We start from the raw sequence: 57,671 nt of genomic DNA, 5'->3' as shown, positions 1-57,671 counted from the left end.
TGAAAGCTATTCTGACTGAGAAGAGTAGAACATTCGCGTCCTACTCTCAAAGATGTGTAACATCTAACTATCGATTTAGTTTAACCTGAGTTGGTAAAAACCGACATTTAGTTTGCATTTTGACATTCAATAGCCGTTTTTATGGGCGATGAGCTAGTCTCCGCAAGAGTATAGAGTTAGTGACAACGCTAACTGAGCTAAAGGCCATGAGTGCAGCAGCGTTGGAAGGACTGAGAACAAAACCCATACTAGGTAACAAAACACCTGCGGCTAAAGGAATACCCAAGGTATTGTATGCAAAAGCCCAAAATAAATTTTGCCGGATTTTGTTGAATGTGGCACGACTCAGCGCAATTGATTCTACAACGTCACTTAAACGATCGCGCATCAAGACAATTTCTGCTGTTTCCATTGCCACATCTGTGCCTGAGTGTAAGGCAATGCCAACATCTGCTTGGGATAAGGCGGGCGCATCATTAATACCATCCCCCACCATTGCCACTTTAGCCGCAGATTTTGTCTGTAATTCTTGGATAAAGGCAGCTTTTTTACTGGGGGGAACTCCGGCGATGATATCACCACTATCTAATCCTAGTTGTTTACCGATCGCACTTGCCGCTTCTGGGCGATCGCCACTGAGTAGCATGACTCTTAAACTTAGTTGGCGCAATTTATCTACTGTGGTTTGGGCATCTGGTCTAAGGGTATCTTGAATAGCTATAAGTCCCGTTAAACTACCGCCAACGGCTATGCAAACAAGTGTTTTACCTGCTGTTGCTAGTCTTTGAATTTCTTGTTGGGCGGTTTCACTCACAGCAACTCCGTGCCAACTTAACCAATCTTGATTGCCTAACAGCACTGTTGTATTTTCTATAACCGCAGACACTCCTAATCCTGGTTCGGTATGGAAGTCTACCGCGTTAGGAATAGTTAACTGTTGGCGTTGTATTTCTTGCTGAATTGCTTTGGCAAGGGGATGGTATGTACCACTTTCAACAGCGGCGGCTAGTTGAATCAGGGAGTAAGACGTGGGGAGTTGGTAAGGAGAAATTTCCAGGCAATCAGTCACAGTAGGATTACCTGTGGTGAGAGTACCAGTTTTATCAAAGACTATGGTATCTAGTTTGTGGACTTTTTCTAAAACATCACCGCCTTTGATTAATAAACCTTTTTCTGCGCCTATGCCAGTGCCGACGAGAATAGCTGTAGGTGTGGCTAATCCTAAAGCACAGGGACAAGCGACTACCATAACGGCGATCGCTAGTTTTAAGCTGGTTAGGAGTGGTGTTAGCGGTAGCGGGGCGTTCAGCTCGTGGTGAGTGCTGGGTGCTGAGTGACTCATCATTTCCATACCACTCATCCCACTGGAGATGGTGAGATCCGGCCAGATGTGGGTGCCGTAAAAGTACCAAAAGATAAAGGTTAATAAAGAGGCTGTCAACACGCCGTAGGTGAAGTAACCAGCTACTTTATCAGCTAATTTTTGTACAGGTGCTTTACGGGTTTGGGCTGCTTCCACTAAGGCGACAATTTGCGCCAAAGTGGTATCGTCGCCTGTACGAGTTGCCTGAATGGCGATCGCACCTGATTGGTTTAAGGTGCCTGCGGTGACTATATCCCCTGGTTGCTTAATTACAGGTACGGCTTCACCTGTTAACATCGACTCATCTATGGTTGTTTGCCCAAAACGAACTTCGCCATCTACGGGAATTTTATCTCCAGGCAATACCTGCAACCATTCACCCACTCGTACTTGTTCTGCGGGGATTTCCAGACTGTTAGCCCCTACTCCATATTTTTCTGGGTCTGGGTTGGGAATCAATCGGGCTACTTGTGGTTGGAGTGCGAGTAATTGTCTAAAAGCCGCCGCCGCTTTACCTCTGGCTTGTCGCTCTAATGTTCTACCCAGCAGGATAAAGCCTAACATCATCACTGGTTCATCAAAGAAGCACTCCCAACCCATTTGCGGGAATAACAGTGCTACTAAACTGGCGGTGTAAGCGGTGAGTGTTCCCAAACCCACTAAGGTGTTCATATTGGGACTGTTGCGCCGCCAACCTAGCCAACCATCAATAATGATAGGACGACCAGGAAATAAAAGTGCCAGTGTTGCTAGTCCACAATGAAACCAGATGTTGTCCAAAATGGGCAAATTTACGTTAATAATGCTGCTGAAATGCCCAATTCCGGACAACACCAGTAATATACCAGCGATCGCTAGTTGTTGGAATGCAGAACGCATTTCTTGGTGCTGTCTTTTTGCAGAATCTTCTAAAGCACTTTGGTGACTAGATTTGCGGGGTTGAGTTGGGAATCCAGCGGTGGTTAATCGCTTTGCCAGTGCATCGGGATCTATCGTTCCAACTTCTGACTCTACGACTGCTACTTCTGTCGCCAAATTCACGCAGGCAGTCTTGACCCCTGGATATTGGGTTAGCTGACGTTCTACAGCACTTACACACCCAGCACACTTCATCCCTCCCACATCTAGAATAATGGTCTCGGATGTTGGGGTTTGTTCTAGGTCAAGGTTCGTTTTCGGCACAAGTTGCATGGCAAGTTTTTGGATTCGCTACGAACATTTAACGCCTGACTAAAAGCGTCTCTATTTCGAGGGTAGGCGAAATCAGGAACTATGACTGAATGTCAATAACATTAATTTTCTTTATTTGTCCTTGGGCTTGGGCCTAAACTGCGGTTCCAGCGTAGATAAGTGAAATAAGCAATAGCGGCAAACTGTATTGGCAGCATAAAAATTATGCTCTTTAAGTAAGAATTGATTTCTAAATTAGACATGGTGCTAAAATAGCCGCAGCTTAATAGCAGTAAGAAAAACCAGATGAGATGTTTACGTTTGATGGTTGGCATATAGCGATCCTAAATGAGTTGTGAAAATTATTCGTTAAGGCAGGGAATAGGGAACAGGGAAAAGGAGACAGGAAAGAGAAATTTCCAAATGTGCTTTATTTTTTCACAAATGATTTAGAACTGCTATAGGAGTAAAATCAGACTGTTTGCTCAAAAGGGTCTGCTAAATAGTCATTTCATACTTACTGTAAAAGCAATTGACCTAAAGAAGATTTGGTAAAAGTCATAGACAGTTCTCCCGTTTGCGATATGTGATACAGGCGGAAAGAATGATAAATTAACACTGTAATTAAAAATAATATTTGTACCTTTCTTACTCTGAGTAGTTGACAATATAAAGCTGTAATTTTGTGCTTAGTTAATAACTCTAAGGTAACGTGAACTATTACAATTACAAAACCAGCAAATAAAATTGGCCCAAATAAATTCTCGGCTACTGCTTGGCTCAAATTTCCTCTACCAATCGCCATAAATGAACGAGTCATACCACAGGTGGGACATGGAATCCCCGTGAAGTGTCGGATTGGGCAGACTAAAAAACCTATTCTATAATTTCGGTTATAAAAATATGTCCCAAGTATTGGGGTATAAGAAAATCCTAATATACCCCAACGCATTAGTTTACCGTGGCACGACAGAGGATAAGAAGATAATTTCAACACTACTGATGTACTCTTAAAATTACAACGGCAAACAAACATTCTAAAACATCAGCTTAAAACCAGCCTTTTTTGTTGACAATATAAGCCGTCACAAATTCCTCGTCTGTTTTGGTTAAGTAAATAATTCCTTCTACTAAACCAATAATGCTCATGATTAATCCACCAAAACCGCAGGTGAGTACGCTAACCAGCAACATGATCAAGCCTTCGGTTGTGTAACCAAGAATAAACTTGTGAATACCTAAAGCTCCTAATAAGATTGCACAAATTCCCGCTGCAAGTTTCTTACTACTAGTATCACTGGGAGTGTTATTAGACATTGATTGGAAATGCCCCTCAAGCATAAATAATACTCCAATCTTATCGTCTAAATAATTACTTAGTCTCTAGATATTTACACTAGATACATGATAATTCATAATTCGTAATTACAATTAGTGGGTGCTTGTACCCTCAAAATTACGAATTATGAATTGGTAATTATTTGCTCAATATATGGCTCTTGTTTACTGTAAATAACTAAAAATTTAGTTTTCTCTTTTGGCTAGAAGAACACAAGAGCGATGAATAAATTAGATTATGGGAGATATAGCAGTCCTAAATGAGATACAAACGAATCTTTTTGCTGTTCCCCGTTCCCTGTTCCCTTTCTGGACGAGTAAATTTGTAAATCAAATAGGATTGCTATAGATTTTAGAACCAGCCCTGCTTATTCACAAAGTAGGTATCTGCAAATTCATCCGAGGACTTATTTAAATAAATCATGCCTTCAATCAGTCCGATAAGTTGCATAACTATCAAGGCAACGCCGTAGGTGAAAGTGCCTGCAACTATAGATATCGCTAACATCATAAAGCCTTCAGTGGCGTATCCTAAAATAAATTTATGAACGCCAAAACCTCCAAAAATAATCCCACAGTAACCAGCCAGAAGTTGCTTATTAGGATTACTGGTAGAGTTGAGATTTGCCATAGCATTGTTACTCCTCAAAAATTAGGGAAAAAATTAAATTTTTCTTCTGATTAAGCCGCAGTAAATATTAATTAATATTTTGTAATTAATATTTTAAAACATCAACATAGATATTACAGAATAGCTAAGAAAAACTTAGTTTTTCTTAGTCGCACATGAATAGTAAGCTAGGAAAAAATGTTTATGGGAACGGATGTTTTGTTAGTATACGCCTAACTTCTGTCCAAAGAAAGATGTCAACACTTTAAAAGCAACACTACAGAATATGAGTGATAAAAACAAGTACTTTCTCGCTAAGAACTAGCCAGCTACTTGATGGACATATTTAATTGAGATTATGACACCAAAGACAGTTTTTTTGCATATGCGTAAGTATGATTTCTCTGGAAGAGAATAAATACTCAATATTGGCAAAAAACGACGGTATCATACCATTTTCTTCAAGTCCATTAATGTTATTTCCGGACTTTTTTGATGTGGCTGCAATGATGAGATTCCCATTTAGCGAGAAATGTCTAATTAGACACAGATGACATATATTCCTCAACTAGAAAATTATGTCATCTTGGTTTCAGTGAGTTTAAGTTACACTGATACCTTATTTAGTTGTGCTTCGTAACTCCTATCATTAAGGACTATGATTCAATATTGCTTGCAACATATAGCATAGACAGGCAATCAATATCTGAAAGATAGCTTTAACTATCTAGATAATACTAAATGTTTATCTAGAAGTTTTGTAATCTATTTAACAGTAATGCTGATATTTTCGTTGCCGTCAATATTGTCAAATTTGAGTCAAAATTTGCTGAATACTTAATTTAGTAATGACCAGCGAAAAATCATGACCTACGCAGATGAAATCAGATATTTTTTGTTACCGCAACCGTAGAAGATATGTTTTATTAATTACCACTTCCCAAGAGGAATAGACTAAGTAGTGTACCACTATTCCAAAGACTGTGGAGTAGCATAGGAGCCAGGAGATTGCGCGATCGCGTGTAGACTACTCCCAGGACGATCCCCAAGGCTGTGAGTGGTAAAACTTCTGACAAGCTGAGGTGAGCGATCGCAAACAATAAACTACTAGCGACAATTGCGCCCCACACAGGTAAGTAACGAGTTAGGGAAGGCAGTAAAAAGCCCCGAAATAAAATTTCTTCAAATAATGGGGCAGCGATCGCGGCTGTAGAGAAAAATATACCTAGTGCTACCCCATCTTGGCTTTCTAGTGCCAATTGCAATAACGGATTACTCCCGCCTTGTCCTTGCCAGAGTTTTTGATTAATCAACGACACCACCACAACTACAGGTAAAGCGGTGCAATAACCCCCTAAACCCCACAACCACCAATTATCTTGTAGCTGGAATTTAAACCACAATCGTGGCAGAGGGAAAAACCGTTTGATGGAGAAATACATAACTGAAAGCGCACCCAGCGCTACAAACAGGTAGCTAATTAACACAGATACAGCTTGTAGGCGCACACCCACAATCGGGCGAGGAATTGGCAGTATAGACAACAAAAGGGGAACAAGAATCTGTCCCATAAAGAAAAATCCGACAACAAACACCTGGAGGATAGTTTCGCCATCCCAAGGGGTTGTCCAAACTAAATCACCATTTTGTGCGAGTAATGCCTCTTTCCCTTTGAGTAACCTTTGTGTCACCAAGAAAATCAGCAAGATTGTCCCGATAAATGCTGCTAACGCTGGGATTGTACCGATGAGGGTGAGTTTAAATACAGCTTGAGATGCTGCTGATTGCTGTTCTGCTTTAACTGTTGCTAAAGAATCTTGACGCTGCTGGAGTTGGTATAGCTGAATCAAAGCAGTGTTACGAAACCAACCATCTAAATTCTTTTGAATCAACTGTTGGGCATTGGGTAAAATGCGGGGGGGATCACTCCAGATTCCACTTAAGACAGTCGCCGTATCGCTAAATTCAGTGCTGAGTGTTGGCTGTGTTAATTCACCCCAAGTTTTCAAGGCTGTGTCTTTTTGTCCTTGTTGTGCTTGTAAAATGCCTAAGCGTAAATCTAACTCTGCTAGTAATTTTTGCTGTTGTTTCAGGGATTGCTGTAATTGTTGCCGCGTGACTTCGGGAGAGGCGTTAGTATCAACAGTGTCTTGTGGTAGAGGTTTAGCTGGAGTTGTAATTTTCGGCTGAGAACTTAGCTGTGCAAGTTGGTTTTTAACTTTATCTAGATTAGCTTGTACAGATATTTGTGCCTCCTGATATTGCTTTGTAGCATTTTCTAGAGGCTGATCTTCGAGTATGGCTTGGCGAATCACCTGAAGATTATCACCATCTTCTGGCCGCCAAGCTTGGGCTTGCAGCGCAATATTTGTTTGATAAAGTTCCAGACGACTTTGGAACTGGGGTTTTTGCCAACTACTGACTAGAGATAAAGTTGCCAATGCAACCGCTATCACAGTCGAAATTATTAACACCAATCGTTTGATTGTCATCTATCCCCCTTTAACAAACCAGAATATGCCCCTTGGGAATTATCGCAAGAAAAAGCAGGAGGTGGATAGATATCATCAATATTGTGAGTCTACTTTACAAGGACAGCGATCGCTCTAAGCATCCCGCTATGTTAAATGGCAATCCACTGCATTCCTTCCCTTGCGCTAATCATTTGCCAAAACCACTTAAATAATCCTGCTTATTTCTTACCTAAGCCCAAAATAATTTGAGCAAAGCAATTTATCCCATACTTTTGCTTTAACTAGAAGAACCCGGACTTTTTAACAAAGTCCGGGTTCTTCTACCGTTTCTGGATGAAGATGCAATTTATCGTTTGTTGTAGAGGCGTTGTATACAACGTCTCTACTCATAAAATTGGTATTAGCCTCTCGATTTTTACAATCAAATAGGATTGCTATATAGTGTATGGTTACAAAAGCTGTGGATAATTGAGAATCAGATGTTACTGAGTATAAATTCAAGGCATACCCAGCAAATCTATTACCCTGATTATTTTCTAAAGCTAAATAAATTTTTTAACGGCAGGCTTACGAAGATATGAATTCCCATCACAAGCTTTTTGGGTGACACTTGCATTGAGAAAATTTAGCTTAGTAAACTAAATTACCTGTACCCCGTAATTGTCGCAAAGAATTGATGCAATAAGGACAGTCGCACTTAAAGATTCTGATTGCCGCATCACTTTCTTCATCTGTAAAATTCAGTTCGGCAACGTTGTTATCAGATGGCTGGGATGAAACCACCGTAGATTTAGGTGCAGGCGCAGCCTTGGGATCTCTTTCAGAATCGCGAATACACACAAAATCTTTCAGACCGTGGGGATTAGTAATACAGGTACGACCGTCATCTGTGTGCATTAATCGTTGGGTGAGGTTAACAGATGCATGGGCTGGATGTAGGGCTGCCAATGTAGACATCAGAGAAGTAAAAATTGCCGAACTGGAAAGCAAATTCAATACTAATTTCTTGTTCATATATTTCCTGATAGAACATCTCTGATTGCCAAGCCTATCCTATTAATTGTGTCTGGTCAAGATGATGTTGATGCTCCCTAGTAAATATCAGACGCATATTTGATTTTTCCAACAATTATCTATTATTTTCCGAGATTGTTTCCTGTTCCCTCCCTACACAAATAATTTCAGTAATTTAACTAGTTCCTATATAACTAATCTATTTGATCATTTCTGCCATTTTTGCCTAAAATTAGCAGAAATTCTGTTCTATTCTTGTCTAAAGTAAGTCACATAATTTGTTATTCCGGCTCACATCAATAAGCCAGCAAAGAATACAAACCAACTCAATAAAATTAATGAGTACATCAAATTTTTTCTGGTCTACCAAAAAACATCAAGATATAGAATTGCACGGTGGTAAAATAGGAAGAATTGTGTTATCTGCTTAATAATCGGTTTTATATAAATAGCTACTATTAGAGATTGTGGATAAACTTCAGTTGCCACCTTCAAGGTGACAACTGTAAAGCAGTTAAAGCTACTCTTAGCTATAATCCTTACCGATGCGTTAAATGTTTTATACTCATCCGAGGTATTTAATGACTACTCAAACTCATCCTTCAGTTTTGACAAAAACAGCAAGTGTGACTTTATCCACACCTGTACAAGCCACGCTTTATGTTTCTTTGTGCGCCTTGACACTTTGGACTGTTTACTTTACTACTAACCCAGCCATTCACGATCGCGTACACTCAGTACGTCACCACACTTTGCTAGTAGGATGTCATTAGAGGTCTTGACTGCCTAAACCGATGGGGAAGTAGGGAGATAAGAAATTTAAACTATTCTCCCCATCACCCGCGAAATATATCAAAATGATGGCGATCGCTACGGTTAGATGATCTACTCTAGCCTCTTCCAGAGATATGCTTAAAATCAAAAAGTTCAAGGTTTATCTACTTCTCAGTGCTGTGGCTAGTTTGATGGGTGTTGGGTTTAATCACTCTGCTGGCTTTTCTCTGTCGCCTCAAGCCAATGTGCGATTAACTACTGAACCACCTATTAGCCAAATCATACCTTTTGAGGCAGAAGCCAAAACACCCCAATTACCTGAAAAACTGACACTACAAGCTGTAGATGCAACAGGTAAACCTGTAGAAAATGCCAAAATCAATTTAAAAATCTTTACTCCCCCGCAAAATCCTTGGTTTACCACAGATTTTCCCATCGTTGAGGGAACCAAGCTATTAGATATACAAGCGATCGCATCTCAAGGTCAACTGCAAGTCCAGCAAATTTTACCAATTCGGGGTAATTATCAACTACAAGTGAATGTTACCCCGATCACGCCGAATGCTTTTACGCCAATTCAGCAAACTCTCAATCTGTCAGTTCCCGAAAATCCAGTTAAATATCGTAATTTTGCCATTCTCGCCGGAATTCTGTTGATTGTCGGCTTAGGTGGTGGCTGGGTAATTGGGGGACGACAAGAAACCCAACCAGGAGAAATTGCCCCCCAACGGGTAAGATTATTGTTGAGTGGTGCAACTGTGATGGCCATCATTGCTTTATTAGCAATTAACCTAAGTTCAGAAATGGCACAATCGCAGACATCTCACGAAGAACATCACCATCACACATCTGCGGCTGAAGCTGAAGGAGATCACCACCACAGATCTGCGGCTGAACCGGAAACTGATAACTACGGGATTGTCAGACAACAGGGTTTAGAAGTGCAACTATTAGGAGATGTGAGTGCTACAGTTGGTCAACCTGCTAAATTACAAGTGCAGGTTGTTGATGAAAAAACCAAGCAGCCTGTTTCTGATGTTTTATTAAATATTAAAACCACTGCACAAGAAGATGGCTGGGTTCCTTTCGCTTACCAAGGTACCCCAGATGCAGCCGGGAAACTTTCGTGGGAACAGCAATTTTTTGATGGCGCACCTCATAATATTCAGGTAGAAGTTTCGCCTCAGCCAAACTCATCACGGCAATTTTCACCTCTGCGGGTGCAAAAAAATGTAGATGTAGAAGGAGTTGCGCCACCGTTGTCCATCCGGTTAATTGTTTTGGCTTACCTCACAGGTATTATTATTATTGGTTTGTTAGTTGGATTGCAGCTAAGACGGAAACTGAGTCCACAATACTAACGTTGCACCTGTTGAATCAAGGTTTGGGTTTGTTGATAGCTTGCGGTGTCTCCTTGCTGGCGAAAAAGTGTGGCTGCTTGCTGTAAATCAGCGATCGCGCTACGCTGATCTCCTAAAGTATATTTAGCCAGTCCGCGATTACCGTAAGCATCAGCTAACTGAGGATTTAAGCTAATTGCTTGGTTAAAATCAGCTATTGCTGCTTGGGTATTTTTCTGTTTAAAGTAAGCCAGTCCGCGATTGTAGTAAGCATCTACAGACTGGGGATCAATTTTGAGTGTAGTGTTAAAGTCCGCAATAGCTTTTTGCAGATTTCCCAGTTGAGCATGAGCAGTTCCCCGGCTATTATAAGCATCTACATGGTTAGGATTGAGTTGTAGTGCTTGGTTAAAATCAGTAATTGCTGCTGGTAAGTCGCCGATTTGCGATTTAGCTAAACCTCGCAAACAAAAACCTTCGTAAAATTTAGGGTTCTGCTGCACTACTTTGTCAAAATCTGCAATTGCTGCACTAAAGTTACCTTGTTCTAGCTTTTGCACCCCTTGTTGAAAATATTCTTGAAAATCTGTTTGCTTGCTTGGTGTTGCTGCATAGACAACCGCAGGTGTTGCACCAAACAAGATTGTCATTCCCAAAACTGCAATTTTTTGTCGGATATGGTTCATAATTTGACCTCTTCACATTTGCAGTACTAGCGAGGATTTCTCCTATTTCAATATTTTAACCAAAGAACCAGCCAGAAATAGTTTGCAATAACAACCAAACATTTAAAATAATTATGGCGATCGCTACTAACCACGATAAGATTTTTATCCACCAAGGATTGACAAATTCACCCATTAAGCGGCGATTACTGGTAAACATCACTAATGGGACTACGGCAAATGATAGCTGTAAACTTAAAATTACTTGACTAAAAATTAATAAGCTGCTTGTACTTTTTTCACCAAAATAAATAATACAAATTAAAGCTGGGGCAATTGCTATTATTCTTGTCAATAATCGACGTAACCAAGGTTTCAGTCGTAAATTTAAGAAGCCTTCCATGACAATTTGCCCGGCTAAGGTGGCTGTGAGGGTTGAACTTTGTCCAGAGGCTAATAAGGCTAACCCAAAAATCGCACTAGCTGCATTCACACCCAACAAAGGAGAAAGTAATTTATAAGCATCTTGAATTTCGGCAACATCTTGATGTCCTGAGAAATGAAAGGTTGCGGCAGCTACAATTAATATTGCCGAATTAATTAACAGTGCAAAACACAAAGCAAATGTTGAATCAATTGTACCAAATTTAATTGCTTCCCATCGCTTTTCTGTAGTTGGTTGCCAAGCACGGGTTTGAACAATTGATGAGTGCAAATATAGATTGTGTGGCATGACTGTTGCCCCCAAAATTCCAATAGCAATGTACAGCATTCCTGGATTTTGCAAAATTTCGATTTTGGGAGCATAGCCTAATAAAATTCCACCCCAATCAGGACGGGAAAATATAATTTCTACTCCAAAACAAATGCTAACAGTTGCTACTAACATAATTACCAAGGCTTCCGTATAACGAAAGCCTTTATTTTGTAAAAATAACAATATAAATACATCTAAGGCTGTGATACATACACCCCAACTCAGGGGAATGCCAAAAAGCAATTGTAGCGCGATCGCACTTCCTAAAACTTCTGCTAAATCACAAGCGGCGATCGCAATCTCACACAACAACCATAAACAAAAGCTCACACGCGGGCTAAAATAATCCCGACAAGCTTGGGCTAAATCTCTCCCAGTCGCCACCCCCAATCGCACACAAAGCGACTGCATTAAAATCGCCATCAAGTTAGAAAGCATAATCACCGTTAGCAGTGTATAGCCAAATTTAGCCCCACCAGCTAAATCAGTTGCCCAGTTTCCAGGATCTATATATCCTACAGAAACTAGATATCCTGGCCCTGCATACGCCAATATCTTCCGCCAGAAACTGTTTGTTTGCGGGACTTTAATACTGCGGTGGACTTCAGGTAGGCTAGGCTTTTTAGCACCATTCTCGGAAAAGGGCATTCGTTTTGACTCATTTTTTCATAATTTACTCATAATTTTACAAAAGTCTGACACACTCACATCTTTCTAGAGGTAAATTCGCAAATATATACCTTGACTGAAAATTTCTTGGCAAACTAAACAACATATTTCCAATTAAAGATTGAGAAAGATTCTCTTTCTTGAAATTTACATCTTGCAAAAAGTATTTATTTCTAATAAATTTGAATGTACGCTCATATTTTAAATCAACCAGAATTTTGACAAAATGCAGCATAAAACACATTCAGAATCTTCCAGTTGTTGCAGTCATGATCATCATGAAAATTATCACCATGCTCATGAACATAATCACGATGATAATCATAATCATGACCACGGTGGAGAATTTATCTTCAAAAACGAAATATATTGTCTAATTCTGATTGGCATTTTATATATATCTGGAATAGTTTTTGAGCAACAATTACACAACACACCTTATGCTATCGGTGAATATCTAGTTTTTATTCCTGCTTATCTCCTCAGTGGATGGAGTGTTTTAAAAACAGCCGGACGAAATATTCTCCGAGGTAGAATTTTTGATGAAACATTTTTAATGACAATCGCCACACTAGGCGCTTTGGCAATTCATAAATTACCCGAAGCCGTTGGTGTAATGTTGTTTTACAAAATTGGAGAGTTATTTCAGGATATTGCTGTCAGTCGTTCGCGCAATTCGATTAAAGCTTTATTAGAGATACGCCCAGATTATGCAAATCTGGAGACAGAAGGTAACATCAATAAAGTATCTCCTGAAACTGTAAAAATTGGAGAAATTGTAGTTATTAAACCAGGCGAAAAGATTCCTTTAGATGGTGAAATCATCACCGGAAATTCACAGATTGATACATCTGCGTTAACTGGAGAATCTGTACCACAAACTGTGAGGGTAGGAGACACAGTATTAGCTGGGACAATCAATCAAGGTGGCTTGCTAAAAATTCAAGTCACAAAACTATTTAATGAATCTTCCATTGCTAAGATTTTGGACTTAGTGCAAAATGCGAGAAGTAAAAAAGCCGAAACCGAGAAATTCATTACAAAATTTGCTCGTTATTACACACCAATAGTTGTTTTTATATCTCTAGCAGTCGCAATATTACCACCTTTATTCATTCCTAGAGCTACATCTTCAGAATGGGTTTATCGGGCTTTGATATTATTAGTTATTTCTTGCCCTTGTGGACTGGTGATTAGTATACCACTGGGCTACTTTGGGGGAATTGGTGGTGCTGCTAAACGCGGTATTTTAGTCAAAGGTTCAATGTTTTTAGATGCGTTAACTACGGTTAAAACAGTAGTTTTTGATAAAACAGGTACTTTGACAAAAGGCGTATTTAAAGTAGTGGAAATTGTCCCGTTCAATGGGTATAGTGAAGGAGAAATTCTAGAATTAGCTGCCAAAGTAGAAGCCCATTCTCATCATCCTATTGCCCAATCAATTAGGGAGGAATATGGTGATAGTTTTGATATATCAGAAATTACAGATTATGCAGAAATTGCCGGTCTAGGAATTAGGGCAAAAGTAGGAAATAAAGTGGTATTAGCGGGAAGCGATCGCCTACTTCATCAAGAGCAGATTAACCATGATACCTGCAATATAGAAGGGACAGTTGTCCATCTAGCAGTAGACCATATTTACGCTGGATATATGATCATCGCTGATGAGTTGAAAACTGATGCTAGAGAAGCGATTCAAGCATTGAAAAAATTAGGCGTAGAAAGAACAGTCATGTTAACAGGAGATAATCAGGCGATCGCGGCTCAAATTTCTCAACAACTTGGGATAGATTCATATATTGCCGAGTTATTACCCGAAGAAAAAGTCTCGGCAATTGAAAAGTTACTCAGCCCCAAAAGTAAATATGGAAAAGTCGCCTTTGTTGGTGATGGAATTAATGATGCACCAGTCATCGCTAGAGCCGATGTAGGGATGGCGATGGGTGGTTTAGGCTCAGATGCAGCCATAGAAACTGCCGATATAGTCATCATGACAGATGCACCCTCAAAAGTAGCCACAGCAATTCAAATTGCGCGCAAAACCCGCACAATTGTTTGGCAAAATATTAGTTTCGCCTTAGCAATTAAAACTGTATTTATTGGTTTGGGTATTTTTGGTGTAGCCACAATGTGGGAAGCTGTGTTTGCTGATGTTGGTGTAGCTTTGTTGGCTATTTTTAACGCCACTAGAATCATGAAATAAAAAGTGCTGAGTCAAAATAAGAGTACTCAGCATTCCGCACTGAGTAAACTAAAAAAGGAACTGTTAGCCGTAGGAGTCGTCACTTTAACTCCTACTACTCAACTAAAAAATATAGTGAATCTACCAATTAAAAACCTCACAACTGCTGCATTAGCTTTATTAATTAGCTACTCAGCCAACCCAGGCGTTGCAATACCACAAAATAACTTTCATCACCTCACCGTTGCACAATCACAACTGTTAAAAGATACCTTAATTGTTCCTGGTGAACGAGTTGGGCCGATTACACCCACAACCAGCAAAAAAGATTTAGTCAAGCTATTTGGTACATCTTGGTTAGTTGATAAAACTATTTCTGGCGCGGAAGGAATCGGTAGTTTTGCCGCTACTCAGTTAAACTTAGGTCGAGAGCGATCGCTTTTAATAGTTTGGAGTGATAAAACTCGGACTAAACCTTTAGATGTGCGTAACTTAGGAACTGCTTGGAAAACCCGCGAAGGTATTGGTATTAGTACTCCGTGGAGTGAGTTACGCCAAAAATTAGGCAACTTTAAGCTGTATGGACTGGGTTGGGACTATAGCGGGACGATTTTGCTAGACAGCAGCCGACTATCCCGTTATCAGGGTAAACTCATTCTGCAAGTCGACGCTGCGCCCAATGCTGACCAAAAATATCCTAATCACTATCGTGCTGTATTAGGTGACAGCACCTTTTCTTCTAGTAACCCTCACTGGAAGCCCTTAAGAATGCGGGTTTCACAGATGATTGTTGTACTTAACCCAGGTCAGTATTGATAGTCAAAAAGTAATTACCCATCAAATAAGGTATATCTTCCCTGACCTCTAGCCTCTAACCTCATAGCTGATCAGCAGGGAAAACGGGAATCTCAGATTAATCAGTGTTTATTTATACCATTTTCGATTCTTGGAATCGCTATACTTATCTCTAGGTTCTACCTGGGAATGATGAAGTGGCTTTGCCACTTCTTTTTATTTGAGCCTATAAATTTCTTGTTGAGTCCTCTTTAGAGGAATTGTGCGCGGTATAAACTGTAAATCAAGAAATGAAATTTTATCCTTCAGACTTCATCTTTGATTTTTACCTCTTCTGCTAAAGCATTCCTGGCGATGCGGGTGACATAAACTGTCACTGCAACTGTGGCGATAAAGCCAATTATCCGAATAGCCCATTGTATTGTCGGGTTATTTGGTTGACTGTCTGTACCAATTAATGCTAAATTCCCCGCCAAGGAACCAATATAAACATACATAATTGTGCCAGGAATCATGCCAACGGAGCCAATAAAATAATCTTTTAACGAAACTCCTGTGACACCAAAAGCATAGTTTAATAAATTGAAGGGAAAGATGGGAGAAAGTCTAGTTAATAAAACAATTTTTAACCCTTCTCGACCTACGGCGCGGTCAATTGCGGCAAAATTTTGATTATTGGCAATTTTATTTGCAACCCAACTCCTCGCTAAATAACGTCCAACTAAAAATGCAGATGTTGCGCCTAGAGTCGCACCCACAAACACATACAAAGAACCCCAAACCACACCAAAAACCACACCAGCGCCCAAGGTGAGAATTGAACCGGGTAAAAAAGCAACGGTAGCAATAATATACAGTGCAATAAAAGCGATCGCACCTACTGTTCCTAAACTCTCAATCCATTGCAAAGCATCACGTAAAAGAATTTGGGGGTTGAAAGAAGTGCTTGGTGATGTGGTTTGGGCAAGAGCAGATTCGGGATAAAATAAAATTGCGATCGCCACAGTTATAATTGCTAACATTGCCAGGAAAAGCTTACTTGAGTTTCGCCAATTGAATTTATTTTTCATATTAAATAGATATAAACCGCCAATAATAAATATTTAAAGTTTTTTATTTTGCTCTGGAACTGTATCTATGTCTGTCATACTTTGAGCTAAAGCTTTTTGGGCAATTTTAGTAAGATAAATAGTCACAGCCACAGTAGCAATTAAACCAATAATTTGCATAATCAGTTGATAAGTTTTTGCCTCTGGCGTGAGGGATTGATTTGGCATATTAGTCAGGGCTAAATTGCCGGCTAATGTCCCAATATAGACATACATAACTGTTCCGGGGATAATGCCGAAAGAACCTAATACATAGTCCTTGAGAGAAACTTGCGTTACACCAAAAACGTAATTTATCAAGTTGAAGGGAAACAGTGGACATAACCGCGTTAATAAGACAATTTTCCAGCCTTCTTTGGCAACCGCTAAATCAATCGCTTTTAGTTGAGGATGTTTCTCTAATTGGCGTGATACCCAATCACGGGATAAATAACGCCCAATCAAAAAAGCAAAAGTTGCCCCAATTATAGCGGCAATTAAGACATAGACTGAACCCCAGAATAACCCAAATAAACACCCTGCTTTTAAAGTTAGAACAGAACCAGGAACCAATAATAATGTTGCTAAATTATAAATAAATATATAGGCGACAACACCCCAAACGCCAAGACTCTGCACTTGAGAAATCAAAGTATGTAAAATTGATTGAAAGTTGAAAAATCTAGAAGCAACTATTAATTCGGCGACAAACACACTTAATAATAAAAATTTGAGTTTGCCCTTTAATTTTGATTCTGATTGTGTCACCATGATTTTTAATCCTAAATCATTCGGGAAAACATCTCTCCGTGTTCTCTGCGTCTCTGTGGTTTGTTACACACCCTTTCATTAAAATAAACTATTTAAATGAGAAATAGCTTAATTCTTCCTAAATCTTTCTCGGCGATACCAACTACGAATTCGCACAGGGGAAACGCCAAATAAATAAGCAATCACAATAATTTGATTGAGTAAGGTAGTTTGAATAACTCCTTTTTGCAACCATCTACGAGCCGAAGTAATTACTGGCGTATTGATAATGACAATGTTTCCCGTAGACTTTAATCGCCGAATTAATTCAAAGTCTTCCATAATGGGTAATTCAGGAAAACCACCAATTTGTTGAAATACTTTTTGAGTTAAAAAGATTGCTTGATCACCATAAGGCATTTGTAAAAAATGCGATCGCCATTTTACCCCCAATTCCACCAACCTTAAACCTAAACCTGGGTGATCAATCTGCAAATTAAACGCACCAGCCACTGTTTTAGGCTGTTGTAGCACCGTGCGTATCATTGCATCAAACCCAAGGGGTAAACGAGTATCTGCATGAAGAAACAACAATACATCGCCACTTGCCACCGCCGCACCCGCATTCATTTGCACCGCGCGTCCGGGAGATGAGAAAATAACTTTAGCACCCAACGATTGAGCAATATTTACGGTGTCATCGCTAGAACCACCATCAACCACAATCACTTCTATATTTGCACTAGATTGAGTGCTGGCGATCGCTCCTTTAATATTTCCGGCTTCGTTGAGAGTGGGGATAATAATAGAAACTTGAGCAGTAGTCAGGTTTACCAAACTCATTAGTATGATTTACACGGGTTATGTAAGCATACTACAGTTATTGAAGATGAAAGGTGATGACTGAAAACGAGTCTCTACGCGTTTACGCATTTACTCATAATGTGTCCACATCCGAATTATTTTGACTACTTGGTCGGATTCAATGATTTCATATACTAATCTGTGCTGTATATTTATTCTGCGAGAATACGCACCTGTTAAGTCGCCAACTAGCTTTTCGTAAGGTGGAGGGTTTTGCCAAGGGTTTTGTTCAAGGATGGCGAGTAATTCCTCAGCTTTCTCTTTTAAATTACTAGAGGCTAGTTTCTTCGCATCTTTTTGTGCTTGTTTTGTGTAAACTAATCGCCAACTCACCAATCCAATTCCTCATCGCATTCTTGAAGAGGAGTTGCTAGTCCTTCTTTGATAGATTCTCGCATTCCAGGAACAGATAATAAGTAGAGAGTTTCCTGAATTGCAGACCAATCTTTTTCTGACAAGAGAATAGCATTACCGCGATCGCCTTGAATAATTACAGGTTTACCTTGTTCTGCAACTTGGTCGATTAGCTGTTGCAAATGCTTTTGAGCTTCGTTGACAGGAAGCGAAGACATCATGGTGTTTTTGAGTGACAATTACTTTATTTTATCTACAAACAGCGATTTGCCTATAACAAAACCATCGCACCTTGATTATTGATACAACTAGATCCCCGACTTCTTAAAAAAGTCGGGGATCTGAACCTCTCGCATAATTACGAATTACGAATTAATTTTCTAGCCAGTTGCCACAATAAATAAAACGGTAATGTTAATATACCTAATAATAATTGGAAAAACCTACTTAACCACCGTTGCCAAATAGGAACAGGAGTTCACTGGCGTTGCATAATTGCCAAATTTTCTCTTACTGTGACTGTATTGGGATGATTATCCCCTAACACCCGTTGACACATCGCCAAGGCTTCGATGTACAAAGGTTCGGCTTCGCTGTACCGCCCTTGGCTATTGTAGAGGTAAGCTAAATTGTGCAAACTACGTGCGACATCGGGATGATCGCCTGTGAACAACCGCTTTGTCATCGCCAAAGCTTCGATATACAGAGGTTCGGCTTCGCTGTACCGCCCTTGGCTATCGTAGAGTAGGGCTAAATTGTTCAAGCTACTTGCGACATCGGGATGATCGCCTGGGAATAACCGCTTGTACATCGCCAAGGCTTCGATGTACAAAGGTTCGGCTTGGCTGTACCGCCCTTGGTTATAGTAGAGTGCGGCTAAATTGTTCAAGCTACTTGCGACATCGGGATGATCGCCTGGGAATAACCGCTTGTACATCGCCAAGGCTTCGATGTACAAAGGTTCGGCTTGGCTGTACCGCCCTTGGCTATCATAGAGTACAGCTAAATTGTTCAAGCTACTTGCGACATCGGGATGATCGCCTGGGAATAAACGCTTGTACATCGCCAAGGCTTCGATGTACAAAGGTTCGGCTTGGCTGTACTGCCCTTGGTTATAGTAGAGTGCGGCTAAATTGTTCAAGCTACTTGCGACATCGGGATGATCGCCTGGGAATAACCGCTTTGTCATCGCCAAAGCTTTGATGTACAGAGGTTCGGCTTCGCTATATCGCCCTTGGCTATCGTAGAGTAGGGCTAAATTGTTCAATAAATAAAACGGGAAAAACAATATCATTGCCTTAGCCAGTTGCCACAATAAATAAAATGGTAAAATTACTATAGTTAACAACCTGCCTACAAAATAAGCTAACCGCCATTTCCAAATAGCAATGGGAGTTAACCGTGCAAAACTTTCTCTCACTGTGACTGTATTGGGATGATTATTCCCTAACACCCGTTGACACATCGCTAAAGCTTCCATTAACAGAGGTTCGGATTCGGTGAACCTCCCTTGGTCTCTGTAGAGTTGAGCTAAATTGTTCAAGCTGAATGCGACATCGGGATGATCACCTGTAAATAACCGTTTTCTCATCGCCAAGGCTTCGATGTAAAAAGGTTCAGCTTGTCTGTACCGCCCTTGACTATCATAGAGTACAGCTAAATTGTTCAAGTTAGTAGCGACATCGGGATGATCGCCTGTGAATAACCGCTTTCTCATCGCCAAGGCTTCGATGAACAGAGGTTCGGCTTTGCTGAACTTTCTTTGCCTTTTGTAGAGTAAAGCTAAATTGTTCAAGCTTTGTGCGAGATCGGGATGATCGCCTGTGAATAACCGTTTTCTCATCGCCAAGACTTTAATTAACCGACGTTCAGCTTGGCTGTACCGCCCTTGGCTATCGTAGAGTGCGGCTAAATTGTTCAAGCTAGATGCGACATTGGGATGATCTCTTGAGAATAACCGCTTTATCATTGCCAAGGCTTCAATGTACAAAGGTTCGGCTTCACCATACCTGCCTTGGCTACGGTAAAGTCGAGCTAATCTGTCCAAGCTAGATGCGACATCGGGATGATCACCTGTGAATAAAGCTGGGCAAATTTTGAGGCATTGTTCACACCAAGGTTCTGCTGATTGATATAGTCCTTGTCCCTCATAAAATCTTACTACTCCTTCAAATACCCAAGTTACGTCATCATTTGGGACTGATGCTGGGGAATTTATCTGTTGTTCTTTTGCTTGCTTTACTTCTACAATTATCCGTTCTCCCAAGTCTTCAATGTGGGGAATAACATCTTTAACACGTTCGATATCTTTAGAGGTGGGTGAATGGGGAAGGGTTTTAGCTTTGGTTATCATTGCAGAAGCAAAGGTGGTTTCTAAAACTGACTTCATCTCACCAGCATTGGCTAACTGTTCTTGCAAAAACCACCGCACTAAAGCATGAATTTTATAATATCCTTGGCTGTCTTCTACTTGTTGCAGCAAATGACGCTTGTAGAGTTGTTTTTTCGCTTCGTTGATTTCAGTTGAATTACCCCACCCTAACCCTCCCCTTGTAAAGGGGAGGGAACTAGACTCTCTAGTCTCCCCCCTTTCCAAGGGGGGATTAAGGGGGGTAATTTGACTAGTGTTTACATCATCGCTTGCAGGAGGATCATCTTCATCATCTCCACCAGTCGACACCCACATCACCAAATCCCATAAAATTGACTGGGGCGCAAATAAACTCAAAAATCTGCCTAGTTGTTGCGTCAGTGGTTCGAGTTCTTCCCAAGTTAAAGCAAAGGCGGCTTTCACTCCCAGTTGAGTTGAGTTGAGTGTTTCTCTGTCTTGTAGTGCTGCTTCGGCTAACTTGCGTTGTTGCAATCGCTCCAACATTATATATAAATGTAAATCTGGGTCTTGTGCTAAATAAGCACCAACTAACTCTATCCCCAAAGGTAAATATTCTAGACATTCACATATTGCGTTGGCGGCTTGTGGTTGGTTGTCTACTCGCTTGTCTTTCCCCAACAATTTTTTTAACAGTTCTAATGCTTTTTTTGGCGAGAGAACATCTAAGGGAATCTCTTGAATAAAGTTTGGATCTAAATTTCGCAGTCGAGTTGTCACCAAAACCCGAAAGCGGTTATCGCTGGGGACAACTCCGCGCAGGTTGTCTAAGCTGGTGACATCATCAAAGACTATTAATATAGGTAAGTCAGCTTGGGGATATTGCAACCAACACCAAGCAACTTGTTCTTGTAGGGTTAACAGTCTTCCGCCTTGTTCTTGGGGAATCTCGAAACCAAGCTGCACAAAAAAGCTCAAAACTTCAGCCGCGAGATTACTGGCTCTGTCATTAAACCAAGTTATTCCGTCATAATTATCTTGATATTGTTTAGCGTATTGGGTAGCAAGTTCAGTTTTACCTACACCTCCCATCCCTGATATTGCGACATAATTACCACGCTGCAAATCCTCATGCACAAGTGTCAGTTCTTGTTCACGCCCGACAAAGTTAACAGAACCGCGATAAGGTATGTGTTTTGTGGGGGTTAATTGTTTTTGTCCTTCTATAACTAATTTTTCAATGATTCCTTTCCCGCCAGGGAGGATAACCTGACCAATTTTGTCGCTTAACTTTTTAAAATCTTCAGGCATATATGGTTAAGTGCATCGGTTGTCACACCCGCCTCAGAATTAATTCTGAGGCTAATAGCTAAAGTCTTCTAAAGAAGACTAGGAAAAAATGTTTCAGTCTACTTGAGTAGACTTGCGCTATTAGCCCGGAAATTTATTTCTGGGCGGGCTGGGAGAATAATTGAGAATATTAAATGAGATTAAAAACGCATATCTTGAACTTTACCTTTCCCGCCTGACATGACAACCTGACCGATTTTGTCTGCCAACTTTGTTAAATTAGGCGTAGCCAAAATTTCTACAAACTTGGGATTTGTCTCCGCTTGTGCTGCTGTCGCTACTTCTTGTACAGCTTGCGCGATTTCAGGATTAACCTTAGCCGCAGCTTCCACTTCAATTACAGCTTTGCCATAATCGAGTGGTTGTTCTGGTGCTTTTTCAATTGCGGCGACAACATCCGGCGAGTGTTTTTTTAGCTTGACAAGCAACTCACCAGTTTTATCCCACAGAGTTTCACCAACCATTTCACCTGTTCTTTCTAAGGCTTTAGTGGCGACTACAGACCCAAGAGCGATCGCCGCAGTGGTTAAAGGTTCCATGTGCTACTTTAATTTAGGTGCATCCTACTTATTTAGTAACACAGAAATTTAGGCTGGAATTACGCCATTTAAATCAAAAATTTATATTTACGCGTTGCACAAGTAATCTTGATAATGTTGATTTTTACATAATTGCGATCGCTTGTACACAAAAAACTCCTTAAATTATCAAAGAAGTCGGAAATCTAAATTTTTCCAAAACACAAAACCCTGTCGTCACAACACAAAATCCTGTCATGACAACACAAAACCTTGTCGTCACAACACGAAAACTTCGTTCTAATGCAACGTTTTTTAAATTTAAGCAAAAACACCAGTTTTTGCCCAAAAAATTCAGATAATAAATATTAATGTTTGTGAATTTTGCTGACGCGGGATGCAATTAGATTAAGACAAACTAGCTCTAGAAGTATTATTAGGGAATAGCTATGTCTCTGAAAAAACGTACACCCCGCGTTTTAGAAAAAGCTGAATTAAGAGCCTCTGACTCAAAGCAATTGATCCAAATATGGATTTTGGGGACGAGCGCAATTTGCAAAATATGACACAACTAATCGAGCAGATCGTAGCAAAATTGATGCTTATAATACGGCTTTAGCTGTGATTGACTCTTCCAAAACCGAAATGAAATAGTTAGAAAAAAATTAGGCGATCTGAATGAGAAAATGCTAATTGGCGTTGCTTTTAAATATGGCAACGACAGCACTGAATATGAGATGGCTGGTGGTGTTCACAAAAGCGATGCCTGCGGCGGGCTACGCCTACGCATCCGCAAAAGTTCAGCCACTCGCTTAAAAGGAAGCACAGAAGAAATTTCTACTAAGACTCAAAATACATAACCCTAAACCATCGAAGATTTTCGGTGCGTTAGGACTACACTCTTAGAGGATGTTGAGAAAGTATTATTGTGAACATCAAAATCTTAAAAACCTAACCCCCCAGCCCGCTTCCCTACGAGGGAATGGGGGTTTTAAAGCCTCTCTCCGCGTCGGGGAGAGGTTTGGAGAGGGGTTTTTAGTATCTTTTATGACTTTTAAAACAACCTCTTAACGCACCTTATTATTTTTGTACTAAAATGCAAAATGGTATGAGGCGCTAATTATGGAAGAATTATTAACTCTGAAAGAATTGCTGCTTCAAGGTAATATTCCAGGAGCATTAATTATAGTAGAAGAATTAGCAGAAATGAGCCGCAATGACATCATCAAAACGATTCGTAGCTATGCAGTAATTTTGTTGTTACATCTAATTAAACAACAAGCTGAAAATCGCACGACTCGTTCTTGGGATGTCTCGATTCGGAATTCAGTTCGAGAAATTCAACGAGAAAATAAGCGCCGGAAAGCTGGCGGCTATTATCTCACGCCAGCAGAACTCAGAGAAACTTTTGCAGAGGCTTATTTAAATGCTATTGATCAAGCTTCTTTAGAAGTAGAAGAAGGTCGTTATGAAGTTCAGGAATTAGAAAAGCTAGTTAACCCCGAAGAGATTATTAATCTTGCTTTAAATTTAATATTACCAGGAGATTCCAATTAATTGGTTAAACAAAGGCTCGATACATTATTAGTAGAGTTAAATTTATGTACATCTCGCGCTTTAGCCCAAAGACTAATTCAAGCGGGAGAAGTGACTGTTAATGAACAGATAATTGATAAGCCAGGGACAGAAGTAGATATTGCGGCGCAAATCAAAGTTAAAGAGCGATCGCGTTTTGTTTCCCGTGGAGGCGAAAAACTCGCAAAAGCTTTAGATGAATTCGCTATTCCTACCGCGGAACGGGTTTGTCTAGATGGTGGAATTTCTACAGGTGGCTTTACCGATTGTTTATTACAAGCTGGAGCCAGCTTAGTTTATGGTATTGATGTCGGTTACGGCCAAGTTGACTGGCGCTTGCGAAACGATGCGCGGGTGATATTGCGAGAACGCACGAATTTACGCCAATTACAACCTCAACAATTGTACGGTGAAAGCGATCGCCTTCCCGATTTAGCGGTGGTGGATGTATCGTTTATTTCCTTAACCAAGATTTTGCCTGCGTTGTGGCAATTAACTCAAGCTCCCCGTGAAGCGGTATTGTTAGTTAAGCCACAATTTGAAGTCGGAAAATCCCGCGTTGGCAAAAAAGGTGTTGTCCGTGATTCTGGCGACCAAGCTGATGCTATCTTTCAAGTATTACAAGCCGCCGATCAATTAGGCTGGAAATACAAAGGCTTAACTTGGTCGCCAATTACAGGCCCGGCTGGGAATGTAGAATATCTTTTATGGTTAGGGATGGACAGTGAAACACCACCGCCAAATTTAGATGCAATTAAACAACTGACGAAATCAGCAATGGCTAATTTACACGATCATTAAACAAGTTATCAATAAATACTGATAACTGATAACTGTTCATTGTTAAACATCGTAAATCAGACACTCTAAAGCTTCTGGGTGTCTTTCGCAGAAAGATTCTAGAGAGGTTTTGCGGTGTTGTGCTTGCTGTTGATGAGATTTTTCTGCTTGTAATTCTTCAACGATATCCCAAGCCACAGCGCAGTTAGGAGAACCATCGCCGTTCACTTCACAAGTTGAACGAGCTTCTGCGATCGCTTCAAAAATTGCTTGTTCAATGGTTTTGTTACCATTTGGCTCAGATTGGTTTGCAGTGTCGAATCTGTCGTAAGTTGCTGTCATGATAAATCTACCTTTGTTTACTGAGATAGAGAAAGATGTGCGCTGCTGTGAAATTCACAAGCCAATACTTTCAGTTTAGATAAGCTAAAAAAATATTGCTGTGGTGAACACCCTCTTTTAATAAACTAAATTAAGTGGGATTTCCCTCTTGTTATTTTTGATGCAAAACGCTAAGAGGAAAAGTCTGAAGTATGAAGCCTGAAGTCTGAAAGTGTAAAATATACAGCAGTTCATATATTCAGTTCAACTATAAATTTCATACTTCATAATTCAGACTTCATACTTCAATGGTGCATTGTAAATTAGCAATCTAGGGCAATTATCAGGAGAATTTGATACAAGTTGACGAAGACTTATGAATAGCAACAATTAGAGAAATAATTCTTAGAAAATATCAATATTTCATCCCTAATTCTTGTTGCAAACGATACAGAATTGTATTTTTATCAACTTGCGAGAGAATTTCTTCAATCACAGTACTAGCGCCTAAATCTCCCCAAGTGCAGCCTTTTTCTAGATAAACTTGAGCAGCTTTACCCACAGCATAAGCACCATAACCCGCAATTCCCGCTTGGGCGATCGCACTACCAGCAAAGCCAGTAATATTAGCTGGGTTATCACCACTAGCGATCGCCGCAGTACTTTTACCTAATCCTAAAACAAAACTACTGCCTAATTCCCCGATTAATAACCCGCCGGAACTCATTAAAATCGTTTTAAAAATCTTCCCCGCCTCATAGCTAGTCATCGGTAAACCATATAACCGCGCCAAAGCCCGAATCAAAGCTAAATCAGCAAAAGTTCCGCCGAGAATATCTAAAACAGCAATGGGGTTGAGAGCTACAGCCAAAGCCTTATATTTAGTAAATTGCCAGATAATATCTTGGGCTTCTTGTTCGCGGATATCAAGAGTTTTTTGCGCGATCGCTGCTTCCGCTTCCCGTGCTTGTAGCAGTGCATTTAACGCCAAAAGCGATCGGCCTTCCCGATTGAGAATCTTCAACAGAGTTTCTTGAAGTTCTTCAATTTGCGGCGGTGGTGTTTCCCATTCATAACTAACACGCCCATCCGGCCATTCTACCCGCACTTCCAGCGGTGCAGGTTCCGCCGCCACCATGACAATTTCATCAGGTAACAAAGGCTTACCTTGGGGATGTCCTGCACCAAGTTGTTGTAAATTTTGATAAATTGCGTCTCTATCTGTATCTGGATAAAGGTCGATTTTGTTAAATACCAAAATCAGCGGTTTTTGCGCCTGACGTAAATCTAGCAATCCTTGATATTCAGTCCGCGTAATATCACCAGACACCACAAATAAAATCAAATCTGCCTGACGCGCCACATCTCGCGCCATTTGCGCCCGTGATTCTCCAGCAATTTCATCTAATCCCGGAGTATCAATTAACTCTACGATAATCTTGCCTCCTGGTGGTTGCCATCTCACAGAACGTGGCCATTGAGTCACCCCATTTAACGGCCCTGTTTGCAAAATCTTCTCTCCCAGCAAAGCATTTAATACTGCCGATTTTCCTCGACTCACCAAACCAAAGACAGCTATTTTAATTAAATTAGAGTCCAGTTTACTGAGTGTGGCATTCAAAACCTCTAATTCTGGCTTTACCAAACCTGCTAATTCTGGGTTAAAAGATAACTGTCCTGACTTGCGAAGATATCCATACCAAGATAACGCTTGTCGGAGACTAGCACGGGCGCGGTTTAAATGAGTTTCTTCCAGGTTACGGTTACGCACGGGGGTTTTAGATAGAACAAACAATAGGCTATAGGGCAACTTGCTGAGTATCAACCTAATTACATCAAAGCTTTGAACAATCAGCAATGACCTAATCTATATGACTATAGCTATATCTCTATTCTGCTTTAATTTCCAGCCTGTCTGTGTTATTGGTTAGTATTCTAGGTCTGATTGTTCCACAATCGGCAACTCAATGCTGAATTCTGTTCCCCAAGCTGGATCAGATATCATATTAATCCGCCCATTATGGCTGTCAATAATTTGGTAACTAATCGATAAGCCTAATCCTGTCCCTTGACCGATGGGCTTAGTCGTAAAAAAGGGATTAAATATTTGATGATGAACTTGGGTGGGTATGCCGTTACCGTTATCCTTGATGCGAATAGTAACGAAGCGATCGCTTAATTTCTCTGTCCGAATCCAGATACGACTAGGATGATTTTGGGTTGATTCTCGCGATGGGCTATGCCCCGCTGCAAGCGATCGCAATTTTTCCGCTTCTTCTAAAGCATCGATCGCATTATTCAAAATATTCATAAATACTTGATTGAGTTGCCCAGCAGAACAATAAATCAAAGGCAATTCATCATATTCTTTAATCACTTCAATCCCACAATGATTAGCGTTAGGGTTGAGGCGACTTTGTAAAATCATCAATGTAGCCTCTAAACCCTCATGAATATCCACTAGTTTGAATGTTGCTTCGTCTAACCGGGAGAAGTTTCGCAAAGATTTCACAATCTCTGCAATCCGCCGGGAACCCATCTGCATTGAACAGAGCAATTTTTTGATATCTTCTTTGATAAAGTCAAGTTCCAGGGCTGCAATTGACTCCTGAATTACTCGACTTGGATGAGGATATTCTTGCTGATAGAGGTCAATTAGTTTGAGTAAATAATCATAATATTCACTGGCGTAACTCAGATTCCCATGAATAAAGCTAATGGGATTATTAATTTCATGGGCGATACCTGCAACTAACTGTCCTAACCCAGACATCTTTTCTGTTTGCACAGCCTCAAGGGCATTTTGCAGTTTTAGGAGAGTGTGTTTTAAGATTTCATTCGATTGCGCTAGTTCTCCCTGAATGCGTTGGCGCTGTTGAATTTCCTTACTTAGCGCATGAATTTTTTGGTTCAGCACAACAAATTCATTTTTCTCGCGCTTTTCTAAGCGTAGTAAAATTATCGCTGGGCTTTGAGGCGATCGCGGCTGGATGACTGCACCTTGACTACGACAAACAATCCCCTCCCCTGCGGATTGGTGGATAGTCAAAGCGCCCAACATCATTTGACGACATTGGGCGCAAGCTTTGAGATAGTCAGTTATTTTCTCTGGCGAATCAGTGACAAACTCACTCAAATGCTCACCAATCAGTGCTTTACTAGTTTTACTAAACAATTTAGTAGCAGCTTGATTGACTGCCAAAATTTCACCTGTGCTAATTATCAGCAGCATAGGTTCTGGCAAAACCTGGGCAAAAGTTAAAAATTGATCAGGTGTCATGTTGAGGTATTGCAGCAGGATCTATGCTGTTGCACGGAATACTCACAGAGTAAACATCAAAAGACTCAGCCATACTTCAGGGAAGTAACTTCAGCCAAAACATATTACTGCTACTAGACTTTAAAGTATTCCTGTCCAGCAAACTCCTCTACTTCTTCACTCGGTTTGAGATGAATAATCACGGTGCATTCCTTTGCACCTCTAGCGATGGTGTCTTTTAACTCGACTCTTGCGTAACCGAGATTATCTGCTGCGATCGCACCAAATATATTTGATGTCATCACACACATAGCTTCGCGCCCTTCTACCTGTTCCGCAAAGGGACATCTGCGATTGCCTAAAACTATTTTCTCGTCACTTTCTTCAATTACATAAAAGTCGCCTTGAATCCGGCGTTTCCAATCTACAAGGACGGCTGTTACCTGCTCACGGGAGAGATTGGATAGTTGCAATCCATCATGATATATCTGGTTGACATATTGGCCAGTTCGATAGCCAACTACATTCAAAAATCCTGCTGCTTCTTCAATACCAACCACATCTTGTAAAGTTCCCGCCAATTCTCGAATGATAGTCCGCAGAAACTGATCACGTTCTATAGGTAATTCTAAAGATGTTATCTCGTCATTGAGCAAAGATGTTTGAATCATAATGGAGTTATTCCCTGGATATCTACGTAGAAGAATCTTCAATAGCAATATATGGAAGGAAAATCAGTGAAATATCAAAATTTCTTCCTTTAGTACCATTGACACCTAACTAAGAGTAGTTTTCCCTTACGAGTTACAAAACTCACATCAACAGTGAATAATTTATCTGATTTCAACTGGGTTCAACATTCTCAGAATTTATAAATGCCTTGTAGTCTGCTATTTTACTAGCCAATCGTGTCACCAAAAATGGACTTGCATCTTTCAAAGCTGCATAAATCTGCATAGCTTCTTCTCGGTATTTGACAATTTTTTCTTGATTCCAGTAATGTGGCGGTGCTTGTAGGTTCGTGATTCTATCTGCCAACTTTACCATCCAGATTTCTGGCGGTTGTTGTTTGATCCTGGTTAAACTATCCGCCATTTGCAGATGTTTTGCCAGACTAGCATCTTTCGTTAATGCCAGTACACCTTGAGCGACTGCTTCACCAAACTCAGCCTGAATTTGCTCAACAGTTGTATTAGTGTCTTCAATTGTGTCATGCAAAATTGCACATTGAACTGCCAAATCACCGTCAGCTACTTTTTCCACGCTTAAGGCTGCAATTATTTCCATACTCACAAAACTCAGGTGCATGATATAAGGCAGTTCTGAACCTGGCATCTTTTGGTTTTGATGAGCGATCGCCGCAAATTTATAAGCTCTTATATAACTTTCTTGTAACCAGTTTTGGGTATTCATATCAAAAATTATAAATCTAATATTTAATTTACGTAAAAACTCAGATACCCGATTTCTTTAAAGAAGTCGGGTATCTTGCTTATCAAAAATAATTGAAGCTTGCTGACTAAATTTTCTCCCTAGTAATGGCTGACTTAGCAAATAATCGATTACGGTGAGAAAAACCAAATAAACCAACTACAAAAAGTAACCCCATCACAGTACTTGGTTCTGGTACTGAAGTTGAAACAGGAGGTTCTGGATTAGGGTTAGTTGGAGTTACAGGTGGTTCAGGAGTAGGATTAGTTGGAGTTACAGGTATTTCAGAAGTGGGGTTAGTTGGCGTTACAGGTGTTTCAGGAGTGGGGTTAGTTGGCGTTACAGGTGGTTCCGGAGTAGGATTAGTTGGAGTTTCTGGCTGTGGCTTGGGTATGTTAGGTAAGTTACCAGCAAACTGAGTATTGTGGAACTCGCCACTACCAGATAAGGAAGACGCAACTAAAGTTCCTTCAACATTCCCGTTATTAAATTGGACGTTAGCTTTAGTCGCCAGTACACTACCATAGAACGAGAAACCAGTAGTTTTTACTTGAGTAGCATCAACAAAGTTAAACAAAATATTTTGCTTATTCAGCCCATTAAGGTTGAGTCCAAAGTTACTAATGTTGACGCTATTACCTAAAATATTAAAAATTACTGTAGAATTACTGCCTACTCCAGCAATATTCAGATAAGTGCTATTAGAAAACTGTGAACCATCAATAGTGAAAATATTCAAATCACTATTGTTGCCTTGAAGATGAATTCCATTCCATTTATATTCTGTAGTACCTGTAGAACTTAACCCACCTAAAGAGTTAGAAAGATATGTCAATTCTTGGCGGGCTGTCTCAAAATTAAGTGGTGTACCTGAACTAACACCACAGTTAGGAGAACAATTGAAATTAACAGAAGTTTTAACTGTACCACCAACAACAGCATTACCGCCAAAAACTTGACCACCGTTGTAAGTTAAATCTCCACCTACTATCAATCTAGTATCTGCGCCATTAGAATTAGATAGACGGTCAGCAATGCCAAAATTGGTAAATGTAGCATTACCACCAACTGCTACACGACCTTCAGAGTCTGAACTTTGATTCATGTCTCCAAACACGAAGACATTATAATCTTGCGCGACTCCCAAACTAACAGCCATAGCTGGTTCTATTAAACTTGCCAAGGTAACTGTTGCTAGAGATAGAGGAATCACAGCAAATTTTGTTTTGTGTTTTATCGACATTGTTAGTATGACTAAATAACTGTCTTACTAATGTAGTTTCTATTCAATTAATGTTAGATAAATGCGTCATGAAATTCTGGACAAAATATCATCTCCTCAAAGGATTTCAATAACCGTATTTTCCCCAATATCCAAGACAAACTATCTTTTTTCATAGTATTTATACGGTGAAATTCATTCCCGAATATTCACAAAATCATTTCAATATATAGCCCAAAAAGATGTTCGACTTCTTGAAGAGAATAAGGGGTAGGGTGCTACCCTCTAACTTTTTTAACTATCCTCTTGACATTATCTGAAATACATACTACAAATGTAATACAAGAGTGACAGCCCACTCAAAAGGCAGAAATTAATCCTTGCAGAACCTTGATAAATCGATAAACACAGCTATTTTCGGCATTACCCGCTTTTGGGGCCGCGATTGGCGTTCGACTGCTCCGAAACCAACAAACGGACGGTTGCAGGAGTCGTGTACCCTTCGGGAAGGCAAAGCCTACAATTCCCTACGGCTCCATTTGCATTGACTTTGATTAACTTCAATCAGGTCATTGCAATCATGAAAACATGGGTCTGTAGCTCTAACGGTAGAGTTCCCGGATTCCACTTGTGTCCTAACCGAAGAAGCTTACATACTTGCTCAATAGTAGAGCGATCGTCTGAATAACGATAAGTGCAGGTGCGATTCCTGCGTGTGTCACCACAGCTTTTTCAACTTACATGAGGAGTGAGTGCAACTCTCACAGGGAGGGTATCGGTTCAATCCCGATCAGATCCATTAAATAATTTGTCATTAAACAAGAGGTGATTGTTATGGTTCATATTCGATTTGAAGGACGTTCTGTTGATGTTGCAGAAAGACAACTAGGAATTGTTGCACAGATGAATGATGTAGCAGTCAAAGAATGTGTGGCGAGACATTTAGATGTAAATAGCGATCGCCTTTCTGCATACATCGTAGATCGTCGCCCTAGTGGTGATTTGATTGTCCGTCCTGAAGCTGTCTACGGTTGAAGATTTAAGACTTTATTCCGCGCCCTAACTTGTAAAGCCTACACACCATCCAGCAATGGATATGCAGGTTCGACTCCTGTCGCTCCCGCTAATGGGAGCGTAGCCAAAATGGTAAAGGCAATTGTTAAAACTGCTTTGCTAACTTGTGCGGAATTCTAATTATTCAAGTTGTATTCAACTACAACATTCATTCAATCATATAGAGGTGAGTTCAATGATGTCGGATAACTTATGTAGTCGCAAAAACCCATCAGTAAAACTATCTTTGAATAACATAAGTTATGAGCGAACATCGTTTGAGCGAAATTGTGATTGAACGTCCTCGTTGTGGTAGAAGAATTAGTCTTAAAAAGCAGACAGGTTATAAAAAGCAACTAGATAAACTCACCCAGGAAGCAATTGAAGACGGATTTTTTAATCCCTACCTGATTAAAGCTCAAGCCAGACACAAATCAAAGTATCTTTCAGATCATCTTGGCCCTCTGCGGCGGTTCTTGCGCTCTAAAGTTGGGCAGCCTTGGAATGATGCTTACAGCGAACTATGTCAACGATTAGATCACAACACAATGGCGGGACAGCACGTTATCGGTCATCTGTGGGATTACGTTGAACGCTATGTAAAAATTATTGATGGTGTGGTTTATCGGCAGGCTTATCGAGGGATTCAATATCCGTTAGATGGCAATTACCGCGATCGCTTTTATATTCATCCTGAAACTGGGATTCTTTGTGCCGTTGAAAAAAAGCCTCGCCAGCGGTACAAGCCGCCAGAAACAAATTTTATCATTGTTGATGATTATCATCAATACCACCAAATCAACGATATTTGGTATTTAATTACCTTTGCTGATTTTCCGCTAACAACTAATCAGGTACATGATGTTTTGCAAGGTTTAATTCATTATTCTGCTTTTTATTATGGAGGTCGCAAAATTTACGCGGCTAGTAAAAAGCAATGTAGTAAAAAAGAAATTCGCTGGATTTTAAAACAACTTTCTCAAAAGTAAAATTTTTCACTTCGTGTCCCAACCGCAAAAGCTTACATACTAGCCGAATTAGAACAGGCACTTGACTTAAAAGCAAGGGTTTACGGGTTCAACTCCTGTGTGTGAATCAACAGCTTTTTCAACTTACATGAAGTGATTTTATTCAATTGGTAGTTGTTGCCGCGCCCCGATCGCAGAAGCCTACATAACTCTCAATCAGTTGTATATAATGCTTCTGGAACTTGCGCGGTGACTTGATCGCCCCGCGTGCAACATCTACCTCCTGGCATTTTGATTTTAGGAGGTTTTTATGAAAACCGCAGAACGTGATCTGCGCTTGGAAATGCTGAATAGTTTGCTGACAACCCCTCACCGCAAACTTGAGCAAGTGGCAGAAATTCATCAGTTAATTATTGAACTTGACCCTATATTCTACGGACATTTGGCAGTTTGGTATCAGCGTCATGGAGATGTCCGCGACCACAAGGAAGTGTTTGTGGCTCACTTGTTAACAAGCAATTTGACTGAACACAGAGATGCTGGATTTGTGATGCTGCAAGATTTTCCGCCTTATGAAGTGGCTCGGATAGTAGACTTCATGAAACAGCAGCAAAATAAACTACCGCGTTCGGCTCGGACTGCGGTGCAACGTTACCTAAAAGCACGGGAAAGCAATCCGGCTTTATTCGATCGCGCGGCGTTACGGGGACGCAAGGCTATGAAGCATTTGTATGCTTCTCTGCACATCAAGCCGAATGAACGCGCAAACGCGATTTTGTTCCGCGATACTCCTCCAGAGGGTTCTTTAGCAAATGTGCTAAAGCAACTGGCGAAGGCTACAAGTACCGCCGAACAAGCACGTTTGATAGTGGAATTTAAAATTCCGTATACGATCGCGATCGGTGCAATCAAACAACTCACACCAGTTGTGTTGGTTGCGTTAATCAATAGCATGACTCCCCAAGAAGTGATCAATAACCTCAAGTCACTCCAGGCGAGAGGTGCAATGGATCATCCAGAAGTCAAAAAGTTGATTGATTCTAAGCTGGAATCAGCATCTAAAAGTGGGCGTGTGGCTGCATTCAAAGCGCAAATTGCCGTGGATAACGCAGATTTCGACGCAGACACAGTTGCACGGTTGGAAAAAGTCACCAACGAACAGGTGAAACGCCGCGGAACCATTGCTCGTCCAACAGCTTTGCTGGTGGATAAATCCGGCTCAATGGAAAATGCGATCGCTCTTGGTAAGCAACTTGCGGCGCTGATCTCTGGTATCACGCAAGCAGAGTTGTTTGTCTACGCTTTCGATACCATTCCCTATGCTGTCACCGCCAAAGGCAAAGAGTTAACCGACTGGGAACGTGCATTTCAGCACATCAATGCAGGCGGTGGTACTAGTATCGGTGCTGCATTGGAAGCAATGCGGAAGAAAAGGCAGGTAGTTGACCAGATTATTTTGGTGACGGATGAAGGAGAAAATGCGGCTCCTTACTTCGGTGAAGTCTATAAGACTTACTGTCGGGAATTTGCGGTAATACCTAATGTGGTGATTATCCGTGTAGGTGGTCATTATGACTGGGTAGAAACTCAACTGAAGCAGCAGCAAGCACCTGTAGAAACTTTCACTTTTGCTGGTGACTACTACAGCTTACCGAACCTCGTCCCACTCCTAACGCGTCCTTCTCGTCTAGATTTGCTGATGGAGATTTTGGATATGCCATTGCCTGTGCGTGAGGATAAGTAGAGTGTATCAGGGTGCGTTATGGTTACTTCTAACGTATCCTGATATTGCATTACTTGAGACTAAAGATTCTCAATACTTTTAAAATTATTTACGTATGATTACAGTTGTCTAATTGTTAAAAAATATTATTTTAATAATATCGAAATTTTATCTGTTGCCATCAAAAATTATGACTACTACTAGAGAAAAGTTTGAATCAAAAATAATAGAACTTGGGGAAAGCTTATATCAATCACATTGTCACTTAAAAATTCATGAGTGGATGACGCACGAGAGCAACAAACGCCTGAATGAGTATCCACCCTTCTTTCATTGGTCACGTATGGCTCATTTTGAAATCGGAGTATTAAAACTTACTAGAGCGTATGATCAAGATGGAGATAGTTTGGGACTTTTAAAAATTCTAAACATACTTGAATCTGATTATAGACATTGGGGATGCTCAGAGACTCTTAATCCTCAAATTATAAAGCAAGATAAAGAATCTGTAACAGAAAAAAACAATAATTTAGTTAAAAAACTAAAACATTTGAGGGACAAAACTATTGCTCATACCGATCACAGACAATTTCCTTCAAGGATTAGTGATGATATAGCAAAAGTATATAAGGAATATGGAGATGAATTAATTTGGCAGCAAGGCCGTCTCACTACAGAAGAGATTGAAAAACAACCTCCTGCAAAGAGAGATGCAAACTTACACCAAATGAGTGAGGAAATTTTTCAAGTTTTCGATAACCATGAAAATAGAGTGTTAGGTCAAGAAATTCCCATATTCAGTGATTTTTATCAACTAACAACTAAAGGTATTGAGATATGTAATAGATATATGCAAAAATTATCTATTCCTCTAATAGAGCTAAAACTAGAAGGAATAGATTGTTAAAAATAAACCTTACTGTAATAAAACAGTTATTTGATGAACAAGGTGTATGAAGTGGTAGGGATCGCCCGAACACAAAATCTCTCTAACCATCTTATTTATTCTCTGTGCTTAAATCTGCCGTGCCTGTTTCCAAAATCCTAGTAATTCTGTATTTATGAATGAATAGAAATCATTTTAATGCTTTGAGTGCGATGAATTGATCTTTCTAGTTTTTCATTAGTAATAAATTCCGTTGCTCCTACATATATAGCGGAAGCAATATGTAAAGCGTCCATTGCTCCCACTCCAAATTTACTTGATTCCTCATAAGCTGTTTCAATAATTGTATTGATATCCTTTGCCCAATAGGAAACTTCATCAAAAAAGGCTTCATAAAACTTTACTTCGCTTCTTTGTTGATTGTAAATTGCTTTCGGCAATACTTCTAATTTGATAAAGATACTAGAAGCAAATTCTCGGTTTTCATCCTCCAAAATTTGTAAGGCTTTCTCAGCCATATCCCCTTGAGAACGAGCAGCGTAAATTAAAACACCAGCATCAATGAAAGTACGAATCATATCACGTCTTCTCTATAGCCACCCCGACGTTCTGCTTTTTCTCTATCTGCTTCTTCATCTGTTAACAAAGGAAGACCAGACTCAATTATTTCTTGACGAATTTTTCTTAATTTTTTACCTAACTTAGAGCCAGATTTTAGCTGCTGCTTTTGCCGTTCAAGTGAATCAATAAATGCTAAAACTTTTTCTTGTTCATCTGCATTTAAAGCTTGCAATTTATGCAGTATTTGTTCGGTGGTCATATTGACTATCACTCCGATTACCAAGAATACAAATACCTTTATATTATACTTTCCAAGATTGTATTTGCCTTAACAGTAACTCAACTACAAAATATATTCTGGAAAATAGCAATTTTCATTGTAGTCTAATGTAGTATTTATCTTGCGTGACCTAACTTGTGGAGCCTACATACTAGTACGAGAGGAAAAGTAACACTGTCAAATCAGTGGGCGTTTGTGAAAGGGGAGTGCGAAGAACCTGGAAAGTAGGCTTAAAAGTAGCCATCTTTGAAAGAGTGTGTAACAACTCACCAGCGGAGTTCCTTGAGTAACAGAGAAAACGCAATGCTCCACAAACTTGCACGCGGGAAATAATTATATAAATTCTAATGTTACTGAATTAACGAATAAATTCTTCTTTGCAACTTTGCGTGAGCTTATTATGACTAATATCCGTAAGCTAATTAATCAAATTGCTGATGCTGAATCTGAGTTGTACACTACCCAATTTCTTGCGCCATGTGTCAAAGGTGGACGAGTTCGCACGCGGGTAGCGGGAATGGTTTACACTTTCATCCCCAAGCCAAGTAAATTTGAAGGTTGGGGTATCTTTCAGGCGGTGGATGTTAAGACAGCAAGGGTTGTGGAAGAAGCAGACTTACCCCAGATTGGGGAATATTTGCAACACTTTCCGCAAATTCGGTTGCGGTTAGTACATCAATTGCAAAGACAAACTTGGTTGGGGTATCCCATCAATGAAGCAGATATGCGTCAACGGTTACAAGTGGTGAAACCGATCGCAGTTCATTTAGTAACTGAGGGTGTTGTTTTTGAGCAAATTATCGCTCGGTGGAATGGACAATCATGCTGGTTTGAAGAGATTGATCGCCGCACTAATCCGATAATTGGGGAAATTCTGCAATCTGCTGTCAAGCAACGCATTCCAGTTGAGGAATTGCAGTTTAAAGATATGACTCCAGAACTTCGCACTGTGTATGAGTTAGTAACTAAGCAGATTGATGGCTTTACTCAACCTCAGCAAGATGAAAAAAGACTCAAGAAAGCATTGCAGATGGGTGGTGGTGAATTAAACCAATTCAACGATCGCGGTGATTATTGGACAGTCGATTGGACAACTGCTGATGGTGTGCGCCACAGTAGTGCGATCGCTAAATCTGATTTGACGGTAATTAGTTCGGGTATTTGCTTGAGTGGACGCGATCGCGATTTTGATTTGCAATCTTTAGTAGCTGTCATGGAACAGCAGGAGTATTGACGACGATGAGTATTTTTTTCCACGAACAGCTTTATCGCAGCAATGCTGTGATGACAGAGTTGAAGAATTATTCTGTAACAATTTGCGGCGCAGGTGCATTAGGCGCTAACATTGCGGAGAACTTAGCTCGGTCTGGTTTTGATCAACTGACGGTGATTGATCGCGATCGCATTGAGGAACGTAACCTTTCGACTCAGCCTTACTACCGTTCTGATGTCGGCGCATTTAAAGCAAAAATATTGGCAAACAATTTATACCGCGCAATTGGGACTAAAGTTGATGCGAAAACAAAGGAATTGACAGCAAACAATACTCCTCAATTACTCAAAGATAGTCAGCTAATTATTGATGTCTTTGACAACAGCATCGCGCGTCAAGCGGTGAAAGATTACGCTGATCAATTTCAGATTCCTTGTATTCACGCTGGATTAGCCGCTGATTATGCAGAAATTATTTGGAATGACGTTTATCGCGTCCCTTCCGATGTGAATGATGATGTTTGCGATTATCCACTGGCGCGAAACTTGGTGATGTTAACTGTGGCTGTCACTTGTGAGGCGATCGTTTCATTTATTGCTACAGCACAACAGCGTAATTTCACAATTACATTGAAAGATTTAACTGTTCAATCGCTATGTTTGTGAACTCAAGCAAACAGTTTACTAAAGAAAGGCAGAGGGCAGGAGGCAGAGAGCAGCGCGTTGCGGGGGTTCCCCCCGTTGTAGCGACTGCGGAGAGGCAGAAGGTTTTAAGAAATAATTCTTCCCTCTGTCTTGAAAAGTTTTGTGGACGGAAACCCTCCTCACAAACTTTTTGCTAAATTTATGGGGATTACCTCCTGCCTCCTGCCTACGTCCTCCTGCCTCCTTAAACATCATCCGTAATTTTGTGTGTTGTATTTGAGCGAATAGCTTTGTTCAAATCTTGAAACAAGTCTTCTTCTGCATCCCGTTCTTGCTTGAGTTCTCGAATCATTTCCTGGCTGGAACCAATCAATAAACCTGCAACTCCACCAATAATGGCGTATTTTTGAGCTAAATCTTTATACATTGGACTTGTGTACGGGCAAGGAAGTAAATGAGCTACAACAAAACCTATACCTGCGCCTAAAAATGCAGTGACAATGCCAGAGAAGGTAATTAATTTGGCGTTCATTTGTTTTGCTCCAATGCTCAATTTACTCGCATACTAGCGGGTATGGCTTGATTATCTGTGGATTTAACAAATTTGTACCTGAATTTTTACCTGTTGTAATATGAAATTTTTAATTTAGCCGCTGCATTCACAATGTCAGCCAACACATTCATTATGTGAGGCGACTCATTAATAATGTGTTGCTTAACATTATTAATGTGAGGTGACGCATTCACAATGTAAGTTAACGCAATGTTAATGTAACGCCTCACATTAACATTGCCGATGAAAAATAATTAATTGTCAGTGTGTTGAATCATGAGATTGGTGATCATCAGGGTTCTGCGTTACAGTCACCGTCGATTTAGATTGGGCGTTGGCGGTTGCTTGTCTCTCAGAATCCGGCGAACCAGAACGATTAGATGGTTTGCGTTTTAAAAAGCGTTCTTCCAAATTCTTGATGATGATGTACAGCACTGGTACTATCAGCAAACTCAAAATTGTAGAAACGAGTAACCCGCCAAATAACGCCGTTCCTAACGACCAGCGTGAAGCAGAACCGGCTCCTGAAGCGATGACAAGAGGGAAAAATCCTAACAATGAGGCACTTGATGTCATGACAATTGGTCGAAATCGCTCTTGGGCGGCGGTTAAAGCTGCCTTTTGAATTGTCATCCCTTGTTTAAAGGCTTGGTTCGCAAATTCGACAATCAAAATTGCGTTTTTCGAGGCAAGTCCGATTAACATGACTAATGCAACGTTGGCATAAACATCATTGACTAAACCACGTAACGCTAAAGCACTCAACGCACCTAACAACGCTAAGGGTACAGTCAACAAAATAATTGCTGGGTCAATATAACTTTCATACTGAGCCGAAAGGGTGAGAAACACCATCACAATTCCAAAACCAAAAATCAGAATCCCCAAGCTACCCGCAGATAATTCTTCCCGCGCTGTGCCAATCCAGTCGCTCCCAATTCCGGGAATTGCGGCTGTGTTTACTGCTTGCTGCATTGATTGAATCGCTTGTCCACTACTGTAACCCGATGCTTCTCTACCTTGAAGGCTGATAGCGCGGAAGCCGTTGTAATGAGAGATGACGGCTGGCCCGGTAATGGGTGTGAGTGTTGCGACTTCACTTAATCGCACCATTTGGTTATTTGCCGATCGCACATACAACTGGCGAATATCGTCTGGTGATTGTCGATAGTTGCCATCTGCCTGAACATAAACGCGATAACTTTGCTGTCCCAAGGTAAAATCATTCACATATTGAGAGCCAACGGCAGATGAAAGAGTGTTGACAGCTTGTTGGAAATCAACGTTGAGGGCTTCTAAGCGATCGCGATCGAAGTTAATTTGAAACTGAGGTGTGCTGGCGGTAAACTGCGTAAACACGCCACCTGCTAAAGCTGGTTGTTGGTTGGCTTGGGCAATTACCGCTTGAGCGTTGGCGAAAAAGTCATCAATTGTCAATCTTCCATTGGTGCGGTCTTCCAGCTGTAACTCAAATCCCCCTAATGTACTAAAACCTTGAATTGGTGGCGGACTAACTGCGGTAATAATAGCTTCGGGGATTGATTGAAATGCGCCATTGATTCGCCCTAAAATTGCCGTGGCGCTTTGATTTGGTTGAGTACGTTCTTCCCAAGGTTTCAATTTGGCAAAAAATACACCGCGATTAGAACCACTACCCGCAAAGCCAAATCCTGAAGTTGCAAATACATTATCAATCTCTGGTTCCTTCTCCAGAATTTGCTCAAGTTTTGTAATTACTTCATCTGTATAACCAAGAGAAACGCCATCAGGAGCTTGAATAATCCCCAAGACAATGCCTTGGTCTTCATTAGGAACAAACCCTGTCGGCACTTGAGTAAACATAAAGTAGGTTGCAGCTAAACCTACTACAAACAATGCCACAACAGCATAACGTAAGCGAATCAAAAAATTAACGATCGCAATAAACTTTTGAATAATCCATTGCAATATCTGATTAAATTTGTTGAAAAACCAGCCCACGGGGCCGCGTTTGGGTTGGGGTGGACGCAGTAAAATTGCCGCCATACTCGGACTAAAGGAAAGGGCGTTAAATGTCGAGATGGCAATCGAAAAGGCAATTACTAAGGCAAACTGTTGATACATTTTCCCGGTGGAACCAGGGAAAAATGCCACGGGAATAAACACCGCCATTAACACTAACGAAGTGGAAACTACTGCCCCTGTTAGTTCCTCCATTGCTTCAAAAGAGGCTTGTAGTGGTCTAACTCCCTGTTCAATTTTGCTGGCGATCGCTTCCACAACAATAATCGCATCATCGACAACTAAACCCGTGGCTAAAATTAAGCCAAATAAAGTCAAATTATTCAGTGAAAATCCAAATATGTAAGCAAATGCCAATGCCCCAATCAGCGAAACTGGAATCGCCACAATGGGAATAATCGTAGCTCGCCAGTCTTGGAGAAACAGAAAAATTACCAACACCACCAAAGCGATCGCTTCGACTAAGGTTTTGATGACTTCTTCTAAAGAAGCTTGCACAAACCCAACGGTATCGTAAACAATCTGAGTTTTTAATCCCGGTGGAAAATCTTTAATTAGTTCATCCATCTGCGCTTCAATGTTTTTTGCCACATCCAGCGCGTTACTTCCTGGTGACTGATAAATTGCCAGTCCAATTGCAGGTTTACCATTATTTCGGGCATTGCTGGCGTAAGTTTCCGAGCCGAGTTCCGCCCGACCAACATCCCGAAGTTTAATTAAATTACCGTTACTCCCGGCTTTAATCACCAGATTGCTAAACTCCGCAGCATCTTTAAACTGACCATTTACCCGCAGGGGAATTTCATAACTTTGACCAGAAGGGATAGGCGCTTGACCTAAAGTTCCCGCTCCGGCGAGAATATTTTGCGATCGCAATGCCGTCGCTACATCTGCGACGGTTAATTGTCGACTTGCTAAGGCATTAGGATCAAGCCACAGCCGCATTGCATAACGTTTTTCGCCAAAAATTGTTAAATCGCCGACTCCTGGAGTTCGCAGCAGTTGATCGCGTAAATTCAGGTCAATATAATTACTAATAAATAACGGATCATACTCATTATTTTCCGCATAAAATGTATACACTAACAAAATACTTGTAGAAGCTGTCTGCGCGGTTACACCCAGTTGTTGCACACTTGTGGGTAAACGGGGTGTAGCACGAGCAATCCGATTTTGGACGTTTACTTGGTCAATATTTTTATCAGTTTCCGAACCAAAATATACAGAGATTTGGCTACTACCAGCGGAACTGTTGGAGGTCATGTACTGCATCCCCTCGACCCCGTTCAGTTGACGCTCAATTGTGGTTGTAACGGCACTTTCCACAGTAGAAACATCCGCCCCAGTATAGTTAGCTGAAACTTGAACGCGGATAGGAGCAATATCTGGCAAGTAATTGAGTGGGAGTAGGGGAATACACACACCTCCCAAAATCAAAATCACGAGAGAACAAACGGTAGTTAAAACCGGACGCTTGATAAAGGTATTAGCGATCGACATGATCGGATGTCCTGGATTTAAGATTGGGGTTGAATAGGTGTGCCTTCTCTGAGTTTGAGAATGCCAGAGGTAACTATGGTTTCGCCGGCTTTCAGTCCGTCAAGAACTTGATAATTTGTGCCTTGAATCTCACCCAGACGGACTAAACGCTGATGTACAACTTGCTGCGGTTTACCGTCTACAGTTGTGTTTTCTGTGACAAACACAAAACTTTGTCCGCCAATGCGAGAAATCGCCACGGTGGGAATTAATATCCCTGGTTGTTGATTCCAAATGATTCGCGCCTGTACATATTGCCCATCGCGCAATTGTCCTTGGGCGTTACGAAAGCGGGCTTTGCTTAATACTGACTGCTGATCAGAACTTACCGTTGGGGAAATATAGTTAATTGCACCTTGACCGATTACTTTCTGGGTGTTGGGATTGAGCAATTCTACAGGTAATCCAATTCGCAGTTGCGGCATTCGATTGGAAGGCACAGAAAGATTCAAATCCAGAGCATCATTTTGAATGATTGTGGTGATTGTTTGTCCGGTGTTGACATAATCTCCAACTTTGACAGGAAATTCACCGACTACACCAGCAATGGGTGAAACTACTCGTTTCTGATTCACATTAACTTGAGCCGCGGCAGTACTGGCTTGAGCTTGGCGGACATTGGCTTGGGCTTGGCGAACGGCTGCACCCGCCGCGGCAACTTCTTTTTCTGCGGCTTGTAAATCTGCGATCGCTGCTTGTAAGTTATTTCTGGCAATATCTAATTCTTGTCTGGCTTGCGCTCCCTGCGTCACTAACTGTTGAGTGCGGTTAAACTGGGTTCTTTGCAGTTGAACATTCGCCGCGACTTTTGTCCGTTGCGCCTCGGCTTGTTGTAGTTGTGCTTGCGCCGTTTTGAATCCAGCTTGAGCAGCATTAGTGGCTGCAATGGAACTAGCAACATTGGCTTGAGTTTGATCTAAACTCAAAGATGCGATCGCTGTTCCCTTTTGTACCCTCTGACCACTAGACACCAAAATTGATTCAATTCGTCCTTGAATTTGCGGCTGTAGTGTGACTTTTTGTTGTGCTTCTAATGCGCCAACAAAATTAGAACTTTCTTGGGTTGTGCTAGTGCCAACTTGCTGAACTTTTACTTGCAATGCCGAGTTTTTCCCACTGGCTGCGGGTGCATTTTGAGCGGGAGCAGCTGAACGTTGAGTGCCAAAATGCGAAAATAAAGTCATTCCGCCAATAGCGACAACGAGACCTACCCCCAAACCTACTAACAAACCTTGCTGTCCTGAAAGCCTTCTCAATGCGGAATTACTAATTTTAGGAGTTTCCATCACCCTACAACTGCCCCAGCAAAATTAATTAAATGTGAATTTGCCAACCATTAATTCTGAAGCCGGAATCTAACTTTCTTTAAATGTGGGCAACAGGATGATCTCTTACCCTATTAATAAGTGCATTCTTGCTCCAAATATATGATTCTTGCGCTGCAATATAAATGAAAAAGTCACAACTATTTCATCTGGACAACACTGAGAAATTACTATAGAACATACGCGTAATTAATTTATCTTTCATTAGTAAGATAGCTGTCGGACTTTAGTTTGATTACTAAAGTTATTGGTGTAGGTAGGTAAGGAGGAACAGAAAACAGGAAATCGCAAACAATTCGGGTTTAAATATACTAATTTTTTCAAAAATCAAATATGACTCCTACATCTGTGATGAAGCAGCATATTTTACTTTTCAAAGAGATAAATGTGTGATAACTCTTATCCTAGTAATTCAGTTAAAGCGGCTGATACATTAAGGCAGATTACTAATCTCAGAACCAGTTGCCCAAAAAGCTTCAACAGCTTGCGAAAACTGACGATTTTGTTCCATCAGCGCCATGTGTCCACCTGGTTGGAGAGTAATTTTTTGAGCATCAGGTAATTCTGCTACCATGCGATCGCTGGCAATAGGTTTAGTTGCTATATCCGCAGCACCACAAACCACTAAAACAGGAATATTAATATTCGCTAATGTCTGGGTTTCATCAAATTTAAACATTGCTAGAGTCCCACGCGCGAGAACACCAGGGGAACCCAATGCTGATAAAAAAGCTGCGAAATTAAGTTGACCGCGTGTTTCCGTCCCTGTAAATCCTGACAGTTCCACACTGATATATAGTAAACCATTGAGATACGAAAGCCACGTCATCAACCAAAAAATCGGAGATAGCAAAATTGTCAGATACAGCAAAGGTTCGAGTAGGGGTTTTTGCAATTTACGTAGCACATTACTAAATATGCAAGTCTTAATTGGATTAGTGTAAGTAGTATCCACTAAGATTAAACTCGCCACCCGTCGTCCTAGCAGATGAGGAAATAGCCGACACAATGTTAAGTTAATCATTCCACCCATGCTGTGTCCTAGCAAAATCACAGGTTTATCCCCAGCAATGCTAATCACAGTTTCTAAATCACGGGCGTATTTTTCTAAAGAGTAATCGTTGTTTTTTGGCCCTGAAGACTTTCCCAACCCTGGTAAGTCCCAAACAATCACGCGAAAGCGATCGCTCAATTGTCGTTTGGCATAGTACCATACCGTACTGTTAGGCCCCCAACCATGTGACATAATAATCGGCTGGCCATCTTCAGGGCCAAAAAACTCAACTTGCAATACACTACCATCTGGTTGCGACAATCGCTTGACGGTTTTACTCCGCATAAATTTAGGTTCGTCAACACCAGAACGACGCAATAAAGGCAAACTGATAAAGCGACCAGCAAAAGACCACAAAACTATTACTAGTCCACTGACTAAATATGGTGTTCCTACTAATTCCCCTTCGTACCACTCATAAAGAATATAAATTCCTGTACCAAATATCCCCATCGATAACAGTTGAACCAACCATACAATCAAAAAATTATGGGGCATGAACAGCATAAGTATCAACCTTTTTAACTGAGTTGTTCTTTAGCTTCATACCATAGTTGCACTCTTTTAATTTTCAACCTCAAGAATGATTTATCCCTATCTTTAAGAGGGAATAAAATTCTGAACTAAAGAATTACTATTGAATATTGGAAAACAAGTTTACTAATTTTACAGCTTTTGCCTGCTTCCTATTTTTTCGCGACAAAAATAATTTACCCAATCAAAGTGAATAAAAAAAAAAGGGAAAGCGGTAACTTTCCCGGAGCTATGAAGTTTCTACTAAACTCCCAGATCTAGTAGTAATAGCTTTTAGCCTTATTTAGTAGCTTTCTCATATTATTAAAGTTATTTTCCTAAAAAGAATCAGACTAAAGTCACAGCTATGCACATGACTTTAGTCATGAATTGAAATTACACAATATTCACAAATATTGCTAAGATGGTCGTGTTTTACAAAAATTAGGAGAAATATTCCTATTGCAGAAATGAGCAAACAAATTTCCTTAATATTGGATTAACGCAGTTATATATGTGTAGATTAATTGGTTATCTTGGTAACAGCATTCGATTAGATGAGTTGTTATATAAACTAGAACATTCTCTTTATCATCAAAGTTATCATCCTTTAGAATTAAAGTCAGGATTTGTTTGTGGAGATGGGGTTGGTGTCGGCTGGTACGATGAAGCAGGTAAACCATTTATTTACCGCAATACTATTCCCCTCTGGAATGATCCGAATCTGCAAGAGTTGAGCCAATATGTAAAATCTACTAGTAGTGTAGGTTACGCTCGTCTAGCCGGAATTGGTGAACCACTTGATATCAGCAACTGTCAACCATTTCGTAGCGAAAAGCTGTTGTTTGTTCACAATGGCGAGATAGTTAACTTTCAGCAAACACTCTATAGACCGATACGTGATAGTCTTGGCGATTCTACATACCATTTAATTAAAGGTCTAACAGACTCAGAACATATCTTCGCTCTGTTTGTAGAAATTTGGCAGTCTTCTGTTGATAGTACTCTGGTTTCATCCCTGGCGATCGCACTCCAAAAGTTAACTGAACTAGCGCAAAAATACGATACCAGTTTTAGCGCCAATATCATTGTCAGCGATGGTCAAACAGTTGTAGCAGTTCGCTACGCCTATGGCACGCAAGCACCTACTCTTTATTGGTATTGTGATGATCTCACTCATCCAAGTCAAGTTATTGTCGCCTCTGAACCTTTATCTCACCAAAATTGGATAGCCTTTCCTGAACAAAGTATGCTATTTGTTCAAGCAGATTCCTTAATCCCAAAAATTAGTTCTTTAGAGAGTTATAGCTAATTTTTTTGGCTATATTTTGGCTCTAGCAATGTCTTAAATATCTTGCATGAATCAGATTATCAACTGTTAAACAAGTTGTCTGTTCCCTGCTATAAGTCCTATATATGTTCCTTTCACTCAAGAGAAGATGCAGATTTACTAGTACAGGTCGGCGTAAATAAACAGACCACACTTCGACTACGCTCAGTGACCATCTGGAATTGTTAAAAGGCTTGTAGTATCACTATTCTTTCTTTTTCCTTTTGCCTTTTGCCTTGTTGTACTAGGTTGCATCTTCTCTGGAAATTTTCAGATTTAGAAAGTGAATGTGGTTCGTACTGTCCCAATCACAATATCATCGTTGCTATTGTTATGGTCTGGTGCCGTTAACCAAATAACTCCAGGCGTAATAGTGATGTTCTCGCTCAGTTTGTATTGGTAGAAACCTTCAATATGCAGCGAAGTATCCGAGTCTGTACCAATAGTATTTCTTAAACCACTGCTGGCACCTGTGACTTTTGGTTCCATCCCCACAATAATGCCCCCAACACTGCCTTCTTTACCTAAATCGGGGAAGGCGAGTGTGACTGCATAGTTCCAAATGTCCAGTTCACCACGAGGAATAGTACCATTATTTGTATCAACATCTGCTAAGGTACGCGTGTTGGTATAGCCAACCCAACCACCAATAGCAAACTTTGGACTAAGTTGGAAGGATGCTTGGAAACCGTAGGAGTTACTGGAAATTGGTAGATTGAGTCCTTCTCCTAAAACATCCGTCAAAGCCGTATTACTGGCTAAAGCAGTGCGTAAGTTAGCACGGTTACTACCAGCGGTTAAGTCAGCATTATAGGAATTAACGTAGGTAAAACCGAGAGTCAAACCTTTAGTCGGTTGAACTGTTAACTGTCCTATAGCACCATAAGCACCGTTAAATAAACCATTTCCAGAGGTAGGATCGTTAGGGCTGCTGGCTAGATAACCTAAACTTAATTCCAATGCGTCGTTGAATTGATGTCTCAGACCAATTCCCGCACCAGCAACAGGATAATAAATTGGGTTACGTGTACCAAAGTTAGACAATGCACCAAAATCACCATCACCGTCAAAAAATGGGTTCACAGTATTGGTAAAATCATCGGCTGCACCAGCGTTGGCTTCTAGGATAACTGTGGTTTTTTCGCCTAGAGGAAAGCTATACAACAGTGCATCGATAGCGACTTCGTTACTATTACCAGAACCGAAATTTTCATTATCTACAAACCGCAAATCTCCTTCTGGTGTGAGGGTAGAAGCGGACAACGCATCTAGGTTGGTGGCTTGCAGTCGAGTTCTTAAAAGGTCTTTACCTGTAAAGCTGGTGTTGAAATCAAGGCGGATTCTATCACCAAATGAAGTTCCTCTGTTGAGGTTCTCTCCATCAGCGCGATCGCCTGCAAAAAAGCTGATTGGTGCAAAAATCGCAGTACCACTGAGTTTGGTTGTGGTGGAAAACTGATTAGCTTCTAACTCACTGGTGCGGGCTTCTAAAGCATCGACACGACCTCGTAATGTGGCTAGTTCTGCGGCAAATTCTTCTTGCAGTTTTTGTAATTTGGCTAAATCTTCTTTGGTGACTAAATCGGCTGTGGCGGTAGCTAGTAGTTCGTTGACTCTATCCAAACAAGCATTTAAACCCGCAGCAAACTCATAACGTGTGAGTGCGCGATTACCACGATATGTACTATTTGGATAACCAGCAATACAACCATAACGCTCTACTAGTGATTGCAACGCTTGGAATGCCCAGTCTGTTGGTTGTACGTCCGACAATTGCGACACAGAGGTAACTTGCGCCATTGTCTGTTCTTGATGGGAATTCTCAAGTGTTCTAGCTGGAGTAACAATAACTAAGTCCTGATTTTTCTCATCTGATGTGGTTGATATTTCACCAGCTAAAGTATTACTACTGATTGATATTATGCTGCTAAAAACTGCTGGAATAGCCAGCCAATAATGTAATTGTTTGTGCATTTACTCTCACACTCTTTTACCATCGGTAGCGCTTAAAACTGCGCTTTGTTGAATAACACTTTTAAAAAGTATTCTCAAAATATTATCAGTAGTGAGTAACTCTTTTAACAAAGAAAGTCAAGAAATATTTATTTTCTTAAGTAATTAGGCAGTAAATAACAACACAAATTAAGAAAAATTGCTGTAGCTGCCAACACAAAAATTTTCCGCGATTCATTGCATGAGAATGAGAATTATTATAATATTGATTTTTAGAATAAGTATCATTGTTATAGTGGCAAAAATCAAACAAGCGTCCTTTTCTCCAAGAAAGCTGATGACTAGGACTGATAAAAGACAACCCAGCGGTATTTTGTCGTTAATTTATTTGCTCACATTGCTAGTGAGTATTGGCGGCTGTACCCAAGCAAATACTAATCAAACCACCAGTATAGAGAATTCACCACAGACGCAAGAGGCTTCCCCACCATCAGTTAAAACCAAGGTAGTAACAACCTTTTTACCTATTTATTTGTTGACTAAGGCTGTGGCTGGTGATGCAGCTGATGTAGAAATTTTAGTGTCACCAGGTACAGAGGTACATGAATATCAAGCAACACCAGATAATGTAAAAGCGATCGCCACAGCTAATATATTAGTTAAAAATGGTTTTGGCTTAGAAAAATTTCTGGAAAATACAGTCAAAAATGCCCAGAATACTAAATTAGTTGAAATTGATGCCAGCAAAGGCATTAAACCATTAAACGAAATTTCTCCAGTGGAAACCACCACAAAAGCAGAAAAAGACCATGACCACGCCACCGGTAATCCTCATGTTTGGTTAGATCCAGTATTAGCAAAACAACAGGTAATTAATATTCGAGATGGATTAATTGCTGCTGACCCAGAAAATACAGCCACGTACACAACTAATGCTGCGGCTTACATCCAAGAATTAGAAAAGTTAAATGGTGAATTTCAACAAGCCTTACAGAAAAAAACTAATTGTACTTTTGTGACTTTTCATGATGCCTATCCATATTTAGCCCAACGTTATAATCTTAAACAACTTGCTGTAGTCCAAATTCCCGAAGATCAATTGTCACCAACAGAGATCCAAACAGTGGTGAATACAGTCAAAAAATACAAAGTGAAAGCTTTGTTTAGTGAACCAGGCGTAGATAATAAATTACTCAAAAGTCTTTCACAAGATTTGAAATTAAATTTACAGACTCTTGATTCTTTAGAAAAAGGTGATAAAGACCCACAATACTATTTCAAAGCTATGAGAATGAATTTGCAAACTCTAGAAACAGCTTGTCCATAAGCTAAAGATTTAATCATATTTTTGGACTGGATAAATCACTGATAATTTTTATAATTTTAAATTTATGACATTACCTATTTTAAAAGTAGACGGATTAACTGTATATCAAGGAAATTATTTAGCGATTCGAGATGTTTCCTTTGAATTATTCCCTGGCACAGATACTGCCATTGTGGGGCCAAATGGTGCGGGTAAAAGTACTTTAGTCAAAGCAATTTTAAATTTAGTTCCACATACTGCTGGAGCAGTCGAAATATTTGGTTATCCAATTACCAAACTTGGAAATTTACGCCACGGCTTGGGCTATATGCCACAAAATTTTATTTTCGATCGCAGTTTTCCTATTTCTGTGGGTGAATTGATTGGCCTAGGATGGACTAATGAAGCTAAACAGCAAAAAGCCAAAGCGACAAATTCGTTATTCTCGCGAATATGGAAACAAAATCGGGAAAAAACAGCAGCAGTCATAGAAGCACTACGACGTACTGGGGTTTATCATCTGCGAAATCAACCGATAGGAACTCTCAGTGGTGGTCAACTAAAGCGAGTATTACTAGCTTATTGTTTAGTCATGCCTCGGAAACTTTTGGTATTAGACGAAGCCTTTGCTGGGGTTGATATGCAAGGTGCTGCTGATTTTTATGTTTTATTAAATGAGTTGAAGCAAGAAGAAGGTTGGACGATATTGCAGGTTTCCCATGATATTGATATGGTCAGTCGTCATTGCGATCGCGTTCTTTGTCTCAACCAAACAGTGGTTTGTACTGGTCAGCCGGAATTTGCTTTATCACCAGAAAACCTTTTAGCAACCTATGGCCCCGGCTTCAGCCGTTATCACCATCATCATAATTAAAATTACTATTTTATTCAGGTTCGTCTAAGTGTTCAGCCACTACTTGATAAAGATGCAGAATATGATTGTCGTGGAGGCGATAAAATACATTACGGCCTTGCTTGCGATAGTTGACTAAACGCATCGCCCGTAAGTTTCGGAGTTGATGAGAAACAGCCGATTCACTCATCTCTAATGAGGCGGCTAAATCACTCACACACAATTCTTTTTGCGCCAAAAAAGAGAGAATGCGAAGACGATTAGCATCTCCTAAAAAGCTGAAAAATTCAGCCATACGTTGGGCTTTTTCAATATTGAGAAATTCCTCGTTGAGTGGTGATAAAATATAACTACCGAGGTTTGATATTGAGTTTGGCTGAACCATTTTTGTAATTTAAAACTTAAACATAAATAAATTGTTAAGCTAAATATATTATATTTTTCTTTGATACAGAATCTCAGATTGCTAAATCTTTCTCAATAGTTAATTTCTCTATCTTTAACTGTGTAATTTATTCTGTAACCACGCCACGGCACTATCAACATCTGGAACTTTTTCGCCTGCTGGTATATCTGGACGCTTGACCATAACAACCTGAACACCCAGTTCTCGCGCGGCAATAATTTTGGCGTAAGTTGCATCACCACCACTATTTTTACTCACGATGGTATCAATGTTGTGCTGAATTAGAATTTGCCTTTCATTTTCTAAAACAAAAGGGCCGCGATCGCACAATATCATTCCCGGTGGTACTAAGGCATCTTTTCCCGGAGGGTCAATCATTCGCATCAAAAACCAAATATCCTGGAGATGTGCAAAGGTGCTAAGTTCTTGTCTACCAACAGTTAAGAATACTCTTTTTGCTTGATTTTTTAAGATATCTGCGGCGGCGCTATTACTCTCAACTTCAATCCAGCGATCGCCTGTCACTTTTTCCCAAGCCGGACGAATTAACATCAATCGGGGTATCTCAACTTCCTTCGCCGCCGCCGCCGCATTGTAGGATATTTGATTGGCGAAGGGATGGGTAGCGTCAATTAGGATATCAATTTTCATTTGACGCAGATATTCCACAAGTCCCTCTACACCACCAAAACCACCAATTCGCACCTCTCCAGACGGAAGTAATGGTTCACGGGTGCGGCCAGCGAAAGATGCGATCGCTTCGATTCCATCGATAGTTGCAATTCTCGCACTTAGTTCCGCCGCTTCGCCAGTTCCACCCAAAATTAAAACACGTTTATAATTAGTACTCAACACTTGACTACAAGGGTGGAATTTTGGCTAGAATACCTCGTTTCAATGGTTCGGGTCGTTCTGACCAAGGCAATAATCCGTTAGTTTTAGCGTAGTACTGACTAGCACATTCCAGGACAGCCGCCGCACTATCATCAACATTTAAATCACCAAACAGATAAGTTAACTTACCTTTAGCGCCAAAGGCGACAACGCAAGAACGGTTACAAGCACTCATACATTCAACAGCTTGGATCGGAAATTCATCTCGCAAATCCCAATCTTGTGCTAGTTGTTGAATCTGGTGCAGTAGTTTTTGACCGCCACTTTCACCTACACGCTTACCATCTTGCCAAACGCTGGCACAGGTTTGGCAAACAAATAAAGTATGAGTATGAGAAGCGATCGCTGAAGAATCAGTTTGAATAATAGTATGGGCAGCAGTCATCCGTACCTCGCAGATGTTTTGGAATTATGAGTATACTTCGGTGGGCATCCTGACTTGGAAAATTTTTCCTTCACAGTTGCGGGACAGCGCCGGATTTTCACCGAACTTTCCCCGTTACCTTTGGTGGCTGATCCTCACCAAAACCGAATAGTCTATCCATCATACCATCTGTACTCTTAGTCGAATCTCAACCTATCGAACAATATCCCCGACTTTTTGAAGAAGCCGGGGATATAAAACCATAGGGTTTTCACACATTCGCTAAAATTGTTGTGTATTACAGCCGTAGCCACAGGTAGTTAGGACTTTAACTCTGTAACCTATCACCTGTAACCTGTCCCCTCTCCCCTACTGTAATTAACGCAAAAAAGTCTTTTGTAACGATGACAGTTGTGTCTCAACTGCACTTAAATAAATTTGATCTTGCAAAAATTGATCTGAAAGTTTGTTAGCCTTAATAGCAGCTTTCACTAAATCTTCCGCATTCAGACTACCTCTTTGGTACTGAAATATCAGAGTGCTACCGCTAGGAATGCCTTGTGATTGGAGATTACCTTGATAAGCAAGATAAACAAGATTAAAAGGTTGAATGCCACGAGAGCGAATAACACTACTGGGTGACATATAAGAGTTAATGGCTGTAGTAATTACTTGTCCATGTGTTGTAATATTAGTCACTTCAAGATTCGGAATTGTTTTGTCAGTAACGGGTTGCGCTGATGCAATTCCTGCGGAAAAAATTATAGAAGCAACGGTAAGAAAGGAAGCTGTTAAAGGGGAAAGTTTCATAGGTTTATACTTCCGTTAGATTTAAAAGTTAGACTAAATACCCACTAGTACTAAAATTTTTTGTATAACTTCAGGCTGGCTGTACTTAAATCACTCAGTCTTGTGATGATTGTGGAATATAACTACAGTCTGTATTTACTGATTCCCGAAAAATATAATAAAAATTTATTTAATTTAAATGTTGGCAAAAAATCTTATTCTGAAGTGTTTTCGTCCTATTGGCTAAAATCAGCGATCGCTTGATCCAGGCTGTGATACTATGCGATCGCCTAGGCAAAGATTAGGAAGTTAATATCCGCTGTTGTAAAGCTAATTCCAAGCGATCGCCGGGTTTAGGTTCTAACACCTGAGTAGTAAGATTATGCTTCTGGAGTGAAGTACGCAAATCTTCAGCCGTACCCACAGCCTTTAAAAAGTTTACCATCATCCCTTCATAGGTTGTATCTGCCGTTGCTGCTGTAGGTAGTATGAATTGGGGTTCCAACCATTGAGAGACTTCTAAGACACTGCTTGTCCCGCGAATAATTGCCCCAACTAACGGCAATGCCAAATCAACGGTTGGCGTAATTATGACATCAACAGGTGCAAATTGTTTTAGTTGTGGCGAATGATATCCATGCGGCTCGTAGTAGAGTGTGAAACTAGTTGCTAATTCTTTCAACAGATAACTATTTTCCACAACAGTAGGGCCAATGGGAGAACCAGGCAAAGCCCTAATTTCTATTTGATGATTAAAAGTGAAAGTTTCACCATGATCTAGACAGGTGACAGAAGTGTAACCTAGCTCCTGAACCACTTTGGTAGCATTAGGAGAAGCCACAACCGGAATTTTATGATCAAGTTGCTTTAATGTTGGCAGATGTGCATGGTCTGGCAAACCTTGAGACAGCAATATTAAGTCAATATCTTCAGAAATTAATCGTTCTTGCTTGAGAGAACCTTTAAACAGCCAATCTAAGCCAAAACTTAACGAACCAACTAGCCAAGGGTCAACTAATATCCGTTGACCAGAAATTTCTATTAGCCAACTATTGTTGTCTAACCAAGTTAAGTACATAATCAACCCAAAGTAACACCTGCCTTTATTATTACCAGGACTTATCCACAAAGGTTGTCTGTGAAGAATGGGTGTAAGGATGTGAGGGTTTTGAACACCTACACCCCTTCACCCTACTCCCTTTTTTAAGGCAGGATAAAGCCGTATTTTTTAAGTACAGCCTTAGCTGAACTGCTAGATAAAAATTGTGTAAACTCCTTAGCTGCACTGGCATTCTTACTACGTTTGAGAACAGCCATTGGATAAACTATCGCGGAGTGGTATTTTTCGTCAGCCGCCACAACTACTTTTACCTTGTCAGAAATTTTGGCATCAGTCGCATAAACTAACCCTGCATCAGCATTGCCACTTTCTACAGCCGCTAAAACTTGACGTACGTTGTTGGCATAAACCAGTTTAGATGTTATTGCCGTCCAAATATTTAACTTTTGTAAAACTTGCTGCGCGTATTGACCAGCCGGAACGCTTCTGGGTTCACCAATAGCGATGCGCTTGATTTTAGATTCTTTGAGATTGTAAAGGCTGGTAATGCCTGTAACATTTTTGGGTACAACTAAAACAAGGCGATTTTTAGCCAAAACTGAACGACTACCAGGAAGCAACAGCCCTTTTTGTTCTAAAGCGTCTACTTGCTTTTTACCCGCTGAAATAAAAATATCTGCTGGTGCGCCTTGTTCAATTTGTTGTTGCAATGCTCCTGAAGCCCCAAAGTTATAATTGATATTGACATTGGGTTTATTTTGTTGATAGAGAGGTTTAATTTCTTCTAGTGCTTCTTTTAAACTAGCAGCAGCAGAAACAAGTAAAGTAGTACTCGACTGTGCTGTGACAACAGAAGGTACAATTAATGTTGAGCAAACAGCAAGTAACAAACTAGCCAGTGCTGTGCCAAGAAAGGCAAGAATTTGTCTTCTTTTCATAGAAAAATGGTGTAGCAATAGATTCTTCTGCAATTTGATGGCGCTTGGTAGGATCATACCGAGCGTCATTCCAGTCTTTACCAACTGAATTGGTAACATTATGCCAAGAAAAGAACAAGGATGGATCACATTTCAAACATCGGAAGAGGAGCGGAAAATTCTCGAAGAGTTTTGCCAGGACTCCCAACGCACCAAAACCGAGATTCTGAGGGAACTAGTGCGTGGTCTGAATAAGCCCCAAGTATTACAAGCCTCTATACCAACCAAACAGCCACATTCAGAAAATTATGAAACACCTGTGCAGGAAATTAGTATTCCAAGGAAGGCTTTAAAAGTTAGTTCCCGGAATATTCTCAAGGGTGTGGTTAAAAAAGTTGTGACTGGAGCCGTTAATTGTGAGGTAACACTCGAAATTGTTCACAAAGTTGAGTTAACCTCAATGATTACTAGAACATCTGTAGAAGATTTGGGGCTAGTGGAGGGAGAAGAAGCCTATGCTGTAATTAAATCTAACGATATTGTGATTGCTAAAGAATAAGAACAATTAAGTAGAATGGCGTAAATATTTTAAATATTTGTAGTTGGGATCAGGCAAGGAGGCAAAAGGCAAGTCTCTAGCCTCTTTCCCTCTCCTCTATCAATATGTAGTTGACTCAACCAAAAAATGCTGTGTCAGGTTGAGACTCCGTTAAGTTGCCGCACGGGAATTTGGATGATAAACTTAGTTCCCTGTCCTACAGTGGAATGAAATTCAATCTTACCACCAAGTTTTTCGGTGACAATCTGATAGCTAATCGACAAACCTAATCCAGTACCTTTACCAACAGATTTGGTGGTGAAAAAAGGATCGAAGAGTTTAGAGCGAATACATTCTGCAATACCAACTCCGTTATCGGCGATCGCAATTTGCACCCAGTCAGAATCAATCATGGAGGCGCGGATCGGAATCTGGTTAGATTTGACCTGTCCCCTGCGATAAAATTGCCAAAATCAAAAGGCTCAAGCGCTAACACTTGAGCCTTTACTACATTAGTTAACTGAGATGAATCAACAACCCCAAAACTATGCTTTTTGTTTGTTTAACTTAGTAACGGTTACGGCCGCCGCCACCATAGCCACCGCCACCACCGTTTCCTCTGTTACCACCGCCACCACCAAAGGAGCCACGATCTTCTCTAGGCTTGGCTTTGTTAACTTTGAGGTCACGTCCCATCCATTCAGCACCATCAAGTGCATCAATAGCTGCGGTCTCTTCCGCATCGCTACTCATCTCTACAAAGGCAAAGCCACGTAGACGACCTGTTTCACGGTCGGTAGGGATCTGAATGCGCTTTACAGAACCATATTCTGCAAAAACATTGTTCAGAGCATCTTGTGTAACTTCATAAGAGAGGTTACCTACGTAAATTGACATAAATTTAATCCGAAATCACAAGTTTGCAGAGATTTAGATTTCGGGGAGAAGTCTGTAAATACCAAAAGGAAAAAGCCTATCAATACTAAAAACAAACGCTATCGCCGAATTAACTCTCACACCTCATCATTACACAAAATCCCTATTTTTAGAAAAAAATAAAATAATTGTAATATAAAGATATGTAAACTAGCGATCGCTTCCACCGAACCCAGCCTTTGACAACTTGATAAATGTAACGACTTGTAAACGCGGATAGATTCTCCATTTGACTGGAGAGTTTACGATCATAATTGTTATTCCAGTTATTGACTATTAACGGGATGTATCAAGTAGAACAAAAGTAGTTCCTTTAGATCAAAAAAGGAGGAACAATATGTTAAGCAAATCAACAATTTATGGACTGGTAGGTATACTCGCAGGTAGTGCCATTACAGCTTTATCCATCAACTACACTAGCAGAGCCGCACAACAGCGTCCGTTACAATCTCCACCTTGCAGTACAACCAGCACTGTAACACACAAGATGGCTGCGACACACCAAGTAGATCAGCATTTCATTGAAATGATGATTCCCCACCATCAGGGAGCAGTAGAGATGGCAGATCTAGCTTTGCAAAAGGCGCAACATCCTGAACTTAAAAAGCTGGCGACTGCGATTAAAGCCGACCAGACAAAAGAAATTGACCAAATGAAAGCTTGGTACAAACAATGGTACGGCGCTGAAGTTCCGGCAACTTCAAAAAATGCTATGGCAATGCATCATGATAGAAGCCAAAATATGCCGGGAATGTCCATGCACTCAGGAATGATGAGTATGGAGATGAATTTAGAGCCATTAAAAAATGCCTCTGACTTTGACAAGGAATTTATCCGCCAGATGATTCCGCACCACGAATCAGCAGTAATGATGGCCAAGATGGTAGCGAATAATGCCACCCATCCTGAAATTCGCAACTTAGCTGAAGCTATCATTAAATCCCAAACTGCGGAAATTCAACAGATGCAGCAATGGTATCAAGCTTGGTCTAAATAGTTTTATCATTCAAATTCTAAACC

At 40.4% G+C, this 57,671-nt stretch carries 54 protein-coding genes, 1 tRNA gene, 1 pseudogene and 1 riboswitch; of the genes and pseudogenes, 19 read left to right on the top strand and 37 right to left on the bottom strand.

Annotated features, from left to right (window positions below; translation table 11 throughout):
- Positions 1–139: 139 nt before the first annotated feature.
- From IQ244_RS08135 to IQ244_RS08110, 6 genes are all read right to left on the bottom strand, one after another.
- Positions 140–2,554, bottom strand: coding sequence for a heavy metal translocating P-type ATPase (locus tag IQ244_RS08135; RefSeq protein WP_193891859.1), 2,415 nt, complete (start codon positions 2,552–2,554; stop codon positions 140–142).
- 496 nt (positions 2,555–3,050) lie between these two features.
- Positions 3,051–3,392, bottom strand: a complete 342-nt coding sequence (locus IQ244_RS08130) for a DUF2752 domain-containing protein (RefSeq protein ID WP_322746039.1) — start codon at positions 3,390–3,392, stop codon at positions 3,051–3,053.
- Between the two features lie 191 nt (positions 3,393–3,583).
- Positions 3,584–3,850, bottom strand: a complete 267-nt coding sequence (locus IQ244_RS08125) for a TM2 domain-containing protein (protein ID WP_193891856.1) — start codon at positions 3,848–3,850, stop codon at positions 3,584–3,586.
- 373 nt (positions 3,851–4,223) lie between these two features.
- The gene (locus IQ244_RS08120; RefSeq protein WP_193891853.1) at positions 4,224–4,502 is read right to left on the bottom strand and encodes a TM2 domain-containing protein; all 279 of its coding nucleotides are present in this window, start codon (positions 4,500–4,502) and stop codon (positions 4,224–4,226) included.
- A gap of 905 nt (positions 4,503–5,407) precedes the next feature.
- Positions 5,408–6,973: a CPBP family intramembrane glutamic endopeptidase gene (locus tag IQ244_RS08115; RefSeq protein ID WP_193891850.1), complete on the bottom strand. Its 1,566-nt coding sequence runs from the start codon at positions 6,971–6,973 to the stop codon at positions 5,408–5,410.
- A gap of 612 nt (positions 6,974–7,585) precedes the next feature.
- The gene (locus IQ244_RS08110) at positions 7,586–7,969 is read right to left on the bottom strand and encodes a hypothetical protein (protein ID WP_193891847.1); all 384 of its coding nucleotides are present in this window, start codon (positions 7,967–7,969) and stop codon (positions 7,586–7,588) included.
- A gap of 581 nt (positions 7,970–8,550) precedes the next feature.
- Between IQ244_RS08110 and IQ244_RS08105 the strand changes: the two genes are divergently transcribed.
- Positions 8,551–8,742, top strand: coding sequence for a CbtB-domain containing protein (locus tag IQ244_RS08105; protein ID WP_193891844.1), 192 nt, complete (start codon positions 8,551–8,553; stop codon positions 8,740–8,742).
- Here the strand turns inward: IQ244_RS08105 and IQ244_RS08100 are convergent.
- On the bottom strand, positions 8,739–8,891 hold the full coding sequence (locus IQ244_RS08100) for a hypothetical protein (protein ID WP_193891841.1): 153 nt from the start codon (positions 8,889–8,891) through the stop codon (positions 8,739–8,741). The two genes, IQ244_RS08105 and IQ244_RS08100, sit on opposite strands and share 4 nt — an antisense overlap.
- Here IQ244_RS08100 and IQ244_RS08095 point away from each other — a divergent pair.
- Positions 8,878–10,104, top strand: coding sequence for a hypothetical protein (locus tag IQ244_RS08095; protein WP_228058805.1), 1,227 nt, complete (start codon positions 8,878–8,880; stop codon positions 10,102–10,104). The genes IQ244_RS08100 and IQ244_RS08095 overlap by 14 nt on opposite strands.
- On the opposite strand, the gene IQ244_RS08090 is transcribed toward IQ244_RS08095, so the two are convergent.
- On the bottom strand, positions 10,101–10,769 hold the full coding sequence (locus IQ244_RS08090) for a tetratricopeptide repeat protein (RefSeq protein ID WP_193891838.1): 669 nt from the start codon (positions 10,767–10,769) through the stop codon (positions 10,101–10,103). The genes IQ244_RS08095 and IQ244_RS08090 overlap by 4 nt on opposite strands.
- Positions 10,770–10,824: 55 nt before the next feature.
- Positions 10,825–12,153, bottom strand: coding sequence for an Nramp family divalent metal transporter (locus IQ244_RS08085; RefSeq protein ID WP_193891835.1), 1,329 nt, complete (start codon positions 12,151–12,153; stop codon positions 10,825–10,827).
- A 247-nt stretch (positions 12,154–12,400) separates the two neighbouring features.
- Between IQ244_RS08085 and IQ244_RS08080 the strand changes: the two genes are divergently transcribed.
- Together IQ244_RS08080 and IQ244_RS08075 are read left to right on the top strand one after the other, a co-directional pair.
- Positions 12,401–14,377, top strand: a complete 1,977-nt coding sequence (locus IQ244_RS08080; RefSeq protein ID WP_193891831.1) for a heavy metal translocating P-type ATPase — start codon at positions 12,401–12,403, stop codon at positions 14,375–14,377.
- Between the two features lie 3 nt (positions 14,378–14,380).
- Positions 14,381–15,172 (top strand): hypothetical protein, encoded by a 792-nt coding sequence (locus IQ244_RS08075; protein WP_322746036.1) that lies wholly within the window; start codon positions 14,381–14,383, stop codon positions 15,170–15,172.
- A 284-nt stretch (positions 15,173–15,456) separates the two neighbouring features.
- Here the strand turns inward: IQ244_RS08075 and IQ244_RS08070 are convergent, their stop codons facing one another.
- From IQ244_RS08070 to IQ244_RS08040, 7 genes are all read right to left on the bottom strand, one after another.
- A complete protein-coding gene (locus IQ244_RS08070; protein WP_228058804.1) occupies positions 15,457–16,173 on the bottom strand; it encodes a TVP38/TMEM64 family protein in 717 nt (238 codons plus the stop codon).
- 81 nt (positions 16,174–16,254) lie between these two features.
- Complete coding sequence (locus IQ244_RS08065; protein WP_193891825.1) at positions 16,255–17,010, bottom strand: TVP38/TMEM64 family protein; 756 nt, start codon at positions 17,008–17,010, stop codon at positions 16,255–16,257.
- Between the two features lie 108 nt (positions 17,011–17,118).
- A complete protein-coding gene (locus IQ244_RS08060) occupies positions 17,119–17,832 on the bottom strand; it encodes a TIGR04283 family arsenosugar biosynthesis glycosyltransferase (RefSeq protein WP_193891822.1) in 714 nt (237 codons plus the stop codon).
- A gap of 90 nt (positions 17,833–17,922) precedes the next feature.
- Complete coding sequence (locus tag IQ244_RS08055; protein ID WP_193891819.1) at positions 17,923–18,186, bottom strand: Txe/YoeB family addiction module toxin; 264 nt, start codon at positions 18,184–18,186, stop codon at positions 17,923–17,925.
- The gene (locus tag IQ244_RS08050) at positions 18,183–18,425 is read right to left on the bottom strand and encodes a type II toxin-antitoxin system Phd/YefM family antitoxin (protein WP_193892084.1); all 243 of its coding nucleotides are present in this window, start codon (positions 18,423–18,425) and stop codon (positions 18,183–18,185) included. The genes IQ244_RS08055 and IQ244_RS08050 overlap by 4 nt, the downstream gene beginning before the upstream one ends.
- Positions 18,426–18,685: 260 nt before the next feature.
- Entirely contained in the window at positions 18,686–21,847 is a 3,162-nt protein-coding gene (locus IQ244_RS08045) for a tetratricopeptide repeat protein (protein WP_193891816.1), read from the bottom strand.
- A 179-nt stretch (positions 21,848–22,026) separates the two neighbouring features.
- Positions 22,027–22,425, bottom strand: coding sequence for a hypothetical protein (locus IQ244_RS08040; RefSeq protein WP_193891813.1), 399 nt, complete (start codon positions 22,423–22,425; stop codon positions 22,027–22,029).
- Between the two features lie 428 nt (positions 22,426–22,853).
- Here IQ244_RS08040 and IQ244_RS08035 point away from each other — a divergent pair.
- The 3 genes and pseudogenes from IQ244_RS08035 to IQ244_RS08025 all read left to right on the top strand — a co-directional run bounded on the left by IQ244_RS08035 (position 22,854) and on the right by IQ244_RS08025 (position 24,780).
- Positions 22,854–23,264, top strand: a pseudogene (locus IQ244_RS08035) (hypothetical protein).
- A gap of 262 nt (positions 23,265–23,526) precedes the next feature.
- Positions 23,527–23,961, top strand: a complete 435-nt coding sequence (locus IQ244_RS08030; protein WP_193891810.1) for a DUF29 family protein — start codon at positions 23,527–23,529, stop codon at positions 23,959–23,961.
- A complete protein-coding gene (locus IQ244_RS08025) occupies positions 23,962–24,780 on the top strand; it encodes a TlyA family RNA methyltransferase (protein WP_193891807.1) in 819 nt (272 codons plus the stop codon). It abuts the gene before it with no gap.
- 42 nt (positions 24,781–24,822) lie between these two features.
- On the opposite strand, the gene IQ244_RS08020 is transcribed toward IQ244_RS08025, so the two are convergent.
- The 6 genes from IQ244_RS08020 to IQ244_RS07995 form a co-directional block, all read right to left on the bottom strand.
- A complete protein-coding gene (locus IQ244_RS08020) occupies positions 24,823–25,101 on the bottom strand; it encodes a Calvin cycle protein CP12 (RefSeq protein ID WP_193891804.1) in 279 nt (92 codons plus the stop codon).
- A gap of 394 nt (positions 25,102–25,495) precedes the next feature.
- On the bottom strand, positions 25,496–26,851 hold the full coding sequence (locus tag IQ244_RS08015; RefSeq protein WP_193891801.1) for a DUF697 domain-containing protein: 1,356 nt from the start codon (positions 26,849–26,851) through the stop codon (positions 25,496–25,498).
- A 156-nt stretch (positions 26,852–27,007) separates the two neighbouring features.
- The gene (locus IQ244_RS08010) at positions 27,008–28,360 is read right to left on the bottom strand and encodes an ATP-binding protein (RefSeq protein WP_193891798.1); all 1,353 of its coding nucleotides are present in this window, start codon (positions 28,358–28,360) and stop codon (positions 27,008–27,010) included.
- Positions 28,361–28,473: 113 nt separating this feature from the next.
- Positions 28,474–29,010, bottom strand: coding sequence for a methanogen output domain 1-containing protein (locus IQ244_RS08005; protein WP_193891783.1), 537 nt, complete (start codon positions 29,008–29,010; stop codon positions 28,474–28,476).
- Between the two features lie 172 nt (positions 29,011–29,182).
- Complete coding sequence (locus IQ244_RS08000; RefSeq protein WP_193891778.1) at positions 29,183–29,752, bottom strand: HD domain-containing protein; 570 nt, start codon at positions 29,750–29,752, stop codon at positions 29,183–29,185.
- A 106-nt stretch (positions 29,753–29,858) separates the two neighbouring features.
- Positions 29,859–31,013, bottom strand: coding sequence for a choice-of-anchor A family protein (locus IQ244_RS07995; protein ID WP_193891775.1), 1,155 nt, complete (start codon positions 31,011–31,013; stop codon positions 29,859–29,861).
- A gap of 813 nt (positions 31,014–31,826) precedes the next feature.
- Between IQ244_RS07995 and IQ244_RS07990 the strand changes: the two genes are divergently transcribed.
- From IQ244_RS07990 to IQ244_RS07970, 5 genes are all read left to right on the top strand, one after another.
- Entirely contained in the window at positions 31,827–32,027 is a 201-nt protein-coding gene (locus tag IQ244_RS07990; RefSeq protein ID WP_015115787.1) for a hypothetical protein, read from the top strand.
- Positions 32,028–32,308: 281 nt separating this feature from the next.
- Positions 32,309–33,034 (top strand): hypothetical protein, encoded by a 726-nt coding sequence (locus IQ244_RS07985; protein WP_193891772.1) that lies wholly within the window; start codon positions 32,309–32,311, stop codon positions 33,032–33,034.
- Between the two features lie 33 nt (positions 33,035–33,067).
- Positions 33,068–33,138, top strand: a tRNA-Leu gene (locus IQ244_RS07980).
- 185 nt (positions 33,139–33,323) lie between these two features.
- Positions 33,324–34,757 (top strand): vWA domain-containing protein, encoded by a 1,434-nt coding sequence (locus tag IQ244_RS07975; protein WP_193891769.1) that lies wholly within the window; start codon positions 33,324–33,326, stop codon positions 34,755–34,757.
- A 169-nt stretch (positions 34,758–34,926) separates the two neighbouring features.
- Positions 34,927–35,643: a hypothetical protein gene (locus IQ244_RS07970; RefSeq protein ID WP_193891767.1), complete on the top strand. Its 717-nt coding sequence runs from the start codon at positions 34,927–34,929 to the stop codon at positions 35,641–35,643.
- A 152-nt stretch (positions 35,644–35,795) separates the two neighbouring features.
- Here the strand turns inward: IQ244_RS07970 and IQ244_RS07965 are convergent, their stop codons facing one another.
- Both IQ244_RS07965 and IQ244_RS07960 read right to left on the bottom strand, forming a co-directional pair.
- Entirely contained in the window at positions 35,796–36,200 is a 405-nt protein-coding gene (locus tag IQ244_RS07965) for a type II toxin-antitoxin system VapC family toxin (protein WP_193891766.1), read from the bottom strand.
- On the bottom strand, positions 36,197–36,442 hold the full coding sequence (locus IQ244_RS07960) for a hypothetical protein (protein WP_193891755.1): 246 nt from the start codon (positions 36,440–36,442) through the stop codon (positions 36,197–36,199). The genes IQ244_RS07965 and IQ244_RS07960 overlap by 4 nt, the downstream gene beginning before the upstream one ends.
- Positions 36,443–36,863: 421 nt before the next feature.
- On the opposite strand from IQ244_RS07960, the gene IQ244_RS07955 reads away from it, so the two are divergent.
- Both IQ244_RS07955 and IQ244_RS07950 read left to right on the top strand, forming a co-directional pair.
- Positions 36,864–37,697: a hypothetical protein gene (locus IQ244_RS07955; protein ID WP_193891752.1), complete on the top strand. Its 834-nt coding sequence runs from the start codon at positions 36,864–36,866 to the stop codon at positions 37,695–37,697.
- A 5-nt stretch (positions 37,698–37,702) separates the two neighbouring features.
- Complete coding sequence (locus IQ244_RS07950; protein WP_193891750.1) at positions 37,703–38,341, top strand: HesA/MoeB/ThiF family protein; 639 nt, start codon at positions 37,703–37,705, stop codon at positions 38,339–38,341.
- A gap of 223 nt (positions 38,342–38,564) precedes the next feature.
- Here IQ244_RS07950 and IQ244_RS07945 read toward each other — a convergent pair whose 3' ends face one another.
- The 4 genes from IQ244_RS07945 to IQ244_RS07930 all read right to left on the bottom strand — a co-directional run bounded on the left by IQ244_RS07945 (position 38,565) and on the right by IQ244_RS07930 (position 45,290).
- Complete coding sequence (locus IQ244_RS07945; RefSeq protein ID WP_193891747.1) at positions 38,565–38,852, bottom strand: hypothetical protein; 288 nt, start codon at positions 38,850–38,852, stop codon at positions 38,565–38,567.
- A 282-nt stretch (positions 38,853–39,134) separates the two neighbouring features.
- Positions 39,135–42,374 (bottom strand): efflux RND transporter permease subunit, encoded by a 3,240-nt coding sequence (locus tag IQ244_RS07940; RefSeq protein WP_193891744.1) that lies wholly within the window; start codon positions 42,372–42,374, stop codon positions 39,135–39,137.
- 17 nt (positions 42,375–42,391) lie between these two features.
- Entirely contained in the window at positions 42,392–43,699 is a 1,308-nt protein-coding gene (locus IQ244_RS07935; RefSeq protein ID WP_228058800.1) for an efflux RND transporter periplasmic adaptor subunit, read from the bottom strand.
- 472 nt (positions 43,700–44,171) lie between these two features.
- Positions 44,172–45,290 carry an alpha/beta fold hydrolase gene (locus IQ244_RS07930; RefSeq protein WP_228058799.1) on the bottom strand — a complete coding sequence of 373 codons (1,119 nt, stop codon included), beginning with the start codon at positions 45,288–45,290 and terminating at the stop codon, positions 44,172–44,174.
- A 529-nt stretch (positions 45,291–45,819) separates the two neighbouring features.
- Between IQ244_RS07930 and egtC the strand changes: the two genes are divergently transcribed.
- Positions 45,820–46,617 carry an ergothioneine biosynthesis protein EgtC gene (gene egtC / locus IQ244_RS07925; protein WP_193891738.1) on the top strand — a complete coding sequence of 266 codons (798 nt, stop codon included), beginning with the start codon at positions 45,820–45,822 and terminating at the stop codon, positions 46,615–46,617.
- A 294-nt stretch (positions 46,618–46,911) separates the two neighbouring features.
- Here egtC and IQ244_RS07920 read toward each other — a convergent pair whose 3' ends face one another.
- Positions 46,912–48,609 (bottom strand): iron uptake porin, encoded by a 1,698-nt coding sequence (locus tag IQ244_RS07920; RefSeq protein ID WP_193891736.1) that lies wholly within the window; start codon positions 48,607–48,609, stop codon positions 46,912–46,914.
- Between the two features lie 316 nt (positions 48,610–48,925).
- Between IQ244_RS07920 and IQ244_RS07915 the strand changes: the two genes are divergently transcribed.
- Together IQ244_RS07915 and IQ244_RS07910 are read left to right on the top strand one after the other, a co-directional pair.
- The gene (locus IQ244_RS07915; protein WP_193891728.1) at positions 48,926–49,915 is read left to right on the top strand and encodes a metal ABC transporter solute-binding protein, Zn/Mn family; all 990 of its coding nucleotides are present in this window, start codon (positions 48,926–48,928) and stop codon (positions 49,913–49,915) included.
- Between the two features lie 64 nt (positions 49,916–49,979).
- Positions 49,980–50,768: a metal ABC transporter ATP-binding protein gene (locus tag IQ244_RS07910; RefSeq protein WP_193891712.1), complete on the top strand. Its 789-nt coding sequence runs from the start codon at positions 49,980–49,982 to the stop codon at positions 50,766–50,768.
- A 10-nt stretch (positions 50,769–50,778) separates the two neighbouring features.
- On the opposite strand, the gene IQ244_RS07905 is transcribed toward IQ244_RS07910, so the two are convergent.
- The 6 genes from IQ244_RS07905 to modA form a co-directional block, all read right to left on the bottom strand.
- Positions 50,779–51,042 (bottom strand): ArsR/SmtB family transcription factor, encoded by a 264-nt coding sequence (locus IQ244_RS07905; RefSeq protein ID WP_228058813.1) that lies wholly within the window; start codon positions 51,040–51,042, stop codon positions 50,779–50,781.
- Positions 51,043–51,246: 204 nt separating this feature from the next.
- Entirely contained in the window at positions 51,247–52,008 is a 762-nt protein-coding gene (locus IQ244_RS07900) for a cobalt-precorrin-6A reductase (protein WP_193891706.1), read from the bottom strand.
- Positions 52,009–52,012: 4 nt separating this feature from the next.
- Complete coding sequence (locus IQ244_RS07895; protein ID WP_193891703.1) at positions 52,013–52,432, bottom strand: DUF1636 domain-containing protein; 420 nt, start codon at positions 52,430–52,432, stop codon at positions 52,013–52,015.
- Positions 52,433–52,453: 21 nt separating this feature from the next.
- A riboswitch (cobalamin riboswitch) is annotated at positions 52,454–52,595 on the bottom strand.
- A gap of 194 nt (positions 52,596–52,789) precedes the next feature.
- On the bottom strand, positions 52,790–53,221 hold the full coding sequence (locus IQ244_RS07890; protein WP_193891700.1) for a hypothetical protein: 432 nt from the start codon (positions 53,219–53,221) through the stop codon (positions 52,790–52,792).
- A 280-nt stretch (positions 53,222–53,501) separates the two neighbouring features.
- Entirely contained in the window at positions 53,502–54,278 is a 777-nt protein-coding gene (locus IQ244_RS07885; protein ID WP_193891697.1) for an MBL fold metallo-hydrolase, read from the bottom strand.
- Between the two features lie 125 nt (positions 54,279–54,403).
- Complete coding sequence (modA, locus tag IQ244_RS07880; protein ID WP_193891694.1) at positions 54,404–55,198, bottom strand: molybdate ABC transporter substrate-binding protein; 795 nt, start codon at positions 55,196–55,198, stop codon at positions 54,404–54,406.
- 100 nt (positions 55,199–55,298) lie between these two features.
- Between modA and IQ244_RS07875 the strand changes: the two genes are divergently transcribed.
- Positions 55,299–55,736, top strand: a complete 438-nt coding sequence (locus IQ244_RS07875) for a TOBE domain-containing protein (protein ID WP_193891690.1) — start codon at positions 55,299–55,301, stop codon at positions 55,734–55,736.
- A gap of 134 nt (positions 55,737–55,870) precedes the next feature.
- Here IQ244_RS07875 and IQ244_RS07870 read toward each other — a convergent pair whose 3' ends face one another.
- Both IQ244_RS07870 and IQ244_RS07865 read right to left on the bottom strand, forming a co-directional pair.
- Positions 55,871–56,146 (bottom strand): HAMP domain-containing sensor histidine kinase, encoded by a 276-nt coding sequence (locus IQ244_RS07870; RefSeq protein WP_322746038.1) that lies wholly within the window; start codon positions 56,144–56,146, stop codon positions 55,871–55,873.
- Between the two features lie 136 nt (positions 56,147–56,282).
- On the bottom strand, positions 56,283–56,612 hold the full coding sequence (locus tag IQ244_RS07865; RefSeq protein ID WP_193891685.1) for an RNA recognition motif domain-containing protein: 330 nt from the start codon (positions 56,610–56,612) through the stop codon (positions 56,283–56,285).
- 376 nt (positions 56,613–56,988) lie between these two features.
- Between IQ244_RS07865 and IQ244_RS07860 the strand changes: the two genes are divergently transcribed.
- Complete coding sequence (locus tag IQ244_RS07860; RefSeq protein ID WP_193891682.1) at positions 56,989–57,648, top strand: DUF305 domain-containing protein; 660 nt, start codon at positions 56,989–56,991, stop codon at positions 57,646–57,648.
- The last annotated feature ends 23 nt before the right edge of the window (positions 57,649–57,671 follow it).

The organism is Nostoc sp. LEGE 06077, from assembly GCF_015207705.1.
Taxonomy (GTDB): Bacteria; Cyanobacteriota; Cyanobacteriia; order Cyanobacteriales; family Nostocaceae; genus Nostoc_B.
The sequence above is the reverse complement of the archived record's forward strand: the minus strand, read 5'-3'. Positions and strand labels throughout refer to the sequence as shown.

What these genes read in the sequence shown, in the direction of transcription:
- IQ244_RS08135 (WP_193891859.1), bottom strand. Translation starts at nt 2,554, where the DNA reads ATGCAACTTGTGCCGAAAACGAACCTTGACCTAGAACAAACCCCAACA.
- IQ244_RS08125 (WP_193891856.1), bottom strand. Translation starts at nt 3,850, where the DNA reads ATGTCTAATAACACTCCCAGTGATACTAGTAGTAAGAAACTTGCAGCG.
- IQ244_RS08120 (WP_193891853.1), bottom strand. Translation starts at nt 4,502, where the DNA reads ATGGCAAATCTCAACTCTACCAGTAATCCTAATAAGCAACTTCTGGCT.
- IQ244_RS08115 (WP_193891850.1), bottom strand. Translation starts at nt 6,973, where the DNA reads ATGACAATCAAACGATTGGTGTTAATAATTTCGACTGTGATAGCGGTT.
- IQ244_RS08110 (WP_193891847.1), bottom strand. Translation starts at nt 7,969, where the DNA reads ATGAACAAGAAATTAGTATTGAATTTGCTTTCCAGTTCGGCAATTTTT.
- IQ244_RS08105 (WP_193891844.1), top strand. Translation starts at nt 8,551, where the DNA reads ATGACTACTCAAACTCATCCTTCAGTTTTGACAAAAACAGCAAGTGTG.
- IQ244_RS08095 (WP_228058805.1), top strand. Translation starts at nt 8,878, where the DNA reads ATGCTTAAAATCAAAAAGTTCAAGGTTTATCTACTTCTCAGTGCTGTG.
- IQ244_RS08090 (WP_193891838.1), bottom strand. Translation starts at nt 10,769, where the DNA reads ATGAACCATATCCGACAAAAAATTGCAGTTTTGGGAATGACAATCTTG.
- IQ244_RS08085 (WP_193891835.1), bottom strand. Translation starts at nt 12,153, where the DNA reads ATGCCCTTTTCCGAGAATGGTGCTAAAAAGCCTAGCCTACCTGAAGTC.
- IQ244_RS08080 (WP_193891831.1), top strand. Translation starts at nt 12,401, where the DNA reads ATGCAGCATAAAACACATTCAGAATCTTCCAGTTGTTGCAGTCATGAT.
- IQ244_RS08070 (WP_228058804.1), bottom strand. Translation starts at nt 16,173, where the DNA reads ATGTTAGCAATTATAACTGTGGCGATCGCAATTTTATTTTATCCCGAA.
- IQ244_RS08065 (WP_193891825.1), bottom strand. Translation starts at nt 17,010, where the DNA reads ATGGTGACACAATCAGAATCAAAATTAAAGGGCAAACTCAAATTTTTA.
- IQ244_RS08060 (WP_193891822.1), bottom strand. Translation starts at nt 17,832, where the DNA reads ATGAGTTTGGTAAACCTGACTACTGCTCAAGTTTCTATTATTATCCCC.
- IQ244_RS08050 (WP_193892084.1), bottom strand. Translation starts at nt 18,425, where the DNA reads ATGTCTTCGCTTCCTGTCAACGAAGCTCAAAAGCATTTGCAACAGCTA.
- IQ244_RS08045 (WP_193891816.1), bottom strand. Translation starts at nt 21,847, where the DNA reads ATGCCTGAAGATTTTAAAAAGTTAAGCGACAAAATTGGTCAGGTTATC.
- IQ244_RS08040 (WP_193891813.1), bottom strand. Translation starts at nt 22,425, where the DNA reads ATGGAACCTTTAACCACTGCGGCGATCGCTCTTGGGTCTGTAGTCGCC.
- IQ244_RS08030 (WP_193891810.1), top strand. Translation starts at nt 23,527, where the DNA reads ATGGAAGAATTATTAACTCTGAAAGAATTGCTGCTTCAAGGTAATATT.
- IQ244_RS08020 (WP_193891804.1), bottom strand. Translation starts at nt 25,101, where the DNA reads ATGACAGCAACTTACGACAGATTCGACACTGCAAACCAATCTGAGCCA.
- IQ244_RS08010 (WP_193891798.1), bottom strand. Translation starts at nt 28,360, where the DNA reads ATGACACCTGATCAATTTTTAACTTTTGCCCAGGTTTTGCCAGAACCT.
- IQ244_RS08005 (WP_193891783.1), bottom strand. Translation starts at nt 29,010, where the DNA reads ATGATTCAAACATCTTTGCTCAATGACGAGATAACATCTTTAGAATTA.
- IQ244_RS08000 (WP_193891778.1), bottom strand. Translation starts at nt 29,752, where the DNA reads ATGAATACCCAAAACTGGTTACAAGAAAGTTATATAAGAGCTTATAAA.
- IQ244_RS07995 (WP_193891775.1), bottom strand. Translation starts at nt 31,013, where the DNA reads ATGTCGATAAAACACAAAACAAAATTTGCTGTGATTCCTCTATCTCTA.
- IQ244_RS07990 (WP_015115787.1), top strand. Translation starts at nt 31,827, where the DNA reads ATGGTTCATATTCGATTTGAAGGACGTTCTGTTGATGTTGCAGAAAGA.
- IQ244_RS07985 (WP_193891772.1), top strand. Translation starts at nt 32,309, where the DNA reads ATGAGCGAACATCGTTTGAGCGAAATTGTGATTGAACGTCCTCGTTGT.
- IQ244_RS07975 (WP_193891769.1), top strand. Translation starts at nt 33,324, where the DNA reads ATGAAAACCGCAGAACGTGATCTGCGCTTGGAAATGCTGAATAGTTTG.
- IQ244_RS07970 (WP_193891767.1), top strand. Translation starts at nt 34,927, where the DNA reads ATGACTACTACTAGAGAAAAGTTTGAATCAAAAATAATAGAACTTGGG.
- IQ244_RS07965 (WP_193891766.1), bottom strand. Translation starts at nt 36,200, where the DNA reads ATGATTCGTACTTTCATTGATGCTGGTGTTTTAATTTACGCTGCTCGT.
- IQ244_RS07960 (WP_193891755.1), bottom strand. Translation starts at nt 36,442, where the DNA reads ATGACCACCGAACAAATACTGCATAAATTGCAAGCTTTAAATGCAGAT.
- IQ244_RS07955 (WP_193891752.1), top strand. Translation starts at nt 36,864, where the DNA reads ATGACTAATATCCGTAAGCTAATTAATCAAATTGCTGATGCTGAATCT.
- IQ244_RS07950 (WP_193891750.1), top strand. Translation starts at nt 37,703, where the DNA reads ATGAGTATTTTTTTCCACGAACAGCTTTATCGCAGCAATGCTGTGATG.
- IQ244_RS07945 (WP_193891747.1), bottom strand. Translation starts at nt 38,852, where the DNA reads ATGAACGCCAAATTAATTACCTTCTCTGGCATTGTCACTGCATTTTTA.
- IQ244_RS07940 (WP_193891744.1), bottom strand. Translation starts at nt 42,374, where the DNA reads ATGTCGATCGCTAATACCTTTATCAAGCGTCCGGTTTTAACTACCGTT.
- IQ244_RS07935 (WP_228058800.1), bottom strand. Translation starts at nt 43,699, where the DNA reads ATGGAAACTCCTAAAATTAGTAATTCCGCATTGAGAAGGCTTTCAGGA.
- IQ244_RS07930 (WP_228058799.1), bottom strand. Translation starts at nt 45,290, where the DNA reads ATGCCCCATAATTTTTTGATTGTATGGTTGGTTCAACTGTTATCGATG.
- egtC (WP_193891738.1), top strand. Translation starts at nt 45,820, where the DNA reads ATGTGTAGATTAATTGGTTATCTTGGTAACAGCATTCGATTAGATGAG.
- IQ244_RS07920 (WP_193891736.1), bottom strand. Translation starts at nt 48,609, where the DNA reads ATGCACAAACAATTACATTATTGGCTGGCTATTCCAGCAGTTTTTAGC.
- IQ244_RS07915 (WP_193891728.1), top strand. Translation starts at nt 48,926, where the DNA reads ATGACTAGGACTGATAAAAGACAACCCAGCGGTATTTTGTCGTTAATT.
- IQ244_RS07910 (WP_193891712.1), top strand. Translation starts at nt 49,980, where the DNA reads ATGACATTACCTATTTTAAAAGTAGACGGATTAACTGTATATCAAGGA.
- IQ244_RS07905 (WP_228058813.1), bottom strand. Translation starts at nt 51,042, where the DNA reads ATGGCTGAATTTTTCAGCTTTTTAGGAGATGCTAATCGTCTTCGCATT.
- IQ244_RS07895 (WP_193891703.1), bottom strand. Translation starts at nt 52,432, where the DNA reads ATGACTGCTGCCCATACTATTATTCAAACTGATTCTTCAGCGATCGCT.
- IQ244_RS07890 (WP_193891700.1), bottom strand. Translation starts at nt 53,221, where the DNA reads ATGAAACTTTCCCCTTTAACAGCTTCCTTTCTTACCGTTGCTTCTATA.
- IQ244_RS07885 (WP_193891697.1), bottom strand. Translation starts at nt 54,278, where the DNA reads ATGTACTTAACTTGGTTAGACAACAATAGTTGGCTAATAGAAATTTCT.
- modA (WP_193891694.1), bottom strand. Translation starts at nt 55,198, where the DNA reads ATGAAAAGAAGACAAATTCTTGCCTTTCTTGGCACAGCACTGGCTAGT.
- IQ244_RS07875 (WP_193891690.1), top strand. Translation starts at nt 55,299, where the DNA reads ATGCCAAGAAAAGAACAAGGATGGATCACATTTCAAACATCGGAAGAG.
- IQ244_RS07865 (WP_193891685.1), bottom strand. Translation starts at nt 56,612, where the DNA reads ATGTCAATTTACGTAGGTAACCTCTCTTATGAAGTTACACAAGATGCT.
- IQ244_RS07860 (WP_193891682.1), top strand. Translation starts at nt 56,989, where the DNA reads ATGTTAAGCAAATCAACAATTTATGGACTGGTAGGTATACTCGCAGGT.